Source organism: Cryomorphaceae bacterium 1068 (assembly GCA_027214385.1).
Lineage (GTDB): Bacteria > Bacteroidota > Bacteroidia > Flavobacteriales_D > Cryomorphaceae > JAKVAV01.
The window spans coordinates 460,771-508,045 of the sequence record JAPVXR010000002.1 but is presented as its reverse complement, the minus strand read 5'-3'; the positions used below and the strand labels follow the sequence as shown (position 1 = coordinate 508,045).

The 47,275-nt window shown below is 43.9% G+C and carries 45 protein-coding genes (1 of these 45 cut by a window edge); 9 read left to right on the top strand and 36 right to left on the bottom strand.

Features of this window, described 5'->3' with window-relative positions; genetic code table 11:
• The 6 genes from O3Q51_05040 to O3Q51_05015 form a co-directional block, all read right to left on the bottom strand.
• Window positions 1-220 (bottom strand): hypothetical protein (locus O3Q51_05040; protein MCZ4408160.1); only part of this gene is annotated, 220 nt, incomplete at its 3' end.
• A gap of 5 nt (window positions 221-225) precedes the next feature.
• Complete coding sequence (locus O3Q51_05035) at window positions 226-1,299, bottom strand: alanine/ornithine racemase family PLP-dependent enzyme (GenBank protein MCZ4408159.1); 1,074 nt, start codon at window positions 1,297-1,299, stop codon at window positions 226-228.
• Between the two features lie 3 nt (window positions 1,300-1,302).
• Window positions 1,303-2,460, bottom strand: coding sequence for an alanine racemase (alr, locus tag O3Q51_05030; protein MCZ4408158.1), 1,158 nt, complete (start codon window positions 2,458-2,460; stop codon window positions 1,303-1,305).
• Window positions 2,457-3,584: an amidohydrolase gene (locus O3Q51_05025; GenBank protein MCZ4408157.1), complete on the bottom strand. Its 1,128-nt coding sequence runs from the start codon at window positions 3,582-3,584 to the stop codon at window positions 2,457-2,459. Before O3Q51_05025 ends, alr begins: the two co-directional genes overlap by 4 nt.
• A gap of 8 nt (window positions 3,585-3,592) precedes the next feature.
• Window positions 3,593-4,048, bottom strand: coding sequence for a GNAT family N-acetyltransferase (locus tag O3Q51_05020; GenBank protein MCZ4408156.1), 456 nt, complete (start codon window positions 4,046-4,048; stop codon window positions 3,593-3,595).
• Window positions 4,049-4,109: 61 nt separating this feature from the next.
• Complete coding sequence (locus O3Q51_05015; protein ID MCZ4408155.1) at window positions 4,110-4,496, bottom strand: hypothetical protein; 387 nt, start codon at window positions 4,494-4,496, stop codon at window positions 4,110-4,112.
• Window positions 4,497-4,720: 224 nt separating this feature from the next.
• Between O3Q51_05015 and O3Q51_05010 the strand changes: the two genes are divergently transcribed.
• The 3 genes from O3Q51_05010 to ppk1 are packed head-to-tail and all read left to right on the top strand — an operon-like array spanning window position 4,721 to window position 8,151.
• Window positions 4,721-5,119, top strand: a complete 399-nt coding sequence (locus O3Q51_05010) for a response regulator (GenBank protein ID MCZ4408154.1) — start codon at window positions 4,721-4,723, stop codon at window positions 5,117-5,119.
• A complete protein-coding gene (locus O3Q51_05005) occupies window positions 5,116-6,042 on the top strand; it encodes a glycerophosphodiester phosphodiesterase (protein ID MCZ4408153.1) in 927 nt (308 codons plus the stop codon). Before O3Q51_05010 ends, O3Q51_05005 begins: the two co-directional genes overlap by 4 nt.
• 12 nt (window positions 6,043-6,054) lie before the next feature.
• Window positions 6,055-8,151 carry a polyphosphate kinase 1 gene (ppk1, locus tag O3Q51_05000; GenBank protein ID MCZ4408152.1) on the top strand — a complete coding sequence of 699 codons (2,097 nt, stop codon included), beginning with the start codon at window positions 6,055-6,057 and terminating at the stop codon, window positions 8,149-8,151.
• Between the two features lies 1 nt (window position 8,152).
• Here ppk1 and O3Q51_04995 read toward each other — a convergent pair whose 3' ends face one another.
• Window positions 8,153-9,289 (bottom strand): hypothetical protein, encoded by a 1,137-nt coding sequence (locus tag O3Q51_04995; protein MCZ4408151.1) that lies wholly within the window; start codon window positions 9,287-9,289, stop codon window positions 8,153-8,155.
• A 140-nt stretch (window positions 9,290-9,429) separates the two neighbouring features.
• Between O3Q51_04995 and O3Q51_04990 the strand changes: the two genes are divergently transcribed.
• The gene (locus O3Q51_04990; protein MCZ4408150.1) at window positions 9,430-10,569 is read left to right on the top strand and encodes a hypothetical protein; all 1,140 of its coding nucleotides are present in this window, start codon (window positions 9,430-9,432) and stop codon (window positions 10,567-10,569) included.
• 3 nt (window positions 10,570-10,572) lie between these two features.
• Here the strand turns inward: O3Q51_04990 and O3Q51_04985 are convergent, their stop codons facing one another.
• The 5 genes from O3Q51_04985 to O3Q51_04965 form a co-directional block, all read right to left on the bottom strand.
• The gene (locus tag O3Q51_04985; GenBank protein ID MCZ4408149.1) at window positions 10,573-12,174 is read right to left on the bottom strand and encodes a hypothetical protein; all 1,602 of its coding nucleotides are present in this window, start codon (window positions 12,172-12,174) and stop codon (window positions 10,573-10,575) included.
• Window positions 12,174-13,226 carry a sugar transferase gene (locus O3Q51_04980; GenBank protein MCZ4408148.1) on the bottom strand — a complete coding sequence of 351 codons (1,053 nt, stop codon included), beginning with the start codon at window positions 13,224-13,226 and terminating at the stop codon, window positions 12,174-12,176. Before O3Q51_04980 ends, O3Q51_04985 begins: the two co-directional genes overlap by 1 nt.
• A 79-nt stretch (window positions 13,227-13,305) precedes the next feature.
• Window positions 13,306-14,361, bottom strand: coding sequence for a DUF354 domain-containing protein (locus O3Q51_04975; protein MCZ4408147.1), 1,056 nt, complete (start codon window positions 14,359-14,361; stop codon window positions 13,306-13,308).
• Complete coding sequence (locus tag O3Q51_04970; GenBank protein ID MCZ4408146.1) at window positions 14,358-15,581, bottom strand: hypothetical protein; 1,224 nt, start codon at window positions 15,579-15,581, stop codon at window positions 14,358-14,360. The genes O3Q51_04975 and O3Q51_04970 overlap by 4 nt, the downstream gene beginning before the upstream one ends.
• Window positions 15,557-17,689 carry a Gfo/Idh/MocA family oxidoreductase gene (locus O3Q51_04965; GenBank protein ID MCZ4408145.1) on the bottom strand — a complete coding sequence of 711 codons (2,133 nt, stop codon included), beginning with the start codon at window positions 17,687-17,689 and terminating at the stop codon, window positions 15,557-15,559. Before O3Q51_04965 ends, O3Q51_04970 begins: the two co-directional genes overlap by 25 nt.
• Window positions 17,690-17,855: 166 nt before the next feature.
• On the opposite strand from O3Q51_04965, the gene O3Q51_04960 reads away from it, so the two are divergent.
• Window positions 17,856-18,431 carry a hypothetical protein gene (locus O3Q51_04960; protein ID MCZ4408144.1) on the top strand — a complete coding sequence of 192 codons (576 nt, stop codon included), beginning with the start codon at window positions 17,856-17,858 and terminating at the stop codon, window positions 18,429-18,431.
• A gap of 28 nt (window positions 18,432-18,459) precedes the next feature.
• On the opposite strand, the gene asnB (O3Q51_04955) is transcribed toward O3Q51_04960, so the two are convergent.
• From asnB (O3Q51_04955) to O3Q51_04895, 13 genes are all read right to left on the bottom strand, one after another.
• On the bottom strand, window positions 18,460-20,310 hold the full coding sequence (gene asnB / locus O3Q51_04955; GenBank protein ID MCZ4408143.1) for an asparagine synthase (glutamine-hydrolyzing): 1,851 nt from the start codon (window positions 20,308-20,310) through the stop codon (window positions 18,460-18,462).
• A complete protein-coding gene (locus O3Q51_04950; protein MCZ4408142.1) occupies window positions 20,298-21,401 on the bottom strand; it encodes a glycosyltransferase family 4 protein in 1,104 nt (367 codons plus the stop codon). Before O3Q51_04950 ends, asnB (O3Q51_04955) begins: the two co-directional genes overlap by 13 nt.
• Entirely contained in the window at window positions 21,380-22,651 is a 1,272-nt protein-coding gene (locus O3Q51_04945) for a hypothetical protein (protein MCZ4408141.1), read from the bottom strand. Before O3Q51_04945 ends, O3Q51_04950 begins: the two co-directional genes overlap by 22 nt.
• 91 nt (window positions 22,652-22,742) lie before the next feature.
• Window positions 22,743-23,027: a helix-turn-helix transcriptional regulator gene (locus O3Q51_04940; protein ID MCZ4408140.1), complete on the bottom strand. Its 285-nt coding sequence runs from the start codon at window positions 23,025-23,027 to the stop codon at window positions 22,743-22,745.
• 4 nt (window positions 23,028-23,031) lie between these two features.
• Window positions 23,032-23,253, bottom strand: a complete 222-nt coding sequence (locus O3Q51_04935) for a type II toxin-antitoxin system RelE/ParE family toxin (protein ID MCZ4408139.1) — start codon at window positions 23,251-23,253, stop codon at window positions 23,032-23,034.
• Between the two features lie 173 nt (window positions 23,254-23,426).
• Window positions 23,427-24,542 carry a glycosyltransferase family 4 protein gene (locus tag O3Q51_04930; GenBank protein MCZ4408138.1) on the bottom strand — a complete coding sequence of 372 codons (1,116 nt, stop codon included), beginning with the start codon at window positions 24,540-24,542 and terminating at the stop codon, window positions 23,427-23,429.
• Complete coding sequence (gene asnB / locus O3Q51_04925) at window positions 24,539-26,428, bottom strand: asparagine synthase (glutamine-hydrolyzing) (GenBank protein ID MCZ4408137.1); 1,890 nt, start codon at window positions 26,426-26,428, stop codon at window positions 24,539-24,541. The genes O3Q51_04930 and asnB (O3Q51_04925) overlap by 4 nt, the downstream gene beginning before the upstream one ends.
• A 69-nt stretch (window positions 26,429-26,497) precedes the next feature.
• Window positions 26,498-27,607, bottom strand: a complete 1,110-nt coding sequence (locus O3Q51_04920; GenBank protein MCZ4408136.1) for a glycosyltransferase family 4 protein — start codon at window positions 27,605-27,607, stop codon at window positions 26,498-26,500.
• A 3-nt stretch (window positions 27,608-27,610) separates the two neighbouring features.
• A complete protein-coding gene (locus O3Q51_04915) occupies window positions 27,611-28,336 on the bottom strand; it encodes a class I SAM-dependent methyltransferase (protein MCZ4408135.1) in 726 nt (241 codons plus the stop codon).
• Window positions 28,333-28,893, bottom strand: coding sequence for an acyltransferase (locus tag O3Q51_04910; GenBank protein MCZ4408134.1), 561 nt, complete (start codon window positions 28,891-28,893; stop codon window positions 28,333-28,335). The genes O3Q51_04915 and O3Q51_04910 overlap by 4 nt, the downstream gene beginning before the upstream one ends.
• Window positions 28,890-29,696: a glycosyltransferase family 2 protein gene (locus tag O3Q51_04905; GenBank protein MCZ4408133.1), complete on the bottom strand. Its 807-nt coding sequence runs from the start codon at window positions 29,694-29,696 to the stop codon at window positions 28,890-28,892. Before O3Q51_04905 ends, O3Q51_04910 begins: the two co-directional genes overlap by 4 nt.
• Entirely contained in the window at window positions 29,689-30,816 is a 1,128-nt protein-coding gene (locus tag O3Q51_04900) for a glycosyltransferase family 4 protein (GenBank protein MCZ4408132.1), read from the bottom strand. Before O3Q51_04900 ends, O3Q51_04905 begins: the two co-directional genes overlap by 8 nt.
• Entirely contained in the window at window positions 30,816-31,532 is a 717-nt protein-coding gene (locus tag O3Q51_04895; protein ID MCZ4408131.1) for a hypothetical protein, read from the bottom strand. The genes O3Q51_04900 and O3Q51_04895 overlap by 1 nt, the downstream gene beginning before the upstream one ends.
• Window positions 31,533-31,578: 46 nt before the next feature.
• On the opposite strand from O3Q51_04895, the gene O3Q51_04890 reads away from it, so the two are divergent.
• Complete coding sequence (locus O3Q51_04890; GenBank protein ID MCZ4408130.1) at window positions 31,579-32,502, top strand: sulfotransferase domain-containing protein; 924 nt, start codon at window positions 31,579-31,581, stop codon at window positions 32,500-32,502.
• Here O3Q51_04890 and O3Q51_04885 read toward each other — a convergent pair.
• Genes O3Q51_04885 through O3Q51_04870 form a run of 4 tightly spaced genes read right to left on the bottom strand, consistent with a single transcriptional unit; the run spans window position 32,499 to window position 38,131 of the window.
• Window positions 32,499-33,857 (bottom strand): MATE family efflux transporter, encoded by a 1,359-nt coding sequence (locus O3Q51_04885; protein MCZ4408129.1) that lies wholly within the window; start codon window positions 33,855-33,857, stop codon window positions 32,499-32,501. The two genes, O3Q51_04890 and O3Q51_04885, sit on opposite strands and share 4 nt — an antisense overlap.
• Window positions 33,850-36,261, bottom strand: coding sequence for a polysaccharide biosynthesis tyrosine autokinase (locus tag O3Q51_04880; protein MCZ4408128.1), 2,412 nt, complete (start codon window positions 36,259-36,261; stop codon window positions 33,850-33,852). Before O3Q51_04880 ends, O3Q51_04885 begins: the two co-directional genes overlap by 8 nt.
• Window positions 36,262-36,263: 2 nt before the next feature.
• Window positions 36,264-37,013, bottom strand: coding sequence for a polysaccharide biosynthesis/export family protein (locus O3Q51_04875; protein MCZ4408127.1), 750 nt, complete (start codon window positions 37,011-37,013; stop codon window positions 36,264-36,266).
• The gene (locus O3Q51_04870; GenBank protein MCZ4408126.1) at window positions 37,010-38,131 is read right to left on the bottom strand and encodes an OmpA family protein; all 1,122 of its coding nucleotides are present in this window, start codon (window positions 38,129-38,131) and stop codon (window positions 37,010-37,012) included. The genes O3Q51_04875 and O3Q51_04870 overlap by 4 nt, the downstream gene beginning before the upstream one ends.
• 175 nt (window positions 38,132-38,306) lie before the next feature.
• Here O3Q51_04870 and O3Q51_04865 point away from each other — a divergent pair, with 175 nt between their 5' ends.
• Window positions 38,307-39,518, top strand: a complete 1,212-nt coding sequence (locus O3Q51_04865; protein ID MCZ4408125.1) for an OmpA family protein — start codon at window positions 38,307-38,309, stop codon at window positions 39,516-39,518.
• Here the strand turns inward: O3Q51_04865 and O3Q51_04860 are convergent.
• Window positions 39,505-40,176, bottom strand: a complete 672-nt coding sequence (locus O3Q51_04860; GenBank protein MCZ4408124.1) for a class I SAM-dependent methyltransferase — start codon at window positions 40,174-40,176, stop codon at window positions 39,505-39,507. The genes O3Q51_04865 and O3Q51_04860 overlap by 14 nt on opposite strands.
• Window positions 40,177-40,303: 127 nt before the next feature.
• On the opposite strand from O3Q51_04860, the gene O3Q51_04855 reads away from it, so the two are divergent.
• Window positions 40,304-40,759 carry a hydrolase gene (locus O3Q51_04855; protein MCZ4408123.1) on the top strand — a complete coding sequence of 152 codons (456 nt, stop codon included), beginning with the start codon at window positions 40,304-40,306 and terminating at the stop codon, window positions 40,757-40,759.
• A complete protein-coding gene (gene map, locus O3Q51_04850) occupies window positions 40,747-41,571 on the top strand; it encodes a type I methionyl aminopeptidase (GenBank protein ID MCZ4408122.1) in 825 nt (274 codons plus the stop codon). The genes O3Q51_04855 and map overlap by 13 nt, the downstream gene beginning before the upstream one ends.
• On the opposite strand, the gene O3Q51_04845 is transcribed toward map, so the two are convergent.
• The 6 genes from O3Q51_04845 to O3Q51_04820 form a co-directional block, all read right to left on the bottom strand.
• The gene (locus O3Q51_04845) at window positions 41,555-42,250 is read right to left on the bottom strand and encodes a hypothetical protein (GenBank protein MCZ4408121.1); all 696 of its coding nucleotides are present in this window, start codon (window positions 42,248-42,250) and stop codon (window positions 41,555-41,557) included. The genes map and O3Q51_04845 overlap by 17 nt on opposite strands.
• Window positions 42,251-42,252: 2 nt before the next feature.
• Window positions 42,253-42,567, bottom strand: coding sequence for a hypothetical protein (locus O3Q51_04840; protein MCZ4408120.1), 315 nt, complete (start codon window positions 42,565-42,567; stop codon window positions 42,253-42,255).
• Between the two features lie 10 nt (window positions 42,568-42,577).
• Window positions 42,578-43,153 carry a SiaB family protein kinase gene (locus O3Q51_04835; protein MCZ4408119.1) on the bottom strand — a complete coding sequence of 192 codons (576 nt, stop codon included), beginning with the start codon at window positions 43,151-43,153 and terminating at the stop codon, window positions 42,578-42,580.
• A gap of 79 nt (window positions 43,154-43,232) precedes the next feature.
• Window positions 43,233-44,252: a type IX secretion system membrane protein PorP/SprF gene (locus tag O3Q51_04830; GenBank protein ID MCZ4408118.1), complete on the bottom strand. Its 1,020-nt coding sequence runs from the start codon at window positions 44,250-44,252 to the stop codon at window positions 43,233-43,235.
• Complete coding sequence (locus tag O3Q51_04825) at window positions 44,249-45,814, bottom strand: hypothetical protein (GenBank protein ID MCZ4408117.1); 1,566 nt, start codon at window positions 45,812-45,814, stop codon at window positions 44,249-44,251. The genes O3Q51_04830 and O3Q51_04825 overlap by 4 nt, the downstream gene beginning before the upstream one ends.
• On the bottom strand, window positions 45,811-47,275 hold the 3' end of the coding sequence (locus O3Q51_04820; protein MCZ4408116.1) for a PKD domain-containing protein. Its footprint extends 3,578 nt past the window's final position; only the last 1,465 of its 5,043 coding nucleotides appear in the window; the start codon falls outside the window, past its right edge — the gene reads right to left on this strand; its stop codon occupies window positions 45,811-45,813. Before O3Q51_04820 ends, O3Q51_04825 begins: the two co-directional genes overlap by 4 nt.

Genomic DNA, 47,275 nt, shown 5'->3' with positions numbered 1-47,275 from the left:
TGTAAGGTCTGGGATCTCTTCTGGTATCTTCCTTATCCATATATTTCTCGGACTTGCTTACGGCCTTTTCGTAATCTCCATCGATCACCATGAAAAGAATTTCTTTCATATCCTCACCGTACTTATCTTCTTTTTCGTCGTCCTGGGCTTGAAGCGGCGCAATAGAAAGTAATGCAGCAATCATTACCAGGAAAGACCATTTGTTCTTTTGAAATATCATATCAGTTAGTTCTTTAATCGTTTTTCAATGTAATTTGAGTTCATAATACCAAGGGCACCCATATACTTCAAGCGAAAATCTATTAAATCTCCGACTTTGTACTCTCGAGTTGACTTGCCCAAATCTAGTACAAGCATATCAGAACTTGCGCCCACAATTTCGATATTTTCATCATAAGGAATCAAGAAGTCAGGAGAGATATCGAGCAAGCCGGCATCGAGAATAGCTCTTAGAGAAGTTTTACCATAAAGGTCCTGATCAATTTGCAACATTTCTCCGCTTGGATTCTCTGCTAGCTCTCCTATGGGAATCATTGGCTTTTCAGTGAGTTCAATAATTTCCATCCTCAATTTGAAAACATCATTGTGCATCTCTTCAAAAGTTGAGCCAGTTTCAATATTCAAGCCAAAGTATAAGGTCTCGCCTATTCGGAAATGATTAACTGAATCGGGAAGTTGATTTCGGAAGAGCATGGGTAACACCACCGAAGTACCTCCACTGATGCTTTGGATATCATATCCAAAATGTGCCTTAATAAGGTCTTTGTAAAGCTTGAGTTGAATAAACTTATCAGGACTAGGCATAACTCCGTGCAAACAGTTCAAGTTAGATCCGATACCAACTACCTCAATATTGGGGAGGGAAAAAACTTGGCTAAAAAAATTGACGACATCCTCTCCCATTACGCCTTCCCTTAAATCGCCAAGCTCAATCATGATGACGACCTTGTGCGTTTTATCTTGCCTTTGAGCTTCTTCGCTTATTAATCGAAGCGTGACCATCTCGGTATTTAGACTTACATCAGCGTAGGTCACCAAGTTTTTTATTGACCTTTTTGCCGGTGGCTTGATATAAACCGTCTGCACCGTGGGATCAAGCTTTTTGACAGCCCTCAAATTACTGATCCTTGAATCATGAATTTCTTTTATTCCAAGGTTCAGGACTTCTTGAAGAAAAAGCTTATTTCCACAAAGTAACTTCGTCACAATACCCCACTCTACATCATACTCGCTGAAGCGAGTTTTGAGCAAATCGAAGTTTTCTTTCAACTTCTCTCTATCTAGTTCTACAAAAGCCATAGCTTAGATTATTACGCGAGGTATGTTGTGCGGAAGGCGCGAAAGCAATTCATAGTTTAGCTGAGAGCTCATTTCCCCAAATGAAGCCACAGATATGCGTTGTTCTCCTTGATTTCCAATGAATACCACTTCGCTCCCTTTTTTTATATCCTCTACTTCGGTTACATCCAGTGTGAGCATATTCATATTAACCGTGCCTATCACACCTACTCTTTGCCCATTTACCAATGCTCTTCCCTGATTGCTTAAAATCCTTGAATATCCATAGGCATACCCTACCGGAACTACCGCAATCTTAGTTTTTCTATTGGTCAAATATGAGGTCCCATAGCCGACATATTCACCTGCTCCTACTTCTTTTATGGTCATCACTTTTGACTTCCAAGTTAAAACAGACGTAAGTGGGTCTTCATACTGCTCTTTCTTGGTAATATAATCAATCAAAGTTTCTCGATTTGGCCAAAAGCCATAAATCAAAATGCCGACCCTCACCATATCATACTGAGTTTTCGGGTATCTGAGCAGAGCTGCGGAACAAGCAATGTGGCGAGTTTCAAACTTTACACCTTTCTTCTTGAAGAATGACAAGTAACTCTTAAAACGGGCGCGCTGTTTTTTAATTCGGTAGTAATTGCTAATGCTTTCGGCTCCGGCAAGGTGAGTACACACCCCTGCTAAATGCAGTCTTTCTCTGTTTTCAGAGATTAAATCAACAAGTTCTGAAAGCTGGCTTTCATCGATTCCCGTTCGGTTCATTCCGGTCTCGACTTCAACGTGAATTTTTGCAGTCAATTCAGTTTTTATCGCCATTTCAATAACAACCTTGAGCTGCTCAATATCATACACAAAGAATTCATCGCCTCGTCTCAGAACGGTTTCCAAATTTTCCCGATCGACATATCCCATAATCATAAGGCTAGCTTCATGAGAAGCAGTTTCATGAAAAGCATTTGCCTCTTCGATACCATATACCGAGAAATGTTTTACGCCTTCTGTTTCGAGCAGCGGCACCATCTGGTCGATACCATGACCGTACGCATTGCCTTTAATTACTGCCGAAATCTTAACTCCCTTTTTGAGCTTACTGCGAATAAATGCAAGATTCTTTCGCAAAAGGTCGCTATCAATTTCGATAAATGAAGAAGCACTTTCAGGAGTCATACTCTGAGGAGGTGATTGTAGAGTTCAACAAATATTTCTGACCCCGATGAGATCAATTCATCGGGGAAATCATAAGTAGAAGCATGCAATGGAGCAGTATGAACGCCTGCTCCAAGACCAAACATATGTATTTTGCACCTTCCCGAATAGTGACCAAAATCCTCTGACCACCGAAATGGATTTCCCATCTGTTTAATCGGCCTTTTCAGCTTCGAACAGATTTGCTCCAGGTCAGTGTGGAAGTAATCATTTGAGGTGGGAGGAAAAAACTCTTCAAAAGCAACTTCGGCAGTGGCTCCATCAATCTCATTAATTTCTTCAGTCATCCGTCTTATCTCTGTCATCACCTTATTCAAGTCGGACGACTCAGCTGCCCGTAGAGTGATCAATAGCTTTGAATCGAGTGGAGAAATCCCAAAAGTGTCAAGTCCTGACTGAAGTGCGATGGGCGTGACCGAAGAAAACCCTTTGGTATTATTTGTAACCAGTAGGATCTCATCAAAAAAGGACTTTGCCAACATCAAAGGGTTCACAGCTTCTTCAGGATGAGCTGCGTGGGCAGTTTTCCCCTTCACATTCAATCGAACCCCAACGCTACCGCAAGCGAATGTTCCCGACCTACTCAAGACCAGACCCAACGGCTCACCCGGAATGTTGTGAAGGGCAAGTAATACATCAGGCTTGAAATGATTAAATGCATGATCCTCAAGTAATTTCTGCGCACCTTCACCAGTCTCTTCAGCAGGTTGAAATAAGAAGGAAGCCGTACCTGAAATTGTAGTTTGATCTTCTAACCTTTGAATAGCAGCTAACAGTATTGACATGTGGCCATCGTGACCACAGGCATGACTGCTTCTTTTCTTTTGAGACTTGTGCTCGAATATGTTGTCTTCTGCTATTGGCAGTGCATCAAGCTCAGCTCTAAAACCTATATGGGCGCCTTCTCCGTACTTTTTAGACGCAGCAAAACCATGGCTATTCGAACTTTTATAGATTGTGAAATCAGGGAAGTTCTGATGTATGAACTTTTGGAGAAAAGCAGAGGTCTGAGCTTCTTCCCCGCTCATTTCGGGATTCTGATGCAAATAGTGCCTGACTTCTTCGATAGTTTCGGCAGATGGCATAAAATAAATTACTTTTTTTGATATCTCATTTCCAGATACTTGTTAGTAAAGCCAAGTTTCTCGTAGAGAAATTTCGCAGGATTATTGGGCTCAACATGAAGAGCAATATCTCCTTTAGCAATGCTCATCGCTTTTTCCATAAGCTTTCTCCCTACCCCCAAACCACGAGTATCGGAATCAACCGCTATATAAACCAATATGTTTTCAGGAATATAACCTGACATACCCGTTTGGTTGACCACGACAGCTCCTACAAGTTTGTTTTGTACTTTTCCCAGTACTACAAATCCCCCTTTGCCTTTGTGTGCGCTGCATGAATACTCAATGGCCGCACGAATGTGGTGTTTGGGATCACCAAATTCATCTAGACTGGTGTGAAGAAAATCAACGACCTCATTCTCTTGGAGGGTTGTTGGTGAGTTTACTGAATCGTAAAATGAAATGTCAATATGATCTTTAGACATAAAGTCTGCTGATTTTATGATTTCTAATGAATAGCATCTTGATACAAGAAGTGATTGATGCTTATCTTTTAATGCGAATAATGCCTGGTTTTATGTCAAGTGTTTCCAGCTTTTCAGCAATGGCTTCTGCTTCATCGCTGTAGGCAATGAAATAAAACTTGCCCTTCTTACGCTCACAGTATTCATCAAAGAGCTGCCACTTTGGTAATCGGTCATCCCAATTTGAAAGTGATTCATCATCGAGCACCTCAAAAATGAAAGTGCCGAAATCTTTTTCAGCGATCATATCAGGAACAAAACCAGCCTCACTTGCCTTTCTGAAGACGGACTGTGGCGTAGGAAAACTCTTGAACGGAGCCTTGATTTCATGATAGCCTTTCACTCTCAAATAGGCTATTGCACTATTCAACATTCTCTCTCTTTCCTTTGAAATAGTAGTTTTCGCCATGTATCCGGTTTGTACAAATATAAAGTTTCTAACAGGCAACAGAAGCCATTATTAATTTTAACGTCAGGTTTACAGGCTTGTTCATCATACAGCTTGAGTCAAAATGGTGTTTTGCAAGTAAAGAAACGAAACAAAGAAATAACGAAGTGAACACAATTTCTTAACCTCCTCAACCAATCCTAACTATCTGTATCATTTAGCTTTGCATCACAAAGAAATACCCTATGAACAAAGTTAGAGTCGTTGCAATAGACGATGTGAGCGATATTCTTGATTTGATTCAATACAACCTCGAGAAAGAAGGTATGATCGTAGACATCTTCACTGATGGCTCTAAAGCTATTAAGCACATTGCTGAGGCAAAGCCCGATGTGGTGATCAGCGATTGGATGATGCCTGCTCCTGATGGTCTCGAAGTTTGCCGTATCTTGAGAAACCATATGGCCACAAGAGAAATTCCAATCATCATGCTGACTTGCAAGGGAGATATCCAAGATTACAAGGCAGCCATAGATGCAGGCGCTAGCGACTACATAGCTAAACCCGTGAGAATGGATGAATTGGTGAGGAGAATCAAACTACTCTTACCCTCCGAAGGCCGTCAAAGAGCCCAATTCGGATGATAAATCGTTTCTTACACTACTTCTTCTTTTGCACCTTTATTATCGCTTGTAGCGAGTCGAATATTGAACAAATCAACGAAGTGGAAGAGAAGAATACCATAAAAAAAATTGACTTTCAAGGTCATCGAGGCTGTCGGGGCTTGCTCCCTGAAAATACGTTGCCCGCCTTCAAAAAAGCGTTGGATCTTGGTGTGACTACATTAGAAATGGATGTAGTGATTACTCAAGATGAAAAAGTAATCCTTTCTCACGAACCGTGGTTTTCTCACGAGATTGCTCTGGATTCAAACGGTTCTTCCATTTCAGAGAAAGATGAAAGAAATCACCGCATTTTTGCCATGACATTTGACGAAATTCAGGCGTATGATGTCGGTATGAAACCTCATCCGCGTTTCCCAAATCAAGCAAAAGTAAAAGCTACCAAACCCTTACTGAGTGAAGTCTTCTCCATGGCTGAAACTCATGCTACTGAGACTTCAAGAGCACTTCCTTACTACAACATAGAAACCAAGAGTTTACCTGAAGGAGATGGTATTTTCCACCCTAAGCCTGAAGAATTTGTCGATCTGCTGGTAGCAGAAATTAAAAATGCGGGAGTTGAAGACAGAACGGTCATCCAAAGTTTCGATGTGAGAACCCTGCAAGTAGCCAAAGAAAAATACCCTGAGATACAATTGGTCCTTTTAGTAGAAAATACTGAAACACCTGAGGAAAATCTCAAAATATTAGGTTTTACTCCCGACATTTATAGCCCTGATTATACGCTGGTGAATGAAGGTCTAATTTCCTTTGCAAGAGAAAAAGGAATGAAGATCATCCCCTGGACGGTGAATGAACGTGAAGAAATGGTTGCATTGATTGAAATGGGTGTTGATGGCCTCATTACTGACTATCCTGACAGGCTGACTTCTCAGGAACAATAAAAGAGATTCTACATGTCTATTAGTCTTAAAAATCGCACCATCAACCGCGAGTTGAGTTGGCTTTCTTTCAATCACCGCGTTTTGCAAGAAGCACAAGACGAAGCTGTGCCATTGGTTGAACGCCTCAGGTTTCTCGGGATTTTCTCAAATAATCTTGACGAGTTCTTTCGAGTGAGAGTGGCAACGATGAAGCGAGTTGAGGCGGTTAGCAAAAAGAAAGAATTAATCGGCGATAAAACGGCCGCCGAAGTTTTGGATGAAATCCAAGATGAAGTAGTTCGTCAAAAAGAGCTTTTCGCGGTAATCTATCGAAACATTCTAGACGAGCTCAAAAAGCACAATGTGGAGATTGTGACGGAGACCGAACTCAATGATGAACAAGCGGCTTTTGTCGACATGTATTACCGTGCTGAAGTGTCTCCCCTGCTAGTCCCGATCATGCTGAAAAGTCTGGATGAGTTTCCATATTTAAGAGACAAGTCTATTTTCCTAGCCGTAAAAATGACTACCCCAAAAAAGAACAAGGAGGGTAAGTCAAAGCAGTTTGCACTTATCGAAGTTCCATCGGAAGCTACTCCCCGTTTTGTGGTATTACCCGAGGCAAATGGCAAAAAGTACATCATGTTTCTCGATGATGTAATCAGGTTTAACCTGAATCAAATTTTCAGAATTTTCAACTACGAAACGCTGGAAGCATACACCATAAAGCTCACACGTGATGCCGAGCTGGACTTGGATGATGACATTTCAAAAGGCTTTTACGAGAAAATGAAAAAGAGCCTCAAACAACGGACGAAAGGTGAACCTGTTCGATTTCTTTACGACAGCGAAATGCCTGTTGATCTGTTGACTTACTTGTGTAAGAAACTCGACATTGATGAAGATGACAACATAATCCCTGGAGGGCGCTACCACAACTCAAAGGACTTTATGAAGTTTCCTAATGTAGGCAACGCTGATTTGGAATACGAAGAAATAATTGGAACCGACCACTACCTGATTGATAAGTCAAACGGAATTCTGAATGCCGTCGATAAAAATGACATTTTACTGCATTACCCGTACCAGCACTTTCGGGGTTTTGTACATTTTTTAAGGGAGGCGGCAATTCACCCTCATGTCAAGGAAATAAAAATTACGCTTTATCGAGTCGCCAATCGATCACGTGTGGTGAATGCCTTAGTGAGCGCTGCCAAGAATGGTAAACAGGTGACCGTAGTAGTGGAACTTCGGGCTCGCTTTGACGAAGAAGCAAATCTTGAATGGAGTCGAACCCTCCAAGACGCAGGAGTAAAAGTGATTTTCGGAATTTCAGATATGAAGGTGCATTGCAAGCTCGCGGTGGTCACTCAAGTTCATAAAGGAAAAGTGAATCGACAGGCGGTTATCTCCACCGGCAACTTTCATGAAGGAACAGCCAAGGTTTACAGCGATCTTGCTCTGTTTACGACGAATGCGGAAATCTGCGATGAGGCACTCAAAGTGATTGCATTTATAGAAAGGCCCTATCTACACTTTCGTTTCAAACATTTGCTGGTAGCACCTGCCACCATGCGCTCGGGGTACATTAAAAAGCTCAATAGAGAGATTCAAAATGCCAAAGCGGGACTAAGCGCTTATGTATTCATTAAAGTAAACAGTCTGGTAGATGAGACACTGATACGTAAGCTATACCAAGCGAGCAAGGCAGGTGTGAAAATTCGCCTTTTGGTAAGGGGAATATGCTCTTTGATACCCGGAATAAAAGGCATAAGCGACAATATCCAAGTGCACAGTATCATCGACCGATATCTTGAACATGCACGTGTTTTCATTTTCGGAAACGACGGAAATGAAGACATTTACATTAGTTCCGCCGACTGGATGGAAAGGAATCTAGACTACCGAGTAGAAGTAAGCGTCGCTATCTATGATCCAAAGGTGAGAAAGGAAATCAAAGATATGATGGAGCTGCAATGGAACGATAACGTCAAGGCGAGATTACTAGCAGGAAACCAGACCAATGAATATGTCGAGCGAGAGAAAGATGAAAAGAAAGTGAGGGCTCAAATGGAGATGTACAAGCTGATTGCACTTCAGCAAAAAACGATGCAGGAAGAAGACGATTAACTTATTCAGCCCCTCTTTGCTGCTCGATGGCAACTGCACGACTCATACTGATTTTTTGCCCGTTGTAAAACGGCACCACAAACGAATTGGGAATGGCACTTTCTCGAACGAAAGCATTCCCTCTGCTTGCCTCTTCATAACTGAAGAACAAACCTGCATAAAACCGGGCTAGCCCGTCCTTCACCGTTTCACCACTAACAGGGAAAAGACCGGTAAAGTTGTTCTTATCTACATCTTCAGGATAGTAACCAAGCTGAATTTTGTAAACCAACCCATCTGGAACATCCTCGTTCATTAAGACCTCGCCTTCTTCAGCTTTATCGAATTGCGACATGTACTCAGGCTCTTCAACTCCCTGTACATCTTGCAAGTATTTTTTATCGAGTAACTCTCTGATTTCTTTAATGCGAAATGAAGCGTCTTCCAAACCGGAAACGGCATTATTTAATTGATACTCCACTTGCATCATTGACGTTTCAATCGAGCTGACGATTGACGCATTCGTGGCACGCACTGACTCGTTCTCCAGCTCTTTATACATATCCTCGTACAAGGCTATTTCCTCTTCGTAACTGTTAGCGGCCTGCTGAAAAGATGCCTCATCAGCTTCAAGTCTCACCAATTCGTCTTCAAACGGAAGCACCTCATAATTGGGTATATCCTTATTCTCCTTTGGAGCGTCGGATTTGAGCAGTAGCGATGCATTAAAAAGGTCCATTACCGCATTGCTCAAATGAATCGATGATTCTTTCCCAAAAAAACGATGTGAAGATATCTCTACCATAGGGTAGAATTCTCTCATTACGGAATCTGCAACAACAAGCTTCTCCTTTCCCTCATACAGAAGATTCAAGGCTCGAAGATTTGTCTTTGGTGCATGATAAAGTGACGTATCACTCAGCATGAGCGAGCGCTTTATGAAGAATAACGCCGTATCGGCAAATAGTCGTGAGCTATCTACAGAGTTGATGAAAGTAGTAAACTTCGTGTAATAATATCCCTCTTCGGCGTAGCGGGCTGCAGCGATTGCGGCATTCTTTGCTTTTGCATTGTCAAAATAATTCCGCTCTATCAAATCCTGCCCGTTGAGCAGGCCGATAAGCACGGAAAAAAAGACGGTTAAATAGAGGGATTTCATCTGATTGGCAATTCAATCACAATTTTACGGTCTAAAGTAAAACTATTTCGGCGTATTCGAGTATGGTTATCAACAATGAATTTGGGACAATTCAGTCGAATGATGATTGATTATTGGATCAAAAAAGCCAGTTTTATAGCGTGAAAAAGTCTCTCCTCCTTACATCTATGCTCGTGCCTTTGATTTTATTGGCCGGAGGCCCGGTAAACAATGACCCATGGGTTAAGGCTTACCGCCAACATGTAGAAGCTTCTCAGCACCTTCTTTTAGCCGAAGATGAAGAAAGTGAAAGTCAATTGGGCCCTTTCTTTGACGGATTTTCTGTGGGTGCAAGCGCAGGCTTAGCTTTATTTCATGGAAGCATGGCTGACTACGACATGTTTGCTCCTTTCAAGGATTTTGGAACATACTACCAGTTTGGTTGGAGCGTATACGCAGAAAAGAAATTTGACTTTGGCCTTGGAGCCAAGTTGGAATTTGAGCAAGGTACGCTGGGAGGAGGAAGAACTCCGGGCAAAGAAAGTTTGCCTTTGGATTTTGAATCCGAATACAATACCATCAATGCCAAAGCCAGTTTTGACATTCTCAATGAGCTCTTTGGAGATGGTGATGATCTTTCGAAATACAAATTCTACCTCAATGCTGAAATAGGAATCGGGGTTACTTTTTTTCGGGCCATCTCGACTTGGAGACCCGAAGGCACTCAGCAAGGGCAGATACGAGACTACGTAGGCTATACCGTGGTTGATGAAAACCCTCCAACTCAGCGATACGTCCTTGAAGAAAAAGATTCACCGGCCACGGCATTGAATATTCCGGTGGGTTTTACGGCAGGATACAGAGTGAATTACAAAACGGACATCACACTCAGTTACGCGCTCAATAATTTAGCTACAGATCGACTAGACGCGTGGGATCGAGACTTTTCTGCCAATGATAAATACTCCTACTTCGGAGTGGGTCTGCGATACAACTTTAACCGAACGGAAGATCAATACCCTGAGAAAAAAGTGAAGGAGGAAAAAGAGCCCAAAGACAAAAAATGGAGCCTCTTCGGTTCGAAGAAAGAAGATGTTTCTCCAAATGAAGTGAATCTTGAAGGCCCGATTGAATCACGAGAATCGAATCCCATTATTCCTGATCAAACAGATGAGCAATTGAATGACATCAAGATGAAGATGTTTGAGCTCCAACTAAAACTGTTTGAAATGCAATACCTGCTCGATGGAGGTGAAGGAACACCCGCTGAACAGCCACAAATTCCCGCGGAGAACAAGTAATTATCAAAAACCGATTCGAAAGCCTCCCTCGGCGGAAATGACCTGACCCGAAAGAAACTCGGGAGTATATGTCTCGTTTCCTTCAGAATCTAAATAGAGTAATTCGAGAAACACGACCGCTCCATTGATCACCTCCCACTCTACTGAAAAACTAGCTCCCGTTTGACTCCAATCAACTGTTTCTAAAAACTCCAGCCCCGTCACATTCGCATTGCCATTGATGATTTCGTATACGTGCGGTTCGCCTTTTCGAACATGCCATAAGCCAGCCTTAAAGCGAAGATTCTTCATCGGAATGTATTCGATAGCTCCATAGATTTCATCGGCATTCTCTCCCAGATAATGACCCATATTGTATTGATTGGAAGCAAAAGTGGTAGACTCGATCTGATGGCGATACGTCCAGGGGTTGGTGCGTGTGTATTCGGTGCTCAGGTGAACATTGGGTAGCGCATTAAACCATGTTCCACCTAATTTAAGACTCATGATATTGGTTTGATTATCTGAATCCCACATATTGCTCAGGCTCACTTCATCTACAAAAAGTGACGCGTACAAATGGAGGTTTTTAATCGCTCGAGCACTTACATCGAAAAACAATTGTGCATTTTGCCCGAGCTCGTTACTACCCGTTCCCGAATACGTATGGTCCACGGACTTAAAGAACATAAAAGGAATGAAATAAACCGGATTCAAACCATTATCGCTGTAAACGATCGAATTCCCAAAAGTGAAGTCAATATCCCATTTAGACTTAATGGTCAAGTAGTTCGCCGCGATGTTCTTGTTCATATAGATCTTCCTGTTCCCATTTGGGGTCAAGTAGGTACGCGCACTATCCAGCTCCTCGGACACTAACCATCCATGGATGTATTGAAACTCCAGCCAATCTGTGGGATAAAGTCGGTAATTGATCATGGCATAAGAAGGAGCCTTTCCGGAAAACACATTTGCATTACGAACGGTATTCCCCCAAGTGAGCCGATCCTTCATCACCGCTAAATCGCCCCATTTCCAGTGGTAGGAAATTCCACCGATAGCCTCGTTGAAGTCACTTCTGTTCTCGGCAGAAATCGACTTGTAATTTTCGCCTTGCCTGGTGGTCAAATACTGAGGTGCAGCAAGTACTTCGGAAACATTGTTGTCTCTAATCGAACCGTAAAATCCGAAGTTTCCCGCTGACGCAAAAAATTCACCACCTATTCTTCGCCAAATTCTATTTCCATTCTCGTTCACCATCACCGAGCCACCCAAAATTGGATTGACTGTAAGTTCAAAAACAGAATCACTGTAAAAGAAAAGATCGCGTCGACGATCCCAGTCCTTTCCCACTCGCAATTCCTTACCGTAATCTCGAAGAAAAAATTCGAGCTGGTCAATTTGTCTTTGTGTTAAATCCTCTTTTTGTCCCTCAATCTCTTCCAGGAATTCGGCAATTTGCTTTCGTGAAAAGGGCTTGGCAAAAGTATTGACGGAAATATGTCCAGCAGCGGCCATTTCATCAAGGAATCGATAAACCGAATTGCCGTAAGGCTCATAAACGGTTTGAGCCGAAGCGACTTGAACCGTCAATAATAAAAGAAAGAATAGGGTAATTCTTGCCATCAATGGCTTCGCGCTTTTTTCAGCAGAATATTAGAGAAGGCCTTCAGGCAAACATTAAAATCAGTAGAAATGGGATCTTGAAAATATGCTTCCATGTAGCGCGATTCAGACTCCATAATCTCATCCAGCGTATTTGGCATATCAGCATAAAAAGGCGGAATCAATCCAGGCTTACCTTTCACACGTAGAACTTTGTGCTCAGCCGAATAAAGGCTCAAGTAATGCTCGCTTAACGGACGGACACCTACCAGCTTCAGATCACCGCGCAGGATATTGTAGATCATTGGAATTTCGTCAATCCAGAATTTCCGCATCCATCTGCCCCATTTGGTAATTCGGAAATCATCAGCAAATTTTCCGCCTTCTTGTAAATTATTCTGCTCAAAGACATAAGCTTGAATGTACTGAGCGTAAGGGTGCATTGTTCTGAATTTGTAAACGGTAATCGGCTGATTCTTATAACCGATTCTCTTAATGCGTAGGAGCAAACCCGTGCTGGGTTCAACTTCCGCCAATGGTTCAGAAACTTTCCTCACCTTGAAGTAGAGCTTCCCATCAATTTCTTCCGTCTTTTCGATTTGAAAACCACAATAGACCAAGCGACCCAGAACCTCAGATTTGGACAAAGCTCGGTTCCGTCCGCCCGTCAGGAAGAAATAGAATTTTTTTGTGAACTTGAATTTCGGGAAAACACGTTTAAAAATAAAATCCGATCCGTAGTACCCGACATTAATCACGGGCGGAAACTTGCGAAACAATCTTTCACGCCTTTGCTCCAGTGTTTCTACACAACCGATGAAACTACCACCTGACTTCAGCTTTTGATTCACCAACTTGAAAAATCGGTTGATCCCCTGAATGTCATTCACGCGATGAAGGTTCATGAATCCATCCAGACTCTGATCTGCATGCTTCTCCACGTTAAAGTGATCAGAGACCTTAACGACTTCAGTTTTTCCTTCTCGATTTTCGAGAACAGGAGCTACAAAACTCAAGAGCCTGCTACCCGCTATGCCTTCTACAACTTTCTGTGCACCTGCAACTTCCTCCATAGGTATTCGGTGGTTGGTTTATTCGAAAATACCTTGATAACAGGCTGAAGCAACCCCATCAGTCATTAGTTATAAACATCTAATCGTGAGTTTTTGCGAGATCGTCAAATAGCTCTATCCACCTCTCTGTCACATCTATGGTAGCATTCATCATCGTGATTCGCCTTTCGGCAAAAAGAGTTTTCAAAACAGTGTTTTCGGCCCATTCTTTTGCTGTAGCCAAAAAGACGTCAGACTCGGTGGTTTTGATTCCTTTTGTCAATCCATACTTATGCTCCAACTCTTCGAGATAGCTCAATTCACCTACAAAATCATTGAATCGAATCGATGGAACACCCAGAACCGCTGCCTCGGCAGCCATGGTTTGTGAATCGCCGATATAGAGATCGGCAAAAGCCATGGCGTGATGAATAACGGTGGGATGTACAGGTATTCGATAAGGCTCCAAATCAGCGGTAAGCTCCCTCTCGGATGTGATAAATACTTTACCGAAAGGCAAGAGTAACTCAATCAACTCATGCGCCAATTCATCGTCTATCCCGCTGCGTCCTTCGTCGTGGTGAGCATGCAAACTCGCAAACCGAAGAATGAAATACCGTTCTGCATCGAGCATTTCTGCCGGAAGCAGCGAGCGATCAGCATTGAAGTATTTTGGATGCAGATAGGCTAATTCGTGATATCCTTCGTAACCGATTTTCTTGTGATTGGCGGGCGACTGATCACAACAGTTCGGCGCCAAAACATATGTGGCGTATGGAAAAGCATATTTGGCCATGAGCGGAATAGCATGGCTATCATCCTCATTCACAACTACAGACGGAATCCCCAGTAGTTTACCCACATGAGCAATTCCCAGATCAGTTCCCGCCATGAGGTGAGGCCGGAATTTTCTAACGAGATTCAGCAATTTGCCTTCGCGCTGCAAGATATTCAGCGCCAAGGTGAGTTTCCCTCCCGCTGCGCGTGCAGGCCATTTTACCACATCCCAATCTTCGGTATCGATCAAGTCGAACAAAACATCTTTGCCTCTGGCGACTACCAAAACCTCGTCGCCTCTTTCCATGAGAATGCGAATGCAATTCTTGAAATTGTGGTAGTGAGCGGGGTGCCCCATATAAAAGAGAAGGCGCTTCAACGAATGGGGATTTTCTGTTGAAATTCAGGCTTCCCTTGAAGATGCTTGGCATTCAATATTTCGCTCATCGCCAAATGCATCCAAGCATTTCCCCAGCGCATGTATGAAGTTCGATCCGTCACATTCTTGTGCTTGCGGTAGTAGAAATAGCCTTTTGAATCTCGAAAGTTTTCGAGCGTGTAAAAGAGCACCGACTTGGCTAGATCTTCAGCTCTGCGACTACCCGAATGACTGAAGTATTTAGTGGCGGTAATGATTCCTTGGGCTTGGTGATGAATATCCGATGGATAATTGCCCGGTAGCCTCCACAATGCTCTTCCTTTCGAGCTGAATTGTTCGTCTCGGTAAAACTCCATTCCATGCTGCAGTGCCTTTTCGACCGAGTCGGGAAAGTATCTGAGGGATTGAGCAATAGACATGATAGAGTCTAAGACAAAGCCCTGGTGAAAATCGATTTGAACCCGCTGCTTACCGGTTTCCAAGTTCTCGCTGTAGTTCCAACTTCCATCGCTTTTCTGTCTGGAGATTACTGTCTCCAATGCCTGCTTGGCAATATCGGCGTATGATGCTTGTTTGTTGTGAGCGTAACAAAGGGCGTACGTTTGTGCAGCCAGCAATGACGCATTGTAGCAGAAATCGGGTTTTACCGTGCTGTAGCTAATGGCGTAAAAATCGTCTTCAACCGTGTGGTGAAGGGCATCGGAGAAAAAGAGGCAAATCTTTTCTATGGCTTCGAGTGCGCGCTTGTCACCATACCTTCTGTAATAAGCATCCAGGCCTTGAGCGATGAATCCACTCACCACCGAAGTGGGCGACCATTCGGGAAGATACTTTTCCGGGCTGGCCCAAGGAAACGGATATCCCCAAGACATTCCCGGATAATTAGGCGTTTGCAGCTCCATGATTTTTTCAAATAGCCACTTGCATTTCTCCTCATTCTCAGGGCTCGCAGGCATAAGGCTGTATGACTTCAGAAAAAGTCCCAGCGCTTTTGGATTCCACTGCTTAGGCACGGCAAAAAGCTGACGAAGATTAATCGGATTTCGCTTAAAAAGCTGAATCGCTATAATTGGCGGCCACTTTCCCAACTTCTTAAAAGGAAATGGGCTGAGCAGAATATCGTAGGGATCGTAGCCCTTGTATTTCCGCTTGCGGCAATACATATCGAGCTCGTGGTGGGCACGCTTAACGCGGATCAGTTCACTTTGGGAGAAATCCATTCGCGTTCAAATTCTTCAATCTCTATCTTCTTACCGTTCTGTCGAACCGATTCCCTGAGTGCAAAAGTGACCAGCGTCGAATGAAAGACTTCATCCATGGCAATGGGAAAAGGTTTTCCCTTTTTCAAAGCATCGGCTACCAACTCCATTTCGGTGGCATGACCCTTGTCTTGCTTGGCGGGTTTTGTTTTAGCAACAGCTTTTCCAAAATAGGTCACCTTTTTAAAATCATCAATTTGAACCGAGAAACCACCGGTTGATACTTCGATGTGTTCCTTTGGCATGGCCTTATTGCCATTGCTCAAGTAGACCAAACTAGCCACAGAACCATCGGCAAAAGCCAAGTTGGCAGTAAATGAATCAAAGTTCTGCGGCTCGGCCGTCATCGGCACCGCCGAAACGGAAACGGCTTTGGCTCCTGCCAAGAAATAACAAAGATCCACGAAATGACATGCTTCGCCTAAAATACGGCCACCACCCACCTCGGGATCGTGCACCCAGTGATCATCGGTCTGGAAACCCGCATTCACGCGGTACTGAATCACCTTCGGCAGTTCGAGCGAAAGCTTCTTTTTCAATTCGATGACAGACGGAGCGAAGCGGCGGTTAAAGCCCACCATCACATCTGAATGCGAATTCGATCGGGCGACTTCTTTAATTTCTGTCAGCTCTTGAGGATGAAGACAAAGCGGCTTCTCGACAAAAACGCGTTTCCCTTGCTTTAGCGATTTCAGCGTAAGCGATGCATGTGTATCGTGCCTGGTGGCGATGAATACTCCACCGGCCTTGTCGTTTTGAATCAGCGCATCGGCATCGGCGAAAGCCTGATCAAAGGCATATTTTCTTTTAGTATTCTCAGCCGAATGTGGTCGCTTCGTCGCCACCGCCGAAAACTTGATTCTACCTTTCAAATTGGGAAGTAAGAAGTTCCCTGCAAAAGATCCAGCTCCGATAAAGGAAACAGAATCCGCTTGCAGCGGCGCTTTTTCTGATGCTACTTTCTGCTCGAGTTTGATCTCTTTCGAAGTGTCGTATTCGAGCAAGACACCCATTTTCGACTCAGCACCATCGACGATTAAATCGAATGCCCTTTTGGCTTCAGCGAAAGGGAACTTATGGGAAATTAAATCTGAAATATCGAGCGCGCCTGAACCCAGCAAATCGGCAAAGGCTTGCATGTTTCGGTTTTCCGTCCAACGGACTTGACCTATCGGATAGTCCAATCCTTTCTCCTCGTAATTGGCATCGTAACGCCCGGGACCGTATGAGGTGCTCATCAAAAGTTCCAACTCCTTGCGGTAGTAGTTCTTTCTGCTGAAGCCCGTGGGTACGGCTCCCACGATGACCACTTTACCGTGGGTACGGCAAATTTCTCCAGCCAGTTCCACGGGGTCGGTTGAAGAAGTAGCTGCGGTAATGATCACGGCGTCTACACCGTTTCCGTTGGAAAATTTCTTGATGCGCTCTTCGATTAATTCATCGCTACGCAGAGAAGCTTCTTGAGCACCCGATTGCATTGCCAAATCAACGAGTTGATCTTTCAGATCAATCCCGAAAGTCTTGACTCCCGCTGCCTTCAGCAGGCGAATGGTCAATTGACCGATCAATCCCAATCCGACAACAACACAATTTTCACCCAATTTCAAGTCGGCCCGACGAATGCCCTGCATGGCAATGGCAGCGATGGTGGTGAAAGCAGCTTGATCGAGTTTAGTCTCGGGATGAAGCTTTACGCAAAGGTTTTTTGGAACTGCCACCAGTTCGGCGTGAGAAGCTGAGGCACCGCCACAGGCCGCTTTGTCGCCTGGCTTAAATTCGGAAACGCCTTCTCCCACCGCAACGACTTCTCCCGAAAGGGAATAGCCCAAGGGTTGGAGTGACTCGAGCTTGTTCATCACCAACTTATAAGTCTCGGCCACGCCGTAAGTTTGAGCGGCTTTGACCACCTTGGCCACTTCTTCCTTGCGGGACTTTGCCTTGGCCACGTAGCCCTTGCGGGCATCGCTCACCGTTTTGCCTTCGGTACCAGTGCTGATTGCCGAGAAGGCAGTTCTCACCAACACTTCTCCCTTTCCGGGAATGGGGTTAGGCAAGGTGGCGATTTCCATATCGCCCTTTTTAAGACTTTGAAGCAGTTGATCCAAGGGTACTGATTTGTGAAAACAAATGTACTAGTCAGACGATGGATCGGTGCATCATCTTTGGTGGTGTTTTCCACAAGTTATCCATCGGTGTCACGTTGGAATTCTTTAGTATTTTGACAAAAAAAACAGCATGGGAACAGGATCAGAAAAAATCAGAACAATACTAGGATTGGTAATGGTTATCCTCTTGGTGTTCATTACCAACCGAATGGACAGAAAGCATTTTGAGGATGTTCAAGGCACCATCACTACCATTTATGAAGATCGCGTGGTGGCCCAATACGACCTGTTTCAGTTGACGAATCTTCTCTACGATCACCAAATGAAGTTGAGCGAAGGAGAAATTGTCGCTTTTGATAAAAATGGCGAAGTAGATCGAGTAATAACCGAATACGGTCAAACTACCCTCACCAAAAGGGAGGAAGAGATTTTCGGGAGGCTCAAGGATAATCTGAAGAAGTTAAGTGCGTCAGAATTTATTCCACAAGGCCCCGCCACAGAAACCACTTTTGAGCGGGTTCACGAAAACCTCGAAGAGCTGTCGGCCATCCAAGTGAAAGAAAGCAAGACCCTGAAAATTCAGGCTCAAGATTCTTTGGACAGTAGCAATCTCATGTCAAATATGGAGATGATTATCATCATCATCTTCGGAATTGTATTGCAGTTCGTGCTGTTTTCGGGAGGGAAGCGAAAGGTGAAAGAGTGAGCGAAAGTAGTACTAAGACAAACCAGCATCAAGCAAAGTCAGAAACAAGACTCTCATTCCCAAAAATTATCAGACTATAAATCAAAGCTGACTGATCCTGCTTACCGCTGATATGCGCTTCTTCCAACGCGCGCAATTGATCGATATCAATTTGCCCTGTGGCTTCCAAAATGTCGTAAGGCATTAACTGATCGAGCAACGCTCTTTTGGAGAGCAGCGTACGCAACGGCATGCCAAACCCCGCTTTTCTCCTTTTTGTGATATCGGCAGGAAGTACATCGGCGTAAGCGGCTTTGAGAATCTTTTTGGAGCGGAGCTGTTTGTCGAGCTTGAAGTCAACGGGTAGGCCCGCGGCAAATGTCACCAAGTCGTGATCGAGATAAGGCACACGACTTTCCAAGCCATAGGCCATGGAAGAACCATCGAGGTAGTGCAGGTTTTTCACCAAGAAATTCTCCATTTCAAAGGCAAACAGACTTTCGAAATCATTGCCTCGAAGGCTCCCGAAGATTGACTCTAAGTCAGGTGGTTGTTTCAGCAAGCTGAGCGCCGAATCCACATCGCCCACCACGCTGAATCGAGCGGCTTGGTAATCCTTTCCGAGGTTGTTTCCCCATTTCTGCAAGTAGCGGCGGTAGGCTTTGAAGGGGCCTTTTCCCGCTTTGATCTTTTGCAAAAGCGGTGAGGCGATCCCTTTAAACCCGGGCACGGCTTGTGCCATGTGCGTGAGCTTGAGCAGGAAGTGGCCGTTGTAGCCGAGGAAGAGTTCGTCGGCTCCCATTCCGCTCAGCACTACTCGATGCTTTTGGGCTGCCCTTTCGGCAATAAGCATGGCTGGGATGATGGAGCCATCGGCGATTAAGTCGTCGCAAGCGGTGATGGATTTTCGAATCAAATCGGGAGTCAACTGATCCAATCCGATGGAGATGGTTTCCAAATTGAGGCTCCAGTCATCTGCCAGTTTTTTGGCGAAAGCACCGTCGGAGGTGGTTCCCTCAGCTTTTAGATCACGCTTATCTTTTACGGCGCAGTAATGCGTGAATTCCTTCCCTCGAAGATGGTAGGCAATGATGGACGAATCGAGACCTCCAGAGAGATAATTGGCAATGGGAACATCGGCGATAAGTCGCTCTTCAATTGCGGCGCCGAGTCGCTCGCGCAACTCGACTTTGGCATCATCAAAACTGCCGCGGAATGGCTTGACCTCGTCTTGGAGATTCCAGTACTTACTTTCGGTGGATTTTCCCGAATTCAAATCTATACGAAGAATGGTGCCCGGCGCCAATCGCCTCACTTCATTGTAAAGCGTGTCCTGAGCAGGACTGTATTTGAAGACCAAAAACTTTCCGAGGCCATCTTCTCTCGGAGAAAGACTCAAACCAGCTTGCGGGAAGGCTTTGATCTCGCTGGAAAATCCCAACAATCCATCGGACTCGTAGATGTAAAGTGGCTTCACGCCCATTCGATCTCGAATAAGGAGAAGCTCTCCTTTGTGACGGTCGAAGATGGCCATGGCAAAGTCGCCTTTCAAGTGGTGGACAAAGTCGGCGCCGAACTTTCGATAAAGCTTCAAGACGACTTCAGTATCTGAGTTTGAGTGGAACGACTCACCGCCAAGATGTGCGGCTTTCAGCTCACGGAAATTATAGATTTCACCATTGAATACGATACTCACCTCGCCCTCGTGCATGGGCTGATTCCCCTCGTCGCTCAGGTCGATAATGGAAAGCCTGCGATGCCCCAAAAAGAGGCACCTCTTACCTACCCATTCCTTAAAAGAGTTGCCAAAGTCGGGGCCGCGATGACGCAATGATTCGACAGATTCCTCCAGTCGCAGCTTCGATAAATCTCTTCCAACGTATCCAACTATTCCACACATGATTGACTCAATACGGTTTGGAAAACAGTTCGCATTTGACCGCTCATCGCTTTGGCGGTAAAATGAGTTGAATGGAGTTGATGTGAAGCTTTTCCCATACGAGTGCGAAGATCCTCGTCGCGGATTAGCTCAGCGATTTTCTCTGCCAGAAGTTCCGGATCGGGATTCTCTATTAAAAATCCATTTTCACCATCGATCACATTTTGACGAATGGCTCCGCGATCGGTACTCAAAATTGGCAATCCAGCAGCCGACGCTTCTACTAAACTCCACGGATGACCTTCAGGTGCTTTGGGAGCAAAAACGAAAATATTGGCATCGGCGAATGCTTGCCATTTTGCTTCTCCCGAAATACTCCCGTTCAAAAAGAAATTGGCGTAACGCTCAACCATTTTGATACACTCGCTTTTGTAGGAATCGTTATCCCAGCTGCCATAGCCGTGGAACTCGAATCGGAGCTTTTGCTTTTCGTGAACCAAAATTAAGGCTTGCAGCAACTCTTTGATCCCTTTTCCCGGAAGGTAATTGGCCAAATAGAGAATGCGCAAGGACTTCGTTCGGCATTCAGGAAACTGGTAGTCGGCTCCATTAGACACCACAAAAATCTTTTCAGAAGGAACCAAGCCTTCGAAGAGATAGCGCAGGTTTTCACCTAAAACAATTACCCCGTGCACCTTTGCCAAAGCACCCTTGACCATGTTTTTTCGGATCGGATCTAAGCCATCAAACCACTTTCTAAACTCACTACCACGAAGTTGAATCACCACTCGTGCGCCGGACTTGGCGGCCATTCTGATAAAGGGAATATCTTTCAAAAACCCAGCAGTAGTTTGCCCGATAGGCACTAAAACAAGATCAGGTTTTACCTTCTTTAGACTTTCGTCAAAGTTCGAATACAGCGCTCTGATAGTTTTGATCTTTTGCAACTTAAACCGACCCATATCTGCTACATCGGCGTTGATACGTGTATCGAAATGATGGAGATCAAAGTCCTCTTGCAAGTCGGAATCGAGAATGATTCGCGTCGCAATAGCTGGCCCCATCAAAGGAGGAGGCAGCTTGCCTAAGATTAGAATTCTTGGTTTTTCCATCTTAAGCGTAGGTTTTCGGGGAGGGCTGCATAAGCAAATACAGCCATAGTGAAATACATGAATGGGGCGTAAAATGTAGGCGTAACGCTGATACTATAAAACAGCAACGCAGCAAAAGTAGCGTAAAGCAGGAAGCGCTGTGCGGGGCCGAGCAAGATATTTCTTCGAAAAACTACGACGAGCATACGGACGTATAAAATCAGACCCAAAATCCCCGTGGCGAAGAGCATTCGAATGAAATCGTTGTGTGAACCAATCCCGATAAACTGGAAGACATAATCGAACTTGAGTGGATAACCGAAGAATTGAACAGGGACGTTTTCCGAAGAAAACTTTTCTAGCATCACCCTCCAGCGTCCGACCCTTCCGTGAAGCAGTCGATCTGTGTCTTCATCACCGGAATATACTGCCAAATCTGTTTCGATCAAAGGTGTAATCTTTTCATCTACTATGCTGCTACCGAAATAAGAAATCCCGATTCCGACGATAACGATCATAGCAAAACCCAAAGCGGGGCTCCCTTTCCTGAAATTGAAAAGCAAGAACAAAGCAGTGATTAGGAAAAACACCGTATACGTGGCGGTGTGGTGAATATTCACCAACCCGAGAATGCCGAAAAATGCCACGACACCCACTAGAATCAATCGCTTGTTTTGAGCTACAACGTGATTTCTAGAGAAGAAAAAATAAGTGGCCGCCGAAATGGCAAAGGTGATATACATCCCATAACTGACCACATCACCGAAGCTCCCCTGAATTCTTTGCAGTCCGCGACTCTCTTCTATTCGAATGGGATTCACCAAAACTTCAAAAAGTAAGATCGCCACGATAAAAATCCCCGCATAAAGGAAGGATTGAAGAATTCCATGCAAGTCTCTGAGATCACGAATGAATATTCTCAGAAAAAAGAAAAGGTAAACGGGCAAGGAAAGTTTGAGCAGAAACTCGATGGTAAGAATGGAAAGCGGATCGTAAAGCAGTAGAAAAAAGCAATTGAGCAGGACGATGATCGACCAGTGCAAAAATGCCTTATCGACTTTGCCAAAAGGCGGCGAGCGAAATTTAACCATAGCCGCAATGGCCAAAATAGGAGTAATCACCCCAACGAGGTAAGGGGGTGAGGCGAGCGGACTGACTTCCTTGAGAAAGTAAAGGCTATCGACAAGTGGGCGCAGCACCACCAAAAGTGGAAACCACCTGAGTAACCAAGGTAAATCGCGCAGCCATTCTGTCCATTCCCGAAACGTCATAAAGTTTTACAAAGAAAACCCGAGCAGGCAGAGCGAGAGCGCAAAAAGTAACCTTTTTATCAACGAGCTGAAGGAAGTTTCAAACGCAGCCCTAATTTGGTTTTAATTCAATCGTAAGCCCCAACGCTTTGGCTAGCAAGGCAAAATTGGATAGCCGAATATCCTCACCACTTTCAATTCTTGAAATATAAGGTCTCTTTTTACCTACTTTCTCTGCCAGAACTTCTTGACTCATTTTCAATTCTTTCCTGCGGTTTCTGATCAATTCACCAAAATAGTAGGAAAAGGCTTCCTCCTTAAAGCGTTCTCGCTCTTCAGACCCCTCTTTTCCGTATCGTTTAGCAATCAGATCTTTGGCATTTATAATCTTTCCCATGGCGTTATTCTAAATATTGTTCAAGAGCTTTTTCGGCTCTCTTGATAGCTTTTTTATAATCCTTCGTCGACTTCTTCTGAAAACCTACGAGACAAACAGCTTTTGAAGATTCTGTGAAGTTCAAATGGTCAATTGCAAAAATTATGATGCGATACTCATTTCTTGTTTTAATTCGTAGCTCATAAAACTGAGTTGTTTGTAGTTTCTTCAAAAAGTGCGCATGCACTTCCTTTAATTCTCCAATGATCTCCACGAGCTGAAAAACTTCAGAGAGACCCTTTCATCCTGCGAGTCTATAAAATCAAGACATTCTTGGGATATGAAGATTTCTCTCATACTACAAATGTAACGAATTCGTTACATTATTCACGTTAATAGAAAGCCAATTTTACTTACCCTCTAACCTCTATTGACTGAAAGAAGAAGTTCAGCTTGTCTTTTCCAAGAAAAAAGATCTTCATTTTTTGCGGCCAGATCTCCGCGATTCTCGACCAGGAGATCACCAAATTCCATAGAATCGAAATCCTTAACGATTTGCCCCTGATCGCTTTCGCGAATGAGGTGTGAAAGGCTTTTGGTTTCGGGAAGAAAAACGGGAAGACCGATACCCATTGACTCGATGATGGAGATGGCGGGAGTAGTGAACAATGCAACATCGGCAGCATTGTAAAACGCATTGAGGTCAACTCTTCTCTGATGCGGTAAAAGAATGAAGCGGTCTTGACCCAAATCTCGCTTCAAATGCTCTTCTAATTGTTTCGCATAGTCATCTTCTGCGCTGCCAAGCAATAACCATTTGGTATTCGGGCTGGCTTTCTGAAAGGCAGGAATAGCCCACTCCAAGTTCTTTTCGGGCCGAAATCGGGTGGCGGTGACCACTACCCGATCAGATTCTGAAAAACCCAATTCAGCTCTTTTGTTGGTTCGCAAATTCTCATCAAAGAAGAATTCATCGGGATGAAAGCCGAGACTAATGAAATCTTCTTGTTCGTCTAGTTTCTTTTGCCATTTTCCGCCGAGCATTCTCCCTGCCGCCTCAAAACTTTCGGGAGTGTAGGCTACCAATCGATCTGCTTTCGCAGCGGCTTTTTGGTACGTTGCTCTTTTGAAGAGCTCAAACAGCAATCGCGTCTTAGCAGAAGGTGAATCACCGTAACTCGCAGCATTGTCGCCAAATAGAACGGTGGTATGGACTCCCAACCCTAAAGCTGGCTTCGGAAAACGTTTTCCCAAGCCGATAACGATGATCATATCGGGATGAGAATTCACTACAGCTTTCTTGACGCCACGGCTGATAACTATTTGTCCGAGCGAAAAAATGGATTTGAGACGGATGACTTCAACGCCCTTGGGTGGCTGTCCAAACTCTTGGTGAAGATGACTGACGTATGGCGGAACGGCATCGCTGGTGACCACCGTAACACGATGACCCATTTCAGCGAAAGCCCGAGCTAGATGGACTTCAATATAACCCATGGCTGGCAAGAAGTGACCGCAGACAATGGTGATGTTCATACCAATTCGACTTTGAAAATTTTAAGCCATCGGATCAACCCGTAGATTCTCCAAAACTCCGATTGGGCGGAATTGGAATGCACGGGGTTGTTGAGCAAATCCATCACCGAGTTAAAATCAAACACCTCATCGAGTTCGAGGTCTTTCCAGTTTTTCTGTAATTGCGGAAAGAGCTCATCGCGCCACTCTTTTTGTGGCACCACAAATCCTAGTTTATCGCGTCGCCAAGCCAAGTCTTTTAATCCACGCTTGTCCAAAGCTTCTCGTATAGGGTTCTTTGTCCAGCCATTTTTCAAAAGGTTCTCGTGTGGCTGAGAAAGCGTCCATTCAACCAATCGATGATCAAGAAATGGCACCCGACTCTCGATGCTAAAGCGCATGGAGTTTCGATCTTCGTAATGGAGCAATTCCTGCAAGCCAAAACCGACACTCTTTAAAGCGAGTTCGGTAAACTCAGAGGCTCCTCTCTCGGGCACGTCAAGCTGCGCTGCTCTATTATGGTAGTTTTCGGCAATTAAATCAAAACCCAAGCGCTTCTTTTTCCGCACCAAGAGTTTCAAGCTTTTCGGCAAATTGTAAAATAGAGAGCGCAACATAGCTTGCTCCATTTTGGGGTTAAAATTCTTCTTTAAAGCCTTCATCTCTCGATTAAAACGACCGAGATTTCCCGACTTTAAAATGGAGAGTAGGTATGCTCCCGCAAAGGGATAATACCCGCCAAAGACTTCATCGGCTCCTTGCCCGTCGAGAAGAACGGTGATCCCATTTTTTCGCGCCGACTTCATGACGGCGTATTGGGCGAATACCGAAGCCGAGCCAATGGGGCGTTCTTGGGTGCGAATAATTTCGTCAAATGCCTCGAGGAAATCGCGGGAGCTAGGGCTTGTGAAATGCTGATTCAAATCGGGACAAGCTGAAGTCAACTGCATAGCAAAACGTGTCTCGTCAATATCCGAATTAGGAAAAGAACAGGTAAACGTTTTTTTCACCGAGGGACAAGCTGTGGCAACGATTAGACTGGAATCCAATCCACCGCTAAGGCAGGAGCCCACTTCCAAATCGGAAATCAGGTGCTCTCGAATGCTATCGCCAAAGCGCTCATCGAAGGTTCCGTTGGCATACTCACTTTTGCGAATTTGCTTGCGAAGGTTGTAGTAATGAGTTTCAGTTTTAGAAAGAGTATCCAAATTGAAACTCAAATAATGTCCGGGCTTTACCGATTCTATTCCTTTAAAGAAATTCTCGCAGGGGTCGTCCGTAGCGCCGTACACCAGAAATTGCAGCAGCTTGTCGCGCTGCCATTCTGACTTCATTCCCGGAAGAGAAAGAAGCGGTTTCACTTCACTAGAAAAAGCCAAGCCGTCATTTTTTTCAGTGAAGTAAAGTGGTTTGATCCCAAAGCGATCGCGCGAAAGTACCAGCTTGTTCTTTTCCAAATCGAGAATAGCCATGGCCCACATGCCTCTGAATTTCGAAAAGGCTTCTTCGCCGATTTTGGCATAAAGCTGGAGAATGACTTCGGTGTCGGTTCCCGTTTTAGTTGGCAGTTTGTATTGCTCTCGAAGCTCTTGAAAGTTGTAAATCTCCCCGTTAAAGGTGAGATAGATTTCTCGGTCTTGGTGCCGCATTGGCTGATGGCCTTGCGGCGAAAGGTCGAGAATAGAGAGACGACGATGAAGTAGGGCATTTGGAGAAGGAAGAGAATCAGGTAGCTGCTCCAAATCTTTGATTACACTATCATCACCCGCATAGGGAATGGCCGCGCCTTGATTTACCAAGAGGAAGCCCTCATCGTCAGGCCCGCGGTGTCTCAGCATACCCGAGGCTTTGCGCAAGGCATGCCCGTTCAAGCCTTTATAATTCCATACACCGAAGATGCCGCACATAATGCAAGTATAAATGAAAATGCAAGGTGGATTGGACTTCGATTGCCATCACTTATTTACAATCTATCTTCAGCTCGATCTAGGAGTTTGAAGATAGGCCTCTTTCAACTTATTCGAAAAAGCAGCTGTACCGAAATTATTCTCAATACTCGACCTGACTTTTTTGGGATCAAAGCCCTCAATCCTTTCGATCATTTCACGTAATCCGGCTTCAATACTTTCAGGCTCGATTTGAATTGAATTAGTTGAGCTACTATAATCTAAAGGTCCTGTCCGATCCGAAATTACCACAGGAAGCCCTGTTGCCATAGCCTCAGCTGCTACCAGGCCGAAGCTTTCAAACTCACTTGGGAAAACGAGAAAAGTCGACTCATGAAAAAGCGTTCGCATCTCTTCTCGGTTGAGTTGCTTTCGAAGAAATTCTACTCCAGCTTCCAAATGGTTCTCTTCGATAAACGTCTGTATAGCATCTCCTTCTACTCCATCACCCGCAATAGTCAATCGGTATTCGGGAAATTCATCTTTGATTTTATTGTAAGCTTTCAGCGTTCGTAGACCACCCTTAAATGGATCGAGTCTCCCAAGAAAAAGAATGTGTTTGGTGGCGGTCAAGGGCTTTTCTCGAAGAGAGAAAAAATCAGTGTCAATAGGGTTTCCGAGCACAGCCATCCTTTGGGGCTTAATGCCACTTTCGAGGATTTCCTTCTCCAAGTGTTTGCTCACTGGCATCACCAAATCGGCTTTTTCCATGATGCCCTTCACTCGTTTGAGGATCGCGGGTCTAGCCGAAATGGCCGACCAAGGGCCTGTGTGCTCAGTGATCACGAAAGGCACATTCCAATGAGCCGCCAGCTTAGCTACCCACTTACCTCGCTGCGCTGTTCCGTGGAGATGAATGAGATCGGGTTTGGGCAGTTTTTTGGTAAACTTCAAACTCTGTCTTTCCCAATAAGTGTATGCTGCAATATTAAACGGGAATCTCCATTTTTTCGCAAAGAGATGAAGATCAAAGCAACGAGCGCCTTCTACTTCCTCGTATTGACCGCGGTACCAAGGATTGGAATTGAACACCGTGACCTTGGCAAAAGCTTGCATGGCTGTTATGTAGTCCTTCATGAAAATTCCCGCTACGGGATTCTCATCGGTAGGAAAGTTTTCGGGAATGAGGAGGATGTTCATGTTTTACGACTCCTTACTGAACAAGTACGTCACATCACTACCCGCCTTCTGGTTTCGAGGCGTGGCTGCATCGCCGAAATAGTCGCGGGTGAGCTTATACTTCAAGTCGTTGCTAAAAAGTCTGGATAGCCCCAAGAATGACTGATTGTAGCGGAAGCTCTGCTGCAAATGGAAACCATTTCCAGTCACTTTTTTCAAAAGATCTTTTTCGGAAACCTTGTTCAATTTGTACTTGTCCTTCCCGATGGCTCTGCGCAATCCGAGATAAGAATGGATTAGCTTAGCGAACCAATGATCACTATCGGTATTTTGAAGAATGAGACTCCCACCCGGCTTCACCAATTTCATCGATTCTTCGAGAAAGCGCATCGGATCGGCGATATGGGCCAAGATACCGATGTTCATCACCAAGTCGAATTGCTGCACTCCAAAATCGTGGGCGTAAAAATCGCCGTTGATGAAAGTGACTTTCGATTTTGCCTCATCGGGAATTCGCGACTTAGATGTAGCGATCATATTTTCGGAAAAATCCATCATGGTGATGTGTCCGAAATTCTCGAGAAAAGGCGCAGAGATATCTCCTGTACCGCACGGCATGTCCAATACTTGATCGAAATGCTCGTCACCGATAAAATGCGCCACCGTTTCCGCTCGAATGCGGAGGTTGTAATTATAAGTGAGGTACACATCGGTGCGCTCAAAAAAAGCTTTTACTTCATTGGTTTTCATCGGCGATCGCGAATATGATTCAGCGGTGAGCCCGCAAAAATACCATAAGGATGGACTTTATCGCTTTTACGAACCAAAGATTGAGAGCCGATAACGACTCCATCGGGAATACTAACTCCCATCAATACAACAGTCTGAGCACCGAGTAAAACGTCATTACCAATAGAGATCGGCGCGCCTTCATCTCCCTGATCAATAATATTTTGATCGCGATCCGTTTTATGAAAGCTTCCGCGAATGCTGACATGCTCTGCTATAGCAACAGCCTTGCCGATAGAAATCTCGTCGATGGAAGAATACCGACTATAATCTCCCAACGTGCAGCGTTCACCAATATTGAGTGAGCCTGTTCTCGCGATTTCAAAAATCACTCCCTTGCCCACAGATACATTATCGCCAATACGGATATTCCCTTTCGGGATGTCCTTGAAGGAGGGAAGCCTCAAACACTTCAGACCTTTGCCCACCTTACATCCGAGCGCACCGAGGTAGATGCTTACAAGCCAGCCATTGAAGCGGTAGCGAAAGTAAAGCAGGTATTCAAAGAATCGTGTCAATTCCAGCGTTTTTTAATCTGTTGGCGGTAAATATCGCGAAGGATAGGCCATTCGGCCAATTTTGCAATCAAACTATTTCTCTTCCGTTTTTTCAAGCAAAACTCGTGAAGCTTCTCCATCTCGTCGGGAGTCCCTGTACCCAATTCTTTTTGAATGATGGCGGCTTCTCGATAGGTCTCACAAGAAAAATTACTGACTCCGCCAGTGCTGAATTTTGCCAAGGTCTGATCGAGGTATTGAAAATCTATTTTTTCCAAGTATGCGCACAACAGCCAATGGTAATCTGCTGCTTGTTTAAAGCGGACGTCGTATGGTCCAAGCTTTTCAAATAGTTCCGCTTTTACAAAAGTAGCAGGATGAAAAACACCCATGGTTTTTGGCATGAGTTTCAAATTGGGCTTTTCGATACGGGTCAAGATTTCTCCGCTCAGCTCCCTTTCTTTTTGGAGGTTTCCATAAATGATCGAAGCCTTGGTGTTTTTGGCGAAAGCCTTTACCCACTCTACGGTCTCGGGAAAATAAGCATCATCGCTATTTAGAAATGCAAGATACTGACCTCTAGATCTTGCGATGCCCTTGTTCATAGCATCGTAAATCCCTCCATCCTCTTCAGAAACAAAGGAGGTCACTAAATCGCCAAAGGATTTCACTATTTCTTGCGTGCCATCAGTGCTGGCTCCATCAATGACGATAGACTCAAAGTCCTTCGACGTTTGACTTTGCAGCGATTCGAGCGTTTGACCAATAGTCTTCACTGAATTAAAACTCACCGTGATGACAGACAGAAAGTGGCGTTCAGTCATGACCAAGTTTAGCAATTAATTTTTCGATGAGCTTGCTCCATGAAAAAGTGTTCCGACCATGCTCGCTTGCCTTCATAAGGAAGTCGCTTCCGGAATATTTCAATGTGGCCTCCTCAATGGCGGCTGCAAATGACACTGGGTCATTGTCTTCAAAAAAACAGCCGAATTGGCCGTCTTTACAGATATCGCGGTACGCGTACATACCCTTGTGGCCAACAAGGCAAGAACCAAAGTAGAGTGCTTCCACGAATGAAATTCCAAAAGATTCAAACCGTGAAGGGAGAAAAAACACAGAAGCTTTTGAATAAAGATCATAGAGTCTCTTTCGATCGGATATGATTCCCGTGAACCTTAGTTGGTCAAGCCATTCGGGATGTAATCGGAAAAATTCGTCGATCTTCAATTGGAAATCATCGCTGATCGGACCGACGATCACGAATTTCCATTCTGGCAGTTTTATTTGAGGCAAGGCTGCGAGTAGCAATTCGTAGTTTTTATCTGAACTTCCCAATCGGCCAACAGAGAGAATAATGTTTTCTTTGACGGGTGTCCCCGAAAAGTGCTCACCCAAGTAGTTGTCATTGCAGCCATTCGGCAAGTATTGGAGAATTGGAGAAAGCTCAGGGTAGGTCTGTGCGGTCAACACTAAGCCTTCGCTATTTTCGATTGTCGCTAAATCCAGCTTTCGAAAAAAATCCTTTTCGGTCCGCTGTAACAGAGCGTTCTTGATCGGGTTTTTGGCATATCGCTTTCGCGAAAGCAGATGATCATTGTAGGCATCCAGCTTCAGGTAAAGCTTGCCTTTTGGATTCAACCGCTTGTAGTAAGCTCCGTAAAAAATACTGTCCCTACTAAGGTGAAAGAGATGGAGCACATCTACTGATTTGGCATTGGCCTTAAGCCAATCCAGAAAGGCCCGATCAAGAAAAAAGAGTGGTCGCTTTTCCTCGAGAAGCTCAATATTCAGACCTCCCACCTCATCGGGAATGGAGATAGTGGCCTCCGAGTGCCCCAGGAGGGTAGATTCATAGCCAAACAGATTGACGTAAAACGGAATCATACCGACATCCTTGGTAAGATGAATGCTTTCGAATTTTGGGAAGTAAGTGAGCCAGCGCATCAATACTCAATGAGGAATTTATTGATACCTATGGCACGACTAATGGATCGTTCGAGCGAACGCAATTTCATCTTATAAGGATTGCGCGCCATGCTGTTTCCGTGACTCCCTGATACACCTTCGTATTGAGCATTTTCATGAAGTAACTCTACCGATTTGGAGAAATCATTGTCGCGAATAGCATCATAAATGACGTGTTCAATAAAGCGGCCTTGAACGTCATTGGATTCGATGTATTTCCCGAAAAGGTGATCCCGATAGAACTGCGTTTCTACACCAAAAAATCCCGTGATGGCCACTTTCATCTTTTGGTGCAAATCGATGTGAAAAGGAGCCTTCATTTTTTCGATAAGTGAAGGTGCATTTCTGACTAAGTAGCGTCCCGTGATCTTGACAAAGTATTCTCCACAAAGACCTTTTTCAACCAATTGATCGAGCGTATAAAATTCTTGAAACCCTTTACCTTTAGACAAGTCTGAATGGGGCTCAATGGTCTGCCAATGGAAGCGATCGTGATCGAGGAAGGGTCTGAATAGCGGTGATTCATTGGGATCGAAACCCGAATTTTCTGCAAAGACGATCGGCTGTGAAGTATTCTGCAGATAAAACGAAATACACTTGGCGTAATCTTCTATTCTTCGGTCGACATCGGCTCTCGCCACAAAATCAACATTGGGCCTGATGGTTGCCGTGAGTACGATGGTCGCATTCCGCATGGCTCAAAGATACATTTTCAGCCATGAGAAATGATTAGATTTGAACGTGAATCGAACACTTGTACACATAGGAATGCCGCGAACGGCAAGCACCTTTTTTCAGAAGGAGGTTTTTCCCAATTTAAACAACTTCAAACACATTGGCATAAACCAAACACAATACAGCGAGGCTTTTCAGCGATTGATGTACCAAGATGAAAGTCGCTACAATGAACAGTCTGTTCGAGAGAGCGCAGCACTGCAGGACAAAGGTAATTTGATAATCTCTAACGAACTTCTTGCAGGTCAATCGCTCTATCTGGTTTCGACCAATAGGACGCGAAATGGAATGCGTCTGAAACAACTTTTCCCGAATGCAGAGATTATTTTGTTTCTGCGCAATCAGGCTGACCTTTTGGAGTCACTGTATTCCATCGGCGTTTACTCCGGGCACACAGCGAAACCACACGAATTCATTCGCTTTGATAACGAGCGTTCTGATCGATCGAACCCACTTTTTCCGACTTTTACTTCAATAGAACAAACTGAGCAGTATTTCTACTCCTCACTCTTGAGCCTATATCAGGGACTCTTTGAGAAAGTTCATGTTTTTCTCTACGAGGATTTCACCACAAATCCCAGCGATTTCATTGAGCAATTTTGCCGCGAGCTAAATCTTGAATTGACTGTGGACATCGATTTTGACAAAAAGACGAACAGCAGCCTAAGCGCTCGTCAATTGGAGTATCTGCGCAAGACCAATAGCCTAAAAGGAATCTTGGAAAGATCGGGGGCAGGGAAGCAGATTTTCAGAAAGAATATTCAAGCGATTGAGCACCGATTGGGTGGCAAGAAAAAATTTCAGTTTTCTCCTGCACTTCGGAAAAAAATTAAAGATCACTTCCGAACGGATAACGAGTCTCTTAAAGAGCTTCTTCCTGATACGTATGGTTCAGAGAATTTCGCTAAAAACTACTTGAACGAAATCTAGCGGTTCCAGATTCCTTTGGCTCGTTTTTGCAAAATGAGCCAAGTTTGATAGGGTTGAAATAACAATCGGAACGAGGCGCCAATCGTGCTTGCGAGAATTACTCCTGCACTGCCCAGCATGGAGTACTGAGCCAACCAGATGGAGAGCGGAATATTAACAATCATCACAAAGACGGCGTGAAAAAGGGAGACTTTCAATTTTCCAATTCCACTTAAAAAAGTGCCGAAAATGCTGAGTAGTGCTGAGAGGATTACCCATGCTCCCATACACCAGTTGAGGGCAGATGGAATTTCCAACTCATCACCAATCCAAAAATGGTAGACATAAGGAGCTATCAGGATCAATAGAACAACTCCAACCGCCATCACTACCCAGAGAAAGAGCAATCGCTTGAGCATTTTTTTAATCCATCCGAAATCCTCCTTTACAAAGGCATCGGTAAATGCCGACCAGAACGGAGTGGTAACCAAGCCAAAAAAGACAAGAGCGAGATTGAAGTAACGATAAGAAATATTGTAGGCAGGAACTTCCTCGGGACCGAGTACTTTGGTAATAATCAGATTATCGGTCATGAAAACCACTAGGGCCGCGCCTTGAAGAATAAAGAACGTAGCTCCCAGACCCAGAAGTGAATTGGAATACTTGAGGTCGACGTGAGAAAAAGAAGGGCTCAATTCCTTGTAACGGCTCGAAAAAAGATAGGCACTCGCTACCAGCGGAATGAACAGATTGATACCTGCGATGACCCATGCCAAATTTACTAGTGAGCCCATACTGTATTCGCTCAATAAAAATACACCTGCCAACTGGAGGATGTTGACCAAAGTGTTCATTAGATTGGACAAGGCGGGTCGCTGATCGGCGGTAACAACCATCTTGATCAATTGAGCGACAAACTGAGGAACGAAAAGGCAAAAGAGAATAATGACCATTCCCCTAACATCATTAACAAGAGCTGGCGGAGCTTCAAAAACCTGCGCCCAATCAAAAAAGAAATTAGCACCAAAAAATAAGATGAACATACCAACGGCAACACCCGATATTAAGGCATATGTTGTGCTGACATATATCTTTCCCAGCTTATAATCCTTTTGAGCTAGTGCTTCGGCAAGCTTGTTTCTCAAGCCGTTTCCTATACCCAAGTCGAAGAAATTGAACCACTGCAAAACTGCGCTAACCGTAAGCCAAATCCCAAAACTCAGCTCGGTAAGCAGGCTTAGGTAGAGCGGAACGATTATAAAGCTGATCAAGGCATTTACTCCTTTCAGACCTGCTGACCACAAAATATTTTTGAGAATTTGCTTACCTCTAAAATCAGAAGTAGACCGTATTCGAGCGATTAGCCCATTAATCATTGCGACGGAATGGATTCCACTTTGACTTGGAGTCACTCTCTTCCTGCTCGTCAAAATAGTTGCCGTAATCGCTTTGGTAGCCGTAGCCATAACCGTAACCATAGGCCCCACCGTAGGAATATGATTTATTCTTGCGTTTAGCTGCATTGAAAACGAGAGTTGGGTGCTTCAATCGGCCCTTCTCAAACATTTCATTGGCTTGAGCCAAATGAGCTTTTCGCGTAACCCCTTCGCGGACCACAAAGACCGTTACATTCGCATAATCGCTGATTTGCAATCCGTCTGAAACCAATCCTACGGGAGGAGTATCGATAATAATCTTATCAAACCGCTCACTCAATTCTTTAATGAGGTGTGGCATACGATCTGATATAATCAGCTCAGATGGATTTGGTGGTGGCGGGCCGGAGGGCGCGATGAACAAATTCTCAGAATAGCCCGAAGGAACTAAAATATCGTCGATTGATGCATTTCCACTTAAGTAATTACTGCAGCCAATTTTATTCTCAATACCAAAGTCTTCCACTATTCTTGGCTTGCGCAGATCAAGCCCGATGAGAACCACCTTAGAACCTGTGGCGGCCATAATGGAGGCCAAATTCATAGCCGTAAAGGTCTTTCCTTCAGTACCAATCGAGGAGGTAACCATGACCACGTCAGGACCTTTTTCAGCATGAAAGAATTTGAGATTTGACCTGATGCTTCTGTACTCTTCTGAAATACTCGAGCGTGGTTTTTCTAAAGCTACGAGAGGAGATTTGTGCTGATTAAATCTGACCACTCCTATAATCGGAATAGATGTCAGTCGCTTCAGACCGGCCAAATCATTGATCTTATCGTTTAAGTTTTCGACCAAAAAAATAATAAGAACAGGAATCATTAAGCCGAGTAAAATGGCAATGGAATAGGCGCGCTGAGGTACAGGCGATATTGGCCCTGGAATTACTCGAGGGGCATCAACAACTCTCGTATCGCTATCAGTAGCGGCCAGAGATATGGCCAATTCTGCTCTTTTCTGTAAAAGAAATAAGTATAAGCTTTCTTGAATTCTGAATCGGCGTTCAATCTCCAAGAGCTCCCGCTCTGTAGTTGGAATTCGTTGAATTCTCTTGGTAAATGTTTTTAGGGAAGATTCCAGCTCTTCTTGCTGACGTTGCAGACCCTTCTCAATGTTTCGAATGTTCTCCAGAAGAGATGAGCGGGTGAGCTCTATTTCGGCATTGATGGGAACCAGGTTGGGATCATTTACCGTACTGCGATTGATGACAATCTCCCGCTGACTTTGAAGTTCGCTCAGTTTGTTGATCAGCTTCACCAGCAATGGATCATTTATATCCAGCGCCGAGGGGGCTAGGTCTCGAACATCCACATTGTCAGTAATGTACTCTCTTAGTTGCTGAATTAAACCGATTTTGGTTTGATTGATGGCACTTTTGGCATCTAAATCTTTGATGCTCTCCAGCACGATTTGCGACTCAGACTCCAAGTCTATAATTCCCTTAGCGGCTTTATAGTTCTCGCGATTGATTTCGATGCTTTCTAAATCTTCGGTAATATCTTCAAGCTGCAGATCGAGGAATTCGGCTGTTCTTGATGCAGCCTTATTCTTTAAATCTACATCGTTTTGAAGATAGACGGTAATCAAGGCATTCAAGAAATCCAATCCCTTTTGTGGGACCTCATCTTCGAGATAAAGTTGAAGAATAGTGCTCTGAGAGCGCGCCAATGCTACAGAAAGCTTCGATAGATACTTGTTTTGATTGGCGGTTATTGTGTTGAACTTGATTCTGTAATGACGCTTATCAAACTCCGGATTCTTCAGATCGTCCGAAGGAAAAATCTCTCTTTTGATTAGTGTAATGGTACCCAAGCCAAAATCGAATGACTCCCCGAATTTCTCTTCGATTACCTTTTCACCATCGCCTTGCGGATAGGTAAATCGAAATCTATTTTTATCGATTATTTCAATTTCAAAAAGTCTGCCGTATGCTGAATATTCCAGTCCTGTAATGTCCACTTTGAAAGGGCTGTCCTTGTAAGCTTCCGAAACCTTTACGTCTCCGACTAAGAAATAAGAAACATCAAATTCCAACTCATTCAAGGTCTTTGCCAAAAGGCTATGCGAACGAAGTATTTCAATCTCGTTCTCGATGTTCTTGGTCGGTGTTTCCACGTCTAGTTGCCGCAGAAATTGATCCTTCCCAACATTTTCATCTTTGACCATCAACTTCGCGGTAACGGCATACACCGGATTCTTGTACCAATTGTAGTAGCGCGCGATGACCAAGGCCAGAATCAAGCATAGGGGAAACCAGAACCAGTACTTGAGATACCTGAAAAAGAAAGATTTTAAATCGAAATCATTCTGTATTCTTTCGGGCTTATTCAAATTATCTGCTGCCATACTTATTGATTCAAGCTAATAATGACAGCCACAAATGTGAGAGAACTGATCACCAGCGGCAAGATCCGGTATATGTTATCATCTTTCGATGTCAGACCCTTCGTAGGCTGAACGTAAATCACATCGTTATTTTGAAGGTAAAAGTGCTCACTTTCCAAAACGCTCGAATCGTTTAAATTCAGTCGGTGAAAACTCTTCTCTATGCCGTTGTCACGAATCAGGAGAACGTTCTCCCTCACGCCATACACGGTCAAATCACCGGCATATCCAAGAGCTTCAAGCACTGAAGCTTCTGCCGTAGGTATCTTGTATACACCCGGAGTGTTGACTTCGCCGAGTACCGTAATCTTATAATCTGCTATACGGAGATTGACGCTGGGTTTTTGTACATATTCCAATAGAGCAGACTCTATAGCTGCTCTTGCTTCCTCTTTGGATAAGCCTACAATCTCGACATTTCCCACCAAGGGAAGGTGAATGGAGCCGCTACCATCGATTTGGTAAAGATTTCCACCAAACCCGTCATCAGATGAACTTTGGTCGGTCTGGAAGTAGGCATTCGTTTCTAAACTAATACTGGATATTTGCACTTCAACCAGATCACCATTTTTAAGAACGGCAGCCGGTGCATCGGGAATATTTAGCTTTCCAGTCTCTAGATCTTGGATATCATTGAAATAGGTGACCTGCTTGTGCGAGACGCAAGAGGCCAATAGAAAGACAGAAAGTGAAAGATAGAATAGCTTTTTCATTGTTTGGTCACGACGGCTTCTACCCGCATATTTTTCTCAAACTCATCGAAGGTCTTGGCATCTGGAACGCGTTTTTGACTATCGCCATAGCCCTTTGCTATCAACCTTTTCTTAGAAATACCCTTACCGATCAGGTACTCCATCACCGCTTCAGCCCTTCGCTCGCTTAGCTTCAATGCAGTACCCTTGAAATTCCACTCTTTGCCTTGCCCCTTAAAATTGGGGTCAGGCCGAATGTCTTCTGTATTGTTTGCCGTGTGCCCTTGAATCTCTACTTCTACGGTAGCATTCATTTCTAAGAAATCTACCAACTGATCAAGCTCATCAGTAGCCCCTGGTTTGAATGCGTAAGTATTGTTATAAAAGAATACTTGATTTAAAATCAGACGGTCTCCAACAGAAATAAACTCATCGTCTTCGCTTTCAACTTCGATGGTTTCAAGTGCAGAAAAACCAACTTCAGGTTCTGGCTCAAACGGAACTTCAGTATCCATAGGAAGGACTAAGCTCACATCTTCTTGCACTTCCTTTTTAGTTGAGAAATCAGGCTGCCTGAGTTGGTCGAAATCATAACAAGGCTGATGTATAGCATGAAACGAGAACTTTTCTTCCGCTGACTCTATGTAGAGGTAGTGACCACAATCATCAGCATTGAGACTCAATACCGAAACGTAAAAGGTATCACCTTTGGCAGCTTCGACGGTATTTTTGTAAAGTATCTCGCCATCGTCACTGAAGATAGGTATCCGCTGAACCCTTTGGGGCTGAAGGTTTTCATTGACCAGCTTGTCGCAAAAATCCTTTCCTCCGTATTTAAAAAGTATCGCTCTATAGCGGTCGTCCTGATTGGTTGGACTCACAGAGAAGTCAATGGTAAGATCTTCGGTAGCGATAAATTTATACCAGAAAGTGTAGCGATCCTCATAGAGATAGTAAAGCGCATTTATGGTGGCTTCGTTCATCAGTATTTCGCTTTTGGAAAAGTCATTCTGCCCAAGTGGAAACAGAATTTCCTGTGCATTCATGCATGACATTGGCTGACTGTCATCTTCCTGTGCAAACAGAAATGAGGAGCACAAAGCGAATAGAAAGAAGATGAAGTGTCTTTTTCGATGCATAAAAGGGGAAAAGCGAAACACAAACAAAGATAGATGACCACCATGGGTGGAGTACCTTTTAGGTCATGTCATTTTCCACATTGAATTGAAGAAAGATTATTTACGCAAACCCTCAGAAGGTCAAGGATTGCGATACATTTACCCATTGCCTTCATTTAACCCTTGTGGAAAACTTATGTCTTTATTCAAAACGATTCTCTCTACACTTCTTCTAACCCTCGGTATAACAAATACCAGTCAAGCGCAACTGGTAAAAGACCTTTTAGAAAATGACGATGCATACTACAACTATGTTTCAAATCCCGGTTTTGAAGAAACCAAAAGAGAATATTGCCGATGGAATCAAAATGGTAGAAATTACATGGAGGACATCAATGCATGGGACTCCCCTACTGAAACTACCCCTGACCTATTGAGTTTAAGGGTGAAGAACACGTGCTGGGCAAACCCAAGAAAACACAGCAAAGGAAAACAAGGGCCTCGAAACGGTGATAATATGGCAGGCCTTAAAACCTACGGAAAAGGCGGCACTGAAACATTCTGGCATGAATACCTCAGTGTGGAACTCGATTCTGCTTTGGTTCCCGGACAGCGCTATTATGCTGAGTTTTATGCCAGCAAATCTGCCAATTCAAAGTTGGCCTCGAACAATCTTGGCATGTTCTTCAGCGATACCGCAGTAGTAACTCGAGATAGAATGCCTTTATTTTTCACTCCGCAAGTTAATTCTGATAAAGTGATCAAGTCCAGATGGAATGCATGGCAAAAGGTCTCAGGTGTATTTGAGGTGGACGAAGAAAAGCATTACCTCATCATTGGTAATTTTTACCACGACAACAGAACAGAAATTCAAGAGTTTGAAGAAGGTGAAGGCGGTGCTTACTATTACATTGATGATGTGAAGGTGAGGCGAGCAATGCCTGGCGAAGCATTAAGTCCTGAGCCGAAAAGAAGCATTCCACCCAAACCAAAATTGGTGTTGCAAAAAGCTGAATTCGTTTCGACGAAAGACATCAAGCTAGACAGTATCGCCTATAAAGTCGGAGACAGAGTGACTTTGGAGAATATATTCTTCGAATTCGACAAGGCCGAACTTCTCCCAGAATCAAAAGCAGAGCTTGACAAGCTGGTAGATATCCTTACCGACTACCCCTTTCTTACGATTGAAATAGGAGGACATACAGATAATGTAGGAAGCCTTGAGTATAATAAGAAGCTCAGCGAAGCAAGAGCAAAAAGCGTGGTAGACTATCTCATCAATGAAGATGTGAATGATGTGAGACTCTCTTACAGTGGCTATGGATCTGAGAAACCGCTTACATCAAACACTACTGATGAGGGACGTGCAAAAAACAGAAGAGTGGAATTTGTGATTATCGGCAACTAAAGCTGTAGAGATAATTCGTCTCCGACCATTTTCGTTTGGTGAGAATTCGTTCGTAACTGATTTTTTCAAAATCCGCAATTTCCAAAATACGATCAATCTCACAACTCTTGGCTAGAGCCATGACTAAAGTACCGTTTGGAGTGAGGTGCTTTTTTAAGCTACCGAAAAGAGCGATGTAATATTCATATCCTTCGCCACAACAAAAGGCAAAATCATCTTGGCTTTCAGGGTAATCGGGCTTGAAAGGTGGGTTTACGAAGATATAATCGAATTGCTGGTTCTCGCTCATCTGATCGAATATATCGCTTTGGATCACCTCCACATCGAGCTCATTTCTGAATGTGTTTTGCGCAGCATTTTCGCAAGCTAGCGACGTAATATCACTAGCAAAACCTTGAGCACCCAATTGCACTGCCCTGCAGGCCAAAACGCCTGCTCCACAACCCATTTCTAAGATTCGCTTACCCGATAAGTCCAACCCCTCCAGTTGCTCTAAAAGCATAACCGATGTCACAAACCAACCCGGATGAAATATCCCCGGAAGTACCACAAGATCCATTCCATGATACTCCCAAGATCGTTTGGAACTCGAGTAAAGTTTATAGACCGGGTGAGTCAGTGATTCTAAAACGACTCGTATCGGCTCTTTCTTCATCATATTCGCTACTGCTTATACTTTATCGTAGGGTTAAATAAAGCTACAAAATGCGGTTTTTGTTTATCGAGGTTTGAATTTAGAGGACAACTACCCTTTATAAATTCCGTAATTTCGCGGCTCAATGGGAATGATTTCAGAAGACTCGTTAACAATTGCAGTGGATTTCGACGGCACTATCGTTGAGCATAAGTATCCCGAAATAGGAGATGAAATGTTATTTGCATTTGATACGCTGAGGGCATTGCAAAAAAAAGGACACCGTTTGATCCTCTGGACGTTTAGAGGTGGAAAATACTTGGACGATGCTGTAAAATATTGCTCAAGTCAAGGAATCACTTTTTATGCGGTAAATAAAAGTTATCCCGAAGAAGTCTTAGAACAAGGAATCAGCCGAAAGATCAATGCAGATATCTTCATCGATGACCGAAATGTGGGAGGTTTCCCCGGTTGGGGAGATGTCTACCAAATACTGCATCCCAATGACGGCGAGTTCAATCATCAACTAAAAAATGCTGAAGCTCACCACAATTTTAAATCAAAAAAAGGCGGAATTAAATCCTTATTCAGGTCATGGTTCACTTAAAGAATACTGAAGAAATTGAATTGATGCGAGCGAGTGCTCAAATCGTATCGCGCACATTGGGTCTTATGGCTGAAAAGATAGGCCCCGGTGTTACTCCACTCGAATTGGATAAGATTGCTCACGAATACATCAATGATCAAGGAGCAGTTCCCGGATTCCTAGGATTTGGAGGCTTTCCTAATACTCTTTGTATATCAGTGAATGAAGCTGTCGTACACGGCATACCAAATGAGCGTGCATTTGAAGAAGGTGATATAGTGTCAATAGATTGCGGCGCCATCAAAAATAATTTTTATGGAGATCATGCATATACATTTGCCATAGGCAAAGTGGGTAAGGAAATAGAGCAACTATTGAGGGTGACCAAAGAGTCACTCTACCTCGGAATAGATCAGATGCGAACAGGTATGCGAATCGGAGATATCGGGTTTGCCATTCAAAATCATGCTGAGCAAAATGGCTATGGCGTGGTTAGAGAGTTGGTTGGACACGGCTTGGGTAGAACAATGCATGAAGACCCTCAGGTGCCCAATTACGGCAGACGCGGCCGAGGAAAACGAATTATTGACGGAATGGTCTTAGCGGTAGAGCCGATGATCAATCTTGGAACAAAAGATGTGATGATGCTGGATGACGATTGGACCATAGTTTCTGCAGACAAGATGTATTCAGCTCATTTTGAGCATGACATCGCAGTGGTAAATGGCACTCCTGATATTTTATCCACATTCGATTATGTGGAGGAAGCACTCGAAAAGCGTGGCTTGAATGCAATGAGAATGAACTTGGACACTGTCAAAGCTCAAGTGTAAGTTCTTCTGTCTTATTTCGAATTATGTCGAAGTGCCTCACCTCTTTTTTAATTATTGAAGTACAGACTTGGCTCACGGATACTGTGCGCACTAAATTTCTGCGATTCATGACCATGTCATTTTCGAGATCACCATCACCTCCGTTTATGTGAAAACTCCAGACCTTATTACTGTTAGGTAGATCCGATGCGAAAAGATCATCAAACCACTGTTGACGTTTTTTCAAAACTTCACTGCTGTAGAGCTTTGCGCTGGCAACAATCAATGGCTTTGTCGGATCGTATGTTCGAAAATGCACCATTGATTCGTCCCATCTCAACTCTTCGATATTCTTCCCAAATCGCAAAAGCGTAAAAGGCTCAACTCCTTCTAAAGAGCAATGCTTGAAGTCGTTCAAAGCAGAAAAATCCAGACTATCCAACACAACGATACCCCTGCTCTTTCGGTAGTTCAGTTTTCTTTCATGAGGAAAAAAAGCGCCATTGAGTAAAACTGTCGTGAACTCTTTTCCAATCGCCAAATTTGTTCCTCCATGCAAGGGCTCCTTAGCTATTAGAAATTCACTTTGATCTTTATTCAAATATGGCGAGAGTCCGTCAGCGTTTCGAACGGGCGACTCATCTCGATTAGCCGTTACTATGTTAGCCCCTGATTGTGGAAGATAGGTTACCGTACACATCGCTAAAAGCCCATTTCGTTTCTCCGCCTCTCATATTCTTCATCCGAAATCTCACCATTTGAAATCACAGCATTTAATTTTGCCAAAGGCATATACTTTTCGAATACGGCCTTTTCAATTTTGAAAAAATTTCCACCTTCATCTACAAGACCAAAGTCTGTTTCAGTAGGAATAGTAGGTATAAAAAAAGCTCTGAACCAGCTGCGGCGGATGACGAGCCATGCCATTTCGGGTTCTAGAGTCGTTTTGAAATCAGTCTTGGAGAGTGGTCCGATTTCTTTGAAAGTTTGGTGTCCCCAATCGAAAATAAAAATCATAAATATTGGCTTAAGCCAAATCTACGCAAACGGTATGAGAGAATATTTTGTGTTGCTCATCGAGAGGAGATAAATGATAAGGACTGGCATTTTTCGATCTCATAACCATGGTAATAATCCCCAGGCCTGCGCCCCCTTTGCTACTTCTAGCTCCGTTCATCATGACTTCCATGTACTTTTCCTTGAGCGAAACGGGATCCATCTCATTTATAGAATCGAAGCGAGCCTTCAAATCAGCGACTTTCCGTTGATCAATGATATTTGAAAATTGACCACAGAGCTTATTCGCTTTTCGATATACTGTAACCACTGTGTGGACATGATCGCTTTCATCCATCTCACTATGGAGACGAATATTCTGAATAGCCTCAATAAATACGGTGAAAAACCTCTTTCTAGCCGTTTTATTCTCAACCTTTTCATCAAGAAGCTTCTCCATTCGGGAAGTCAGGGCGCTGGCAAAACCAAAGTTCAGGTCTCCTGCATAATGCACGATTACCTCAGTTTTATTGTCTGCGCTCAGGTCTTTATAAAAACATTCAGCCTCGGAGTAAAAATGTTCCAAAGCATCTCTAGTGAGGTTCATGAAAAAGATTTTGGCTCGACCAAGATAAAGATTATAACGATGTATGGCTCTAATTCATAGAAGAATGATCTAAATCCCTTTAGAATTTAGCACAAGGCATAACTCTTCGTTTATTCTTTTTCTTGCTTTTTTTGCTCGCAAATTCAAGGATTACTGAAATCTCGTGAGCGCCTCCACTATTGGGTGAAAGAGATGATATGGTGAGATCGTAGCTATATCCGATTTGCATATTATTTATCTCATAACCGATCAAGACAGCCAAAGCATCTTGATTTATAGTGTTATTGGCATTCTTCTTGAGTCCGGGCAGCCCTCGGTACCAGAGACCTATCACCACAGGATCGTACTCATAATAGAAACCCAAATCCAATTGGTCAAACAACCCTTGAAGCTGGTAGTTGAAAGCCGGAACGATAAACTGCCGCTTTGAAAATGCGCCAATCTCAGAAAGTTTCAATCTGATTCCCCCGTGAGCAGAAACTCGTCGCGGCAATACGCTCTCTCTCCCCACAAGGGAATGAACGGGCTCATTAATGTGATAGACTGAAGCTCCTATCCAAAACTTCTCAGCATAAACCAAAAATCCTGCTCCGAAATCCGGGTAAGCCACTGGCTCTTGACTAAATCGAGCACGGTCAGGATCAAGAGTGGTTAAACCATCGTCTTGTCTAGCCAATTGATCTCCGAAGGTCAGCTTATTAATATCCAAATAATTACTTCCATACCCAACGGTAATCGCCGGACGAAGGCTGATCTTTCTTGTCACGTTAAACTCGTACGCATACTGCAGAGATACGTTGGTATAGGTCAAAGCACCTGTGCCCGCCTTATCGTGAGAAACGTTAATCCCGACACCGCTTTTAATGTCAGCGAAAAAGTGGTCAAACGAAAAATTGTAGGACACAAACGCTTGAGGCAGTGTAGGCCACTGATTTCGATAATTCATGGCTACCCTACTCTGAATAGAAGTTCCTGCAAACGCGGGATTCAACAACATAGGCGCAGCATAAAACTGCGTGTACTGCTGATCCTGAGCCCTAACCACTAGGGCAAGAGACATGAACATCCCAATTAGCGATATGTGTATGAGGCGTCTCATTTCGGGTTTTTCGAAAGAGTTACAATCTCTTCTACTTCCTTTACCCCATCCAGTTCACCACCGTAATAGATAGATTTCTCCACCGAATCGTAGCCAGAAGCTTCAACCAGCATGGTGTATTTTTTATTCGTATTCAAAGCCAAAACGAATTCGCTCGAGCCACTTCGGGTTTGAAACAATCCTTCTACATTACCATTCTCTTCATTCAATAAAGTGATTAGCGCATTTGACGGAATACTCTCTGCTTCAGCAGAAAGCTGTCCTTTCAGAATAATCGTATGGTCTTCGTCAAAATCTATTTCATAGAGATCTTGTAAACCATAGCCTCCCACTCTTTCTGAAGAGAAATACGCTTTGTCACCCGTTTCGTTAATGGTAAAGAAGATATCATCACCTGGAGTATTGATGGGATAACCCATATTCTGAGGCGTACCACGTCCATCCGCTATATTCTTTGAAACAAAAATGTCGTACCCACCCATGGTAGAGTGTCCTTGTGAAGCGAAGTATAAATCACCGTTGACATCTACAAAAGGAGCATCTTCATTATGCGGTGTATTGATTTCTTCACCCAAGTTTTCAGGCTTACCCCACTTTCCGTTCGGTAATCTTTTTATTACGTAGATGTCTTTCCCTCCGAAACCTCCGTCTCTATCACTAGAGAAATAAAGGACTTGCACATTAGAGCCGTCGTATGATGCACTTGCTTCTTGGTATTTGCTGTTGATGGCCTGATCCAATTTTTCCGGTTCCGACCACTCGTAGTGGTTCATTTTACTGACGTACAAATCTCCTGAGTAGCCATCTTTACTCGTACGGTATATGATCAATTCTTCACCGTTAGGTGTAGCGGCAACGGCGGCATCATTACGATCAGTATTGAGCGGTGCCGGAGCAGCTTTAACCAACTTGGCAGCAGACTCCAAATCAAGGATAAATATGTTCTCATCAAACTGCTCTGATATGTCTTTCTCACTCGTCGCATTTAGTTTTCTTCTAGACGTGAAATACAACGTATTCTTTGCAAAGTCCCAAACAGGGGCATAATCATGGTGCTCCGAATTTACCGTTTTCCCCAAGTTCTTTACTGTAACCGAAAGTGGAGATTGAACCATGACGATTGCTCGTTGAGCTGAGCTCTTAAGGTGTTCAATTTCTGCCGCTGACTTCATTCGATCAGCGTCATTTTCGTAATCATAAATCAAGTTCAAAGCGTCGAAAAACTTGTATTCTGCGATTCGATCTTTTGCCAAATAGTACTTGGCCTCTGTGTCGTCATGTTTTACAGCGAGCTCAAGAAACCTTTTTGACTCATCCTTATAAGGTGGTAAATGGAAATAGCATATACCAAGTCTCCCGAGGACCTCAGGGTTCTGAGGATCGACTTTTACGATCTCTGTATACAATTCAGAGGCATAGTAGTAGTCTCCTTGAGTATAGTAGATATCCGCTTCGTAAAGCAAATTCTTGTGGTATCTACCCAAATTCTTCTGCGCAACGGCTTCGATACCCGCAGAAAGGATAAATAGAATGACTAAAAGAAATAAGTAAAGTTTTCTCATCTTAAAAGTGTTACGTCACCTGAATCAATAAGTTCTCCTCCGTCGGCGAATTTGACTTTAACTCTCCAGACGTATACGTCTTGCTGACAAATTTCTCCACGGTAGTATCCATCCCATCCTCTTCGGACTTCTTCTGAAACAAATAGGAGTTCTCCCCATTTGTTGAAAATCTGCATCTCAAACTCTTCAACACCCTTATATTGAGGAAAGAAGATGTCATTATTAAACATATCGTCGATGGTCCAATAGCCACCATTCGGCCCTGAGGTATTGGGAGTAAAAGCATTAGGAAAAACAATACGCGTATCGACATTTCCTTTCACCGCTTGATCGACCCTGAATGTATCTCGACAACCAAATTCATTATCAGCAATCAGTGTTACGGGGTGCCATCCTGTGGTTTCATAAAAATTATAGGGCGAAAATTCCGTAGAGGTGTTTCCGTCACCAAAATCCCAGAAATAGCTGGTAGCATCCGTTGACAGGTTCAAGAAATAAACCTGATCAGGAATAGTGATAACGGGTGGGTTGACAGTAAAGAAGGCTTCTGCCCTGGGATGAACTGTCACCAAAGCGGGTTTGATTTCCGTATCCTGATCGCCTCCAGGGCCTGTCACCGTGAGAGCCACGTTGAAGGTTCCAGACTCGTAATATACGTGCACAGGATTCTCCTCTTCACTGATGGTACCATCGCCAAAATCCCAGAGATAAGATACTCCATAAGTTGACGTGCTGGTAAACTCAACTACCAACGGTTCACAACCAATACCTTCACCTTCAAACGATGCTATGGGCAATGGAGGATCGATAATCACCATCTGCGTAGAGGTATCGTTACAAATACTATTTCCTACACTCAGTGTGATTAAGTACTCACCCCAAGTCTCAAAAGTATGGCCTTGTGGTGCATCAGGATCTGTTGATGATTCTGAGGTTCCATCACCCCAATTCCATCCATAATTCGCACCGTTGTTTGCATTACTGAGGTTTACGACATCAATGGTAGCCTCAGGAAATTGCTGAACAGCAGGAGTTGCGATAAACTGCGCTTCAGGTAATCCCAAAACAGGAAGATTATACTCCAGTGTATCGGCACATCCATAAAGGGACTGCGCAATAAATAATACTGTGTAAGTTGAGTCTTGCGAATTAAAGTTCTCATAGACATAGGTCGGCTCTTCTGCTTGCGAGAAGTTGCCATCTCCAAATTCCCACAAGTAGGTAAATGCTCCAACCGTATTGTTTTCAAATTCGGCAGTATAAGGCGAGCACCCTCCTTCCGGGAAAACCACATCAGCAATTATTTCAGGAATCACTTCTACCTCAATTGACTGCTGGTCCTGACATCCATATTCAGTTGTAGCGGTAAGGGTAACCGTATTTGTTTCAAGTTCGGTTCCAGAATTGACATAAGTATGAGTATGTATGGAGTCAGAGTTTTGAGAATCATTTCCATCTCCA

Excerpts from the sequence above, each read along its gene's own strand:
- O3Q51_05035 (MCZ4408159.1), bottom strand. The coding sequence starts at position 1,299 with ATGGCTTTTGTAGAACTAGATAGAGAGAAGTTGAAAGAAAACTTCGAT.
- alr (MCZ4408158.1), bottom strand. The coding sequence starts at position 2,460 with ATGACTCCTGAAAGTGCTTCTTCATTTATCGAAATTGATAGCGACCTT.
- O3Q51_05025 (MCZ4408157.1), bottom strand. The coding sequence starts at position 3,584 with ATGCCATCTGCCGAAACTATCGAAGAAGTCAGGCACTATTTGCATCAG.
- O3Q51_05020 (MCZ4408156.1), bottom strand. The coding sequence starts at position 4,048 with ATGTCTAAAGATCATATTGACATTTCATTTTACGATTCAGTAAACTCA.
- O3Q51_05015 (MCZ4408155.1), bottom strand. The coding sequence starts at position 4,496 with ATGGCGAAAACTACTATTTCAAAGGAAAGAGAGAGAATGTTGAATAGT.
- O3Q51_05010 (MCZ4408154.1), top strand. The coding sequence starts at position 4,721 with ATGAACAAAGTTAGAGTCGTTGCAATAGACGATGTGAGCGATATTCTT.
- O3Q51_05005 (MCZ4408153.1), top strand. The coding sequence starts at position 5,116 with ATGATAAATCGTTTCTTACACTACTTCTTCTTTTGCACCTTTATTATC.
- ppk1 (MCZ4408152.1), top strand. The coding sequence starts at position 6,055 with ATGTCTATTAGTCTTAAAAATCGCACCATCAACCGCGAGTTGAGTTGG.
- O3Q51_04995 (MCZ4408151.1), bottom strand. The coding sequence starts at position 9,289 with ATGAAATCCCTCTATTTAACCGTCTTTTTTTCCGTGCTTATCGGCCTG.
- O3Q51_04985 (MCZ4408149.1), bottom strand. The coding sequence starts at position 12,174 with ATGGCAAGAATTACCCTATTCTTTCTTTTATTATTGACGGTTCAAGTC.
- O3Q51_04980 (MCZ4408148.1), bottom strand. The coding sequence starts at position 13,226 with ATGGAGGAAGTTGCAGGTGCACAGAAAGTTGTAGAAGGCATAGCGGGT.
- O3Q51_04970 (MCZ4408146.1), bottom strand. The coding sequence starts at position 15,581 with ATGGATTTCTCCCAAAGTGAACTGATCCGCGTTAAGCGTGCCCACCAC.
- O3Q51_04965 (MCZ4408145.1), bottom strand. The coding sequence starts at position 17,689 with ATGGAAATCGCCACCTTGCCTAACCCCATTCCCGGAAAGGGAGAAGTG.
- O3Q51_04960 (MCZ4408144.1), top strand. The coding sequence starts at position 17,856 with ATGGGAACAGGATCAGAAAAAATCAGAACAATACTAGGATTGGTAATG.
- asnB (MCZ4408143.1), bottom strand. The coding sequence starts at position 20,310 with ATGTGTGGAATAGTTGGATACGTTGGAAGAGATTTATCGAAGCTGCGA.
- O3Q51_04950 (MCZ4408142.1), bottom strand. The coding sequence starts at position 21,401 with ATGGAAAAACCAAGAATTCTAATCTTAGGCAAGCTGCCTCCTCCTTTG.
- O3Q51_04945 (MCZ4408141.1), bottom strand. The coding sequence starts at position 22,651 with ATGACGTTTCGGGAATGGACAGAATGGCTGCGCGATTTACCTTGGTTA.
- O3Q51_04940 (MCZ4408140.1), bottom strand. The coding sequence starts at position 23,027 with ATGGGAAAGATTATAAATGCCAAAGATCTGATTGCTAAACGATACGGA.
- O3Q51_04930 (MCZ4408138.1), bottom strand. The coding sequence starts at position 24,542 with ATGAACATCACCATTGTCTGCGGTCACTTCTTGCCAGCCATGGGTTAT.
- asnB (MCZ4408137.1), bottom strand. The coding sequence starts at position 26,428 with ATGTGCGGCATCTTCGGTGTATGGAATTATAAAGGCTTGAACGGGCAT.
- O3Q51_04920 (MCZ4408136.1), bottom strand. The coding sequence starts at position 27,607 with ATGAACATCCTCCTCATTCCCGAAAACTTTCCTACCGATGAGAATCCC.
- O3Q51_04915 (MCZ4408135.1), bottom strand. The coding sequence starts at position 28,336 with ATGAAAACCAATGAAGTAAAAGCTTTTTTTGAGCGCACCGATGTGTAC.
- O3Q51_04905 (MCZ4408133.1), bottom strand. The coding sequence starts at position 29,696 with ATGACTGAACGCCACTTTCTGTCTGTCATCACGGTGAGTTTTAATTCA.
- O3Q51_04900 (MCZ4408132.1), bottom strand. The coding sequence starts at position 30,816 with ATGCGCTGGCTCACTTACTTCCCAAAATTCGAAAGCATTCATCTTACC.
- O3Q51_04895 (MCZ4408131.1), bottom strand. The coding sequence starts at position 31,532 with ATGCGGAATGCGACCATCGTACTCACGGCAACCATCAGGCCCAATGTT.
- O3Q51_04885 (MCZ4408129.1), bottom strand. The coding sequence starts at position 33,857 with ATGATTAATGGGCTAATCGCTCGAATACGGTCTACTTCTGATTTTAGA.
- O3Q51_04880 (MCZ4408128.1), bottom strand. The coding sequence starts at position 36,261 with ATGGCAGCAGATAATTTGAATAAGCCCGAAAGAATACAGAATGATTTC.
- O3Q51_04875 (MCZ4408127.1), bottom strand. The coding sequence starts at position 37,013 with ATGAAAAAGCTATTCTATCTTTCACTTTCTGTCTTTCTATTGGCCTCT.
- O3Q51_04870 (MCZ4408126.1), bottom strand. The coding sequence starts at position 38,131 with ATGCATCGAAAAAGACACTTCATCTTCTTTCTATTCGCTTTGTGCTCC.
- O3Q51_04865 (MCZ4408125.1), top strand. The coding sequence starts at position 38,307 with ATGTCTTTATTCAAAACGATTCTCTCTACACTTCTTCTAACCCTCGGT.
- O3Q51_04860 (MCZ4408124.1), bottom strand. The coding sequence starts at position 40,176 with ATGATGAAGAAAGAGCCGATACGAGTCGTTTTAGAATCACTGACTCAC.
- O3Q51_04855 (MCZ4408123.1), top strand. The coding sequence starts at position 40,304 with ATGATTTCAGAAGACTCGTTAACAATTGCAGTGGATTTCGACGGCACT.
- map (MCZ4408122.1), top strand. The coding sequence starts at position 40,747 with ATGGTTCACTTAAAGAATACTGAAGAAATTGAATTGATGCGAGCGAGT.
- O3Q51_04845 (MCZ4408121.1), bottom strand. The coding sequence starts at position 42,250 with ATGTGTACGGTAACCTATCTTCCACAATCAGGGGCTAACATAGTAACG.
- O3Q51_04840 (MCZ4408120.1), bottom strand. The coding sequence starts at position 42,567 with ATGATTTTTATTTTCGATTGGGGACACCAAACTTTCAAAGAAATCGGA.
- O3Q51_04835 (MCZ4408119.1), bottom strand. The coding sequence starts at position 43,153 with ATGAACCTCACTAGAGATGCTTTGGAACATTTTTACTCCGAGGCTGAA.
- O3Q51_04830 (MCZ4408118.1), bottom strand. The coding sequence starts at position 44,252 with ATGAGACGCCTCATACACATATCGCTAATTGGGATGTTCATGTCTCTT.
- O3Q51_04825 (MCZ4408117.1), bottom strand. The coding sequence starts at position 45,814 with ATGAGAAAACTTTACTTATTTCTTTTAGTCATTCTATTTATCCTTTCT.